We start from the raw sequence: 55536 nt of genomic DNA, 5'->3' as shown, positions 1-55536 counted from the left end.
GGTTGCCCGCCGAGCCGCCGGAGACGAAGGTGCCGCCGGCCGTGGCGGGCAGCCCCGCCCGGTCCGCTATCAGGCGCAGCACCTGGTTCTCCGCGGCGATCGCACCGGCCGCCTCCAGCCAGGAGATGCCCTGCAGCGAGGCGCAGGAGACCACCATGTCGAAGAGCAGCGCGGCCTTGGTCGGGGCGCACGGGATGAAGGAGAGGTACCGCGGGCTGTCGGCGGAGATCACCGCGCGGGACAGCTCGTGGTCGTAGAGCTTGAGCACGTCGGCGGGGGCGTTGCCGTGCTCGTTCAGCAGTCCGGCCAGGTGGGCGCGGAGCTGCTCGCCGTCACCGGGGTGGTCCAGCGGCACCGGGTCGTACTGCAGGCGCTCGCGCATGTAGCCGAAGACGAGGTCGACGAGGTCGTTGTCCGGCTGGTGCATGCGGTGCGGGACGGCGGCGGTCACGTGGGGGCTCCTTCGGCTCAGGACTCAAGATCAGCCTAGGCAGCGGGGGCGTGCGCCCGCGCGTCCGAATGCGCCGGTTCGGGCAGGTTTCGAGCGTCTTCGGGGCCGGCGGCGCAGGAATCCTGCGCGGCCCCCGGGGAGGCCGTCCGGGCGGCCGCCGATCAGCCGATCAGCCGATCAGCCGGGAGAGCACCACCGAGCTGCGGCTGCGCTGGACGCCCGGCTCGCGCCGGATCCGCTCGATCACGGCCTCCAGGTGCCGGGTGTCGACGGCCCGCAGGTGCACCAGGGCGTCCGGATCGCCGGTGACCGTCCAGGCGGCGACGACCTCGGAGAACTGGCGCAGGCTGGCCAGGATCTCCTCCGGCGCGGTGCGCTCGCGGCAGTAGATCTCCACGAAGGCCTCGGTGTGCCAGCCGAGCAGTTCGGGGTCGAGCACCACGGTGAAGCCGCGCACCACGCCGCGCGAGCGCAGCCGGTCGATCCGGCGGCGCACGGCGGTGGCGGAGAGGTTGGCGAGCAGGCCGATCTCGGCGTACGAGGCCCGGCCGTCCCGGCCCAGGTGGGCCAGCAGCAGGCGGTCCGTCTCGTCCAGGGAGACGCCGCCCACCTCGGACGGTCTGCTCGTGCTCATGACTGCGTGGTCTCCACGGGCTCGGGGACGGGCGAAACGTTCCGCTCACGGCCCCATTCTCCCGGACCCCGGTCGGTCCCGGCCCACTCGGTCCAGAGAGTCCGCTCCAGTCCGCCCGGTCCGCCCGGTCCGCTCAGTCCACCAGCAACACGATCTTGCCCCTGGTGCGCCCCTCGGCGCTGAGCCGCTGGGCGGAGGCGGCCTGGGCGAGCGGGAAGGTGGAGGCGACGGTGACGGTGAGCCTGCCGGCCGCCACCAGCTCGCCCAGCGCCGCGAGGTCGGCGGCGTCCGGGCGGACGAAGACGAAGTGGCCGCCGAAGTCGAGCACCGCCGCGTCCGCGATCGAGGCGATCCGGCCGCGCTGGCGCACCAGCTCCCGGGAGGCCGCCACCGCCGGGCCGCCGATCAGGTCCAGGGCCGCGTCCACGCCCTGTGGCACCAGCGCCCGGACCCGCTCCACCAGGCCCTCGCCGTGGGCCACCGGCTCGGCGCCGAGCGAGCGCAGGTAGGCGTGGTTGTGCTCGCCCGCGGTGCCGATCACCCGGGCACCGAGCGCCACCGCGATCTGGGTGGCGAGACCGCCGACCCCGCCGGCCGCGGCGTGGATCAGCACCGTCTCGCCGGACTGCACCGCCAGGGCCTTGACGAGGCACTGGTAGGCGGTCAGCCCGGCGAGCGGCAGCCCACCGGCCTGCGCCCAGCTGAGCGCGGCGGGCTTGCGGGCCAGCGTGCGCACCGGGGCGGCGACCAGTTCGGCGTAGGTGCCGTGCTCGACGGCGTCCTTGCGGACGTAGCCGATCACCTCGTCGCCGACCTGGTACTCGGTGACGGAGGGGCCGACCCGCTCGACCACCCCGGCCAGGTCCCAGCCCATGATCAGCGGGAAGTGCACGTCCATGACCGCGTCGAGGTGGCCCTCGCGGACCTTCCAGTCGACCGGGTTGACGCCCACGGCCCGCACCCGGACCAGGACGCCGTCCGGCGCCAGCTTCGGGTCGGGCAGTTCGAGGAACTCGACGACCTCCGGGCCGCCGTAGCGATGGATCGCGATGGCCTTCATAGCCCCAGGAAACACGCTCCACCGCCCGGCCGCAGTACCTGCCGCGGCACTGCGTCGGGTCGGGCCGCCGAGCCGACGAGGTGTCGAGCCGATCGCGTCACATCGACACGATGTCCATCGTCAGAGTGACGCGAACCGGTTATGATAGATAACGTCAGAAAGACGAGAAGGCTGGGAACGTCCGGCCGCACAGGAGGGCACCCGCCCGTGACCACCACCGTTGACACCACCTTCGCCGAGCCGACCGCCACGCCGCTCGCGCTGCTGCTGCTCGGCCGCCAGGCCGACCCGAACAGCGAGCGCGGTGTGGAGTGTCCCGGCGACCTGCCGCCCGCCTCCGACCCGGACCTGGTCGAGCGCGCCCGCGCCGCCAAGACGAAGCTCGGCGACCGCGTCTTCATCCTGGGCCACCACTACCAGCGTGACGAGGTCATCGAGTTCGCCGACGTCACCGGTGACTCCTTCAAGCTCGCCAAGGACGCCGCGGCCCGCCCGCAGGCCGAGTACATCGTCTTCTGCGGTGTGCACTTCATGGCCGAGTCGGCCGACATCCTGACCAGCGCGGCCCAGCAGGTCGTGCTGCCGGACCTGGCGGCCGGCTGCTCGATGGCCGACATGGCCACCGCCGAGCAGGTCGCCGAGTGCTGGGACGTGCTGCGCGAGGCCGGCATAGCCGACGTGACCGTCCCGGTCTCGTACATGAACTCCTCCGCCGACATCAAGGCCTTCACCGGCCGGCACGGCGGCACCATCTGCACCTCGTCCAACGCCAAGCGGGCCCTGGAGTGGGCCTACGAGCAGGGGCAGAAGGTGCTCTTCCTGCCCGACCAGCACCTGGGCCGCAACACCGCGGTTCGCGAGCTGGGCTTCTCGCTGGACGACTGCGTGCTCTACAACCCGCACAAGCCGAACGGCGGGCTGACCACCGAACAGCTGCGGAACGCCAAGATGATCCTCTGGCGCGGGCACTGCTCGGTGCACGGCCGGTTCACCGTGGAGTCGGTCGCCGAGGTGCGCGAGCGGATCCCCGGCGTGCGGGTGATGGTGCACCCCGAGTGCCGCCACGAGGTGGTCGCCGCCGCCGACGAGGTCGGCTCGACGGAGTACATCATCAAGGCCCTGGAGGCCGCCGAGCCCGGCTCCAAGTGGGCCATCGGCACCGAGTTGAACCTGGTGCGCCGCCTGGCCAAGGCGCACCCGGACAAGGAGGTCGTCTTCCTGGACCGCTCGGTCTGCTTCTGCTCCACGATGAACCGGATCGACCTGCCGCACCTGGTCTGGGCGCTGGAGTCGCTGGTGGAGGGCCGGGTGCCGAACGTGATCACGGTCGACCCGGAGACCGAGAAGTACGCCAAGGCCGCGCTGGACCGGATGCTGGCGCTGCCGTAGCCGGACGGCCGACCCTGGCAGCGGGGCCGGCCCCGACCGGGGTCGGCCGGCCCCGGCGGACGTGAGAGGGCGGGCACCCGATGGGTGCCCGCCCTCTCACGTCGTGCTCGGCGCTACTCGGCGAAACCGGGGATGATCCCCTCGCCCTCGCCCAGCAGCAGCTCGCGGACCTGCTCGATGGTCGCGCCGTCGTCCGGCAGGATCAGATCGGACGGCTCCAGCGAGTCGACCGGCAGCGGGGTGCCGAGTTCGCGGACCGCGGTGAGCAGATTGCCCAGCTTGGCCCGGAACACCGCGTCGTCCCCCGCGTCCAGAGCGATCAGCAGCTCGTCGTCGAGCTGGTTCAGCCTGCCCAGGTGCTCGTCCCCCACCTGGAACTGGCCCTCACCCATGATCCGCATGATCATGCTGGCATTTCTCCCTGCAGTCGTAGCGGGCGCTCTACTTGTGGTAATTGACGCTCGGCGGCGGGGTGTCCTGCTGCCCGGCGCCGTTGCCCTGCTCGATCGCGGCCGGGCCCGCGGACCCGCCGCCCAGCTCGGCCTTCATCCGGGCCAGCTCCAGCTCGACATCGCTGCCGCCGGCCACCCGCTCCAGCTCCGCCTCGATGTCGTCCTTGCGACCGAGACCGGAGGAGTCGTCGAGCGCGCCCGAGGCGAGCAGCTCGTCGATCGCACCGGCGCGGGCCTGCATCTGGGCGGTCTTGTCCTCGGCCCGCTGGATGGCCAGGCCCACGTCGCCCATCTCCTCCGAGATCCCCGAGAAGGACTCGGCGATCCGGGTCTGCGCCTGGGCGGCGGTGTAGGTCGCCTTGATGGTCTCCTTCTTGGTGCGGAAGGCGTCCACCTTGGCCTGCAGCCGCTGGGAGGCGAGGGTGAGCTTCTCCTCCTCGGCCTGGAGCTGCTGGTACTGCACCTGCAGATCGTTGATCTGGGACTGCATCGCGGACTTGCGGGTCAGCGCCTCCCGGGCCAGGTCCTCGCGGCCCAGCGAGAGCGCCTTGCGGCCCTGGTCCTCGTACTTCGAGGACTGCTGCTGGAGCTGGGTCAGCTGCAACTCCAGGCGCTTGCGCGAGGTGGCGACGTCCGCCACACCCCTGCGCACCTTCTGCAGCAGTTCAAGCTGCTTCTGGTACGAGTAGTCGAGCGTCTCGCGCGGGTCCTCCGCCCGGTCCAAGGCCTTGTTCGCCTTGGAGCGGAAGATCAGCCCCATACGCTTCATGATTCCGTCGCTCATGGGCCTCGGGTGCCCCCTTCTCCGGGCTGGTTGCTATCTCGTACCAAAATCTACTGCGAGTGTATGTGCAGCGGGGCCAGGACCGCAGTACACCTACCTGCAACAAGACTGCTACGGCCGCACCACCCGTGGCCTCCTCCCCCAGGTGGATCTCCTCGGGGCTCCCCTGACAGGGCAGTTGCCTGCCGGCTCAGGGGATGGACGTGATCGCGGGGCCAGCACGTAGGCTTGTCATGTGTTCCGACGCCGTTCAGACGAATCCCCCTCCTCCGCCACCGCGCTGGCCGAGCAGGACGACGCGACCCAGTCCCGCGATCCGCAGGCCAAGAAGGGCCGCCCGACGCCCAAGCGCAACGAGGCCGAGGCGAACCGCCGTACCCGGGTGACCGTGCCCAAGGACCGCAAGGAGGCCGCCAAGCAGTCCCGCGAGCGGCTGCGGTCCGAGCGGGAGAAGCAGCGCCTGGCGATGCTCAACGGTGACGAGCGGGCGCTGATGGGCCGCGACAAGGGCCCGGTGCGGCGCTTCACCCGCGACTACATGGACTCGCGCTGGTCACTGGCCGAGTTCTTCCTGCCGTTCGCCGTGGTGGTGCTGGTCCTGAGCGTGCTGCGGGTGCCCGCGCTCCAGTTGCTCTCGACGCTGCTCTTCGTGCTCTTCCTGGTCCTGGTCGTGCTGGACTTCCTGCGCCTGGGCCTGGGCCTGCGCAAGTCGCTCGCCAACCGGTTCCCGCAGGAGAACACCCGCGGCGCGGTCAGCTACGGCCTGATGCGCAACCTGCAGATGCGCCGCCTGAGGCTGCCCAAGCCGAAGGTGAAGCGGGGCGAGCACCCCTGACCGCCGATCCGCAGCAGGCGTACGACCGGGCCCCCGCCACGCCGGGGCCCGGTCTGTACGTGCTGCCCGGACAGCACGACGGCGGGCACGACCGCGGGCCCTCCTACGAGGGCGGCGGCCAGAGCCAGCAGACCGCGCCCTCCCCGGGCTACGGCGGGGGTTACAGCGCGGGTCACAGCGGGGGCCACGGCTACCACAGCGGCCACGCGTACGGCGGCGGCACCCAGGGCGGGGCCGGGTACGGCGGCCACGGGCTGCCCGCGCGCAGCGGCTCCTTCGCCGGCGGCGCCGGGGCCTGGCTGGAGCGCCAGGGCGGCCTGCACAACCTGGTCCGCCAGGAGATGGTGGCCCGCCAGCTGGCCGAGCAGCTCGCCGAGCACTTCGGCGAGCGCGCCCGCCAGTTCCCGCTGCGGGTGCTGGACGTGGGCTGCGGCCAGGGCACCCAGGCGGTGCGGCTGGCCAGGGCCGGGCACCTGGTCACCGGGCTCGACTCCGACCCGGTCACCCTCGGGGCCGCGCAGGCGGTGCTCGCCGCGGAGCCGCCGGAGGTGCGCGAGCGGGTGCGGCTGCTGAGCGGCGACGGGCACCACTGCGGGCGCTGGTTCGGGCCCGGTAGCTTCGATGTGGTGCTCTGCCACGGTGTGCTGATGTACCTGCCCGACCCGGACCCGCTGATCGCCTCGCTGGCCCGGATGATCGCCCCCGGCGGGCTGATCTCCCTGCTCGCCCGCAACCGGGAGGCGCTGGCCATGCGCTTCGGGTTGACCGGCGACTGGCGCGCCGCGCTGCAGGCCTTCGACTCCGACCACTACGCGAACCGGCTGGGTCTGACCGCCCGGGCCGACCGGCTGGCCGACCTGGCCGCCACGCTGCGCGAGGTCGCGGTGCCGCTGCGGCACTGGTACGGCGTGCGGGTCTTCACGGACGGCATGCCGGACCAGGCGGCACCGGTGGACGGCCGCCAGCTCGGGCAGCTGCTGGAGGCCGAGGACCGGGCCGGCCGGGTCGACCCGTACCGCCAGATCGCCGCGCTGATCCACCTGGTGGGCACCAAGTAGCCCACCGGGCGGACCCGCTGACGACCGCGGCCCGAACGCCCGTCGCTCGAACGAGCGCGGCCCGAACGACCGCGGCCAGGGCGGCTGCCGCGCCGGTGGCCGCTCAGGCCTCGCGCAGGCTCATCGGGTAGATCTCGGTGTCGTCCTCCAGCAGGACCACCCGCTCCACGCCGTCGTCCAGCAGGCGCTTCCACTCCTCGCCGACCCAGGACTCCGCGTCGCCCTGGCTGGTGAACTCCTCGGCCCCGCCCTCCGGGGTGAGGACCGCACCGTCCGCTCCTTCGTACCGCCACGTCCACACCATGCCCGGCTCCCTCTCCTCGCTCGCTGTGCGCGCAGGCTATCGCTACGGGTCCAGGCTGCCCGCCGCGCCACCGCTCAACCCCGGTAGGCCAGGATGGCCGGCATGACGCGTACCTTGATCCTCGGCGGCGCCCGGTCCGGCAAGTCGACCCGGGCCGAGTGGCTGCTGCGCGAGCACTCCGAGGTGCTCTACGCGGCGACCGGCGGGCACCGGGCCGACGACCCCGACTGGGCGCGCCGGATCGCCCTGCACCAGGAGCGGCGGCCGGCGAGCTGGCGCACCGCCGAGACCGTGGAGCTGGAGCCGATCCTGGCCGACGGCGACGACGCCGCACCGGTACTGATCGACTGCCTGGGCCTCTGGCTGACCACCGTGATGGACCGGGCGGGCGCCTGGGACGACGCGGCCTGGGAGCGCGGGGCGGCCGCCTCGGTGGAGCGGCGGTGCGCCGAGCTGGCGGAGGCGGTGCGGCTGACCCGGCGCCAGGTGGTGGCCGTCAGCAACGAGGTGGGGCTCGGCGTGGTGCCCGCGACCCCGGCCGGGCGGCGCTTCCGGGACACCCTGGGCCGGCTGAACATGGCGGTGGCCGAGGCCTCGGACCAGGTGCTGCTGGTGGTGGCGGGCCAGGTGCTGACCATCAAGGACGGGACCACGGCACGCTGACCGCCGAGGTCGGGGCCTTGGCCGGGCGCCTGGTCGGGGTGGGCCCGGAGCCGGGATAAGGACACCGTGCCCCGTCGGGACCGCCGTGCCCCGGACAGCCGCGAGGAGCGATTGGTAGGGTTCCGCACGATGGACACCACCGTGGATCTCGATTCCTTCGCCTCGCTCGTCGAGCGCCCCGACGACGCCGCCCGCCGAGCGGCCGAGGAGCGCTGGTTGGAGCTGGACAAGCCGCGAGGCGGGCTCGGTCAGCTGGAGGAGCTGGGCAGCTGGCTCGCCTCCGTCCAGGGCGGTTCCCAGGCGCGCGCGCTGAGCGCGCCCAAGGTGCTGCTCTTCGCCGGCGACCACGGCATCGCCTCGGTCGGCCTCTCCCGGCTGCCCGCCGCGGGCGGCACCGCCCGGCGGGTGCGCGCCGTGCTGGACGGCAGCGCGCCGGTGGCCCGGCTGGCCCACCGGTTCGGCGCCGAACTGCGCGTGGTGGACCTCGCGGTGGACGCGCCCGAGGAGGCGTTCGGCCCCGAGGTGAGCGAGCACCGGATCCGCCGCGGCTCCGGGCGGATCGACCTGGAGGACGCCGTGACGCTCCAGGAGGCCACCCGGGCCTTCGCGGTCGGCATGGCGATCGCCGACGAGGAGGTCGAACTCGGCACCGACCTGGTGCTGCTCGGCGACCTGGGCGTCGGTTCGACCACGGTGGCCGCCGTGCTGATCGGCGCCCTGTGCGGCACCGACGCGGCCGCGGTCTGCGGGCGCGGCTCGGGGATCGACGACAAGGTCTGGATGGTCAAGTGCGCCGCGATCCGGGACGCGCTGCGCCGGGCCCGGCCGGTGCTCGGCGACCAGTTGGCGCTGATCGCGGCCACCGGCGGCGCCGACTTCGCGGCGATCACCGGGTTCCTGCTGCAGGCGGCCGCCCGCAAGCTGCCGGTGGTTCTGGACGGTGTGGTCTCGGCGGCCTGCGCGCTGATGGCGCAGCGGATCTCGTTCCGCGCCCCGGAGTGGTGGCGGGCCGCGCTGCTGACCGGTGAGCCCGCGCTGGCCAAGGCCTACGACCGGCTCACCCTGACCCCGCTGCACGACCAGCGGATCACCATGGGCGAGGGGGTCGGCGCCCTGATGGCGCTGCCGCTGCTGCAGGCGGCCTCCGACGCGCTGGCCGAGCAGGCCTTCGTGCCGGCCGGCCCGGCCGCGCCGCGCCAGCCCGCGCGACTGCCCAGCGCCGCCGAGCTGCTGAGCCGGCCCTGAATCTGACGGATCGTCAACCACGCCTGCCCGGACTGCGGTTCGCCTTCGGCACGCTCTCCGTCCTGCGGGTGCGGGTGGCCCGCTGGGACCGGGAGGCGGGCGGGCGGGCGATGGTCTGCGCACCCCTGGTCGGGCTGGTGCTGGGCGCCTTCGCGGCCGGCCTGGGGGCGCTGGCCTGCTGGCGCGGCGGCGCGCTGCTCGGCGCGGTCACCGCGGTGGCGGCGCTCGCGGCACTGACCCGCGGCCTGCACCTGGACGGCCTGGCGGACGTGGCCGACGGGCTGGGCAGCGGCAAGCCCGCCGAGGACGCGCTGCGGATCATGAAGCAGTCCGACATCGGGCCGTTCGGGGTGCTGACCCTGCTGCTCGTCCTGCTCGCCCAGATCGCCTGCCTGACCGGCCAGTTCGCGCTCTCTCCCGGGCGCGGCGCGCTCGCCGTGCTGACCGCCGCGGTGGCCGGGCGCTGCGCGCTCGGCTGGGGCTGCCTGCGCCGGGTGCCCGCCGCCCGGCCCGGCGGCCTGGGCGCGATGGTCGCATCGACCGTTCCGGTGCCGGCCGCCGCGGCCGGCACCGCGCTGAGCGCCCTCGCCCTCGCGCTGCTCGGCCTGCACCCGCGCTACGCACTGGCCCTGGCGGTGGCTCAACTCGCCGCCGCGGCACTGCTGCTGCGCTGCGTGCGGCGCTTCGGCGGGATCACCGGGGACGTGCTGGGCGCGCTGGTCGAGACCGCCGCACTGGCCGCGCTGCTGGTGCTCGCCCTGGGGCCCTGAGAGCTCCGCGCCCCGGGCCGGACCGACCCGGGCCGACCCGTCCCGGCCCCGGACGGGCGCCCGGGCGCGGCGGCATCCCACTATGCGGACTACCATGCGGTGAGCGCCGTAGCCCTGCGCCGTCTTCGCGGAGCATGCTGGGGCTGATGCCATTCGGCAGATCCGGCCGTGGACCGCGAAAGAACAGGACGCGAATACGTGACTGCATTGTCTGTGAGCACCTCCTCCGCCGCCGCGCTGCGCGCGGACGCCTTGGTGATCGGTGTCGCGAAGGGACCCAAGGGCCTGGTGGTTGCCTCCGGCGCGGAGGCGCTGGTCGAGGCGTTCGAGGGCAAGCTGGCCGACGTCCTCACCACCCTGGGCGCCACCGGCGGTGAGGGCGAGGCCGTCAAGCTGCCCGCCCCCGCCGGGTTCAAGGTCGGCTTCGTGCTGGCCGTCGGCCTCGGCGAGGCCACCGAGGCCGGCTACCAGGCCGAGGCGCTGCGCCGCGCCGCGGGTGTGGCCGGCCGCACCCTGGCCGGCGCCAAGAAGGCGGGTCTGGCGCTGCCGGCCGAGTCGGCCGAGGAGATCGAGGCCGTCGCCCTGGGCGGCCTGCTCGGCTCGTACGGCTACAACGCCTACCGCACCACCGACGGCTTCAAGGAGCCGGTCGGCGAGCTGGTCGTGCTGGCCACCCGCAAGGGCAGCAAGGACGCCAAGGCCGCCGTCGAGCGCGCCACCGTGCTCGGCGAGGAGATGAACCGGGCCCGCGACCTGATCAACATGCCGCCGAACGACCTGCACCCCAAGGCCTTCGCCGCCATCGCCCAGGGCGCCGGCAAGGAGCTCGGTCTCAAGGTCGAGGTCTGGGACGAGAAGGCACTGGCCAAGGGCGGCTTCGGCGGCATCCTGGGCGTGGGCATCGGCTCGGCCAACCCGCCGCGGCTGGTCAAGATCGCCTACACCCACCCCAAGGCCAAGGCCACCCTGGCCTTCATCGGCAAGGGCATCACCTACGACTCGGGCGGCATCTCGCTCAAGCCGGCCGGCCACAACGAGACCATGAAGTGCGACATGTCCGGCGCCGCCGCCGTCTTCGCCGCCGTGGTCGCCGCCAAGCGGCTGGGCCTGGCCGTCAACGTCACCGGCTGGCTGGCGCTGGCCGAGAACATGCCCTCCGGCTCCGCCACCCGCCCCGGCGACGTGCTGCGGATGTACGGCGGCAAGACGGTCGAGGTGCTGAACACCGACGCCGAGGGCCGCCTGGTGCTGGCCGACGCGATCGTGCGGGCCGGCGAGGAGGGCCCGGACGCGATCGTCGACGTGGCCACCCTGACCGGCGCGATGGTGCTGGCGCTCGGCACCCGCACCTTCGGCGTGATGGCCAACTCGGACGAGTTCCGCGACCGGCTGCACGCCACCGCCGGGCGCGCGGGCGAGCAGTCCTGGCCGATGCCGCTGCCCGGCGAGCTGCGCAAGGGCATGGACTCCCCGGTGGCCGACCTGGCCAACATGGGCGAGCGGATGGGTGGCGGCCTGGTCGCCGGCATCTTCCTCAAGGAGTTCGTGGCCGACGGCATCGACTGGGGCCACCTGGACATCGCCGGTCCTGCCTTCCACGAGGCCGCGCCGTTCGGCTACACCCCCAAGGGCGGCACCGGCAGCGCGGTGCGCACGCTGGTGCAGCTCGCGGAGGAGACCGCGCAGGGCTGAGCCCGCGGGCCGGGACCGGTCCGGGGCTGAGTCCTTGGCCGTTCCTCCGATTCACGACAGGGTCCGGTGTCCGATGACACCGGGCCCTGTCGGCTTCGGCCGATCCCGCGGCCGGCTCCGCCACCCGGTTACCCGCGGGTAGTCCTCAAGTCCCACTCGCCTGCCTGTTCGCCTCCGGCGAAACTTTCTTCCACCACATGGAATCGAGGTCGCGGGCCGGCAGGGCCGCGGGCCGCCGCCGCCCGGCCAGGACTGCCGTGAGCTGCGCAGACACTGCTACTGACGGGTGTCACCGCCCCCTGGCGGACCTGCTGGGGGGTGGACCCGGACATCAGTCGCCGTGAACAAGTGCGAAGATGTATTTCCGGCACGACTGGGCGCCTCACAAGGGCTTCCCGCACACCGGACCAGCACCGGCCCGGACGGATCCACACCCCATGGCATGGAGGACGTGACGTGGCGAACGACGCCAGCACCGTTTTCGACGTAGTCATTCTCGGAGGCGGAAGCGGCGGCTACGCCGCGGCGCTCCGCGCCGCGCAGCTGGGCCTGAGCGTGGCCCTGATCGAGAAGGGCGAGCTGGGCGGCACCTGCCTGCACCGGGGCTGCATTCCCACCAAGGCGCTGCTGCACGCCGCCGAGATCGCCGACGAGACTCGCGAGGCCGCCGAGTTCGGCGTGCTGGCGACCTTCCAGGGCATCGACATCAAGGGCGTCCACAAGTACAAGGACGACGTCGTCTCGGGCCTGTACAAGGGCCTGCAGGGCCTGGTCGCCTCGCGCAAGGTCCACTACATCACCGGTGAGGGCCGGCTCTCCTCGCCGACCTCGGTGGACGTCAACGGCCAGCGGGTCGAGGGCCGCCACATCGTCCTCGCCACCGGCTCCGTGCCGAAGTCGCTGCCCGGCCTGACCATCGACGGCGACCGGGTCATCTCCTCCGACCACGCCCTCAAGCTCGACCGCGTCCCGCAGTCGGCCGTCATCCTCGGCGGCGGCGTGATCGGCGTCGAGTTCGCCTCCGTCTGGAAGTCCTTCGGCGTCGACGTCACCATCGTCGAGGCCCTGCCGCACCTGGTTCCGCTGGAGGACGAGAACTCCTCCAAGCTGCTGGAGCGGGCCTTCCGCAAGCGTGGCATCAAGTTCGAGCTCAAGGCCCGCTTCTCGGGCGTCGAGTACACCGAGGCCGGCGTGCGCGTCTCGACCGAGAACGGCAAGCAGATCGACGCCGACCTGCTGCTGGTCGCCATCGGCCGCGGTCCCGTCTCGGCCGGCCTGGGCTACGAGGAGGCCGGGGTCGCCATGGAGCGCGGCTACGTCCTGGTCGACGAGTACATGCGCACCAACGTGCCCACCATCTCCGCCGTCGGCGACCTCGCCCCGACCCTGCAGCTGGCCCACGTCGGCTTCGCCGAGGGCATCCTGGTCGCCGAGCGCCTGGCCGGCCTGAAGGCCGTCCCGATCGACTACGACGGCGTGCCGCGGGTCACCTACTCCAACCCCGAGGTCGCCTCGGTCGGCATCTCCGAGGCCAAGGCCATCGAGCTGTACGGCAAGGAGAAGGTCGTCTCGCTCAAGTACAGCCTGGCCGGCAACGGCAAGAGCAAGATCCTCAAGACCTCCGGCGAGATCAAGCTGGTGCAGGTCAAGGACGGCGCCGTGGTGGGTGTCCACATGGTCGGCGCCCGGATGGGTGAGCAGGTCGGCGAGGCTCAGCTCATCTACAACTGGGAGGCGCTGCCGGCCGAGGTCGCGCAGCTCATCCACGCCCACCCGACCCAGTCCGAGGCGCTCGGCGAGGCCCACCTGGCGCTGGCCGGCAAGCCGCTGCACGCGCACGACTGATCGCGCCCGCCCCGCTCGTCCTTACCTTTCCCCGAACTTCCTGAACGCAAGACTTGATAGGAGTCGCTGAAACCATGGCGGTCTCAGTAACGCTGCCCGCGCTGGGCGAGAGCGTGTCCGAAGGTACTGTCACCCGCTGGCTGAAGGCCGAGGGCGAGCGAGTGGAGGTCGACGAGCCGCTGCTCGAGGTCTCGACCGACAAGGTCGACACCGAGATCCCCGCGCCGGTCTCCGGCATCCTCGCGTCGATCAAGGTCGCCGAGGACGAGACGGTCGAGGTGGGCGCCGAACTGGCGATCATCGACGACGGCTCGGGCGCCCCCGTCCCCGCCGCCGCGCCGGCTGCCCCCGCCCCGGTCGCCGAGGCCCCGGTCGCCGCTCCGGCGCCCGTCGCCCCGGCCGCCCCGGCCGCTCCGGCCGCGCCGGCTCCGGTCGCCGCCGCACCGGCGGGTGACGCCACTCCGGTGCTGCTGCCCGCGCTGGGCGAGTCGGTCACCGAGGGCACCGTCACCCGCTGGCTGAAGGCCGTGGGTGAGGCCATCGAGGTCGACGAGCCGCTGCTCGAGGTCTCGACCGACAAGGTCGACACCGAGATCCCGTCGCCGGTCGCCGGCGTCGTGCTGCAGATCCTGGTCGGTGAGGACGAGAGCGCCGAGGTCGGCGCCCAGCTCGCGCTGATCGGCGCGGCGGGTGCCGCTCCGGCTGCCCCGGCTGCTCCGGCCGCGCCCGCTCCGGTGGCCGCCCCGGCCCCGGCTCCGGTCGCCGCCCCCGCTCCGGTCGCCGCTCCGGCACCGGTCGCCCCGGCTGCCCCGGCCCCGGTCGCCGCCGCGCCGGCTCCGGTGGCTCCGGCCGCGCCGGCCCCGGTCGCCGCCCCGGCACCCGTGGCCGCGCCCGCTCCGGTCGCTGCCCCGGCTGCCCCGGCCCCGGTCGCCGCCGACGCCGGTGACGCGTACGTCACCCCGCTGGTCCGCAAGCTCGCCGCCGAGCACGGTGTCGCGCTCTCCGCCGTCGCCGGCTCCGGTGTCGGCGGTCGGATCCGCAAGCAGGACGTCATCGCCGCCGCCGAGGCCGCCGCCGCCGCTGCCGCCGCACCGGCCGCTGCCGCGCCGGCCGCCGCGCCGAAGGCCGCTGCCGCGCCGTCCCCGCTGCGCGGCCAGACGGTCAAGATGACCCGGATGCGCAAGGTCATCGGCGACAACATGCTGAAGGCCCTGCACGAGCAGGCCCAGCTGACCAGCGTGGTCGAGGTGGACGTCACCAAGGTCATGAAGCTGCGCGGCAAGGCCAAGGACGCCTTCCTCGCCCGCGAGGGCGTGAAGCTGTCCCCGATGCCGTTCTTCGTCAAGGCCGCCGCCCAGGCTCTGAAGAGCCACCCCTCGATCAACGCCCGGATCAACGAGGCCGAGGGCACCGTCACCTACTTCGACACCGAGAACATCGGTATCGCGGTGGACTCCGAGAAGGGTCTGATGACCCCGGTCATCAAGGGGGCGGGCGACCTCAACCTCGCCGGCATCTCCAAGAAGACCGCGGAGCTGGCCAGTAAGGTGCGCGGCAGCAAGATCACCCCGGACGAGCTGTCCGGCGCCACCTTCACCATCAGCAACACCGGCTCGCGCGGCGCGCTCTTCGACACCGTCATCGTGCCGCCGAACCAGGTCGCCATCCTGGGCATCGGCGCGACGGTCAAGCGCCCCGTGGTCATCGAGACCGAGGAGGGCACCGTCATCGGCGTCCGCGACATGACCTACCTGTCGCTCTCCTACGACCACCGCCTGGTGGACGGCGCCGACGCCGCCCGCTACCTGGTCGCCGTCAAGGAGATCCTGGAGTCCGGCGAGTTCGAGGTCGAGCTCGGCCTGTGACGCGCTAGCGCTCCGCGGCACGCGGGACCCGACGGCCGGTGCACCCCTTCCGGGGGTGCACCGGCCGTTCGCCGTCGCGCGCCGGTGGCGCGGTCGCACGGCGGGGCAGGAGGCACCGGACGGGTACTCTGAGCTGAGCAGCGGCAGGCCCGTGGAGCGCGCTCAGGGGAGGTACGCCATGACCGCCGAGATGGTCGCACCCGCGTGGATGCACACGCAGATCAGCGCGGAGGAGTACGACTCCTGGTCCGAGGAGCAGTGCGCGGGCATCGAGATCGTGGACGGGATGGTCGTCGTGAGCCCCAGGGCCACCAAGCGGCACAATCGCCTGGCCCGGCTCCTGGCCAACGCCCTCGACTCCGCCGCCGGCCCGGAGTGGAACGCCGACACCGACTTCGACGTGCGGCTGCGGGACGTGCCGCTCACCACCCGCAGGCCCGATGTCGTCGTCTACCGGGCCGAGACGATCGATGTCGCACCGACCCGCCCCGAGCACGTCCTGCTGGTGGTCGAGGTGGTCTCGCCGGGCTCCGAGACCACCGACCGGGTCGCGAAGGTCCACCAGTACGCCACCGCCGGGATCCCCTTCTACTGGCGGGTGGAGCAGCCACCCACCGGGGTCCCGCTCGTCCACACCTACCTGCTCGACCCTGCGACCAGGGCCTACCGTGACGGCGCGCTGTTCACCGGGCTGGTGAAGGCCGTGGCGCCCTTCGCGGTGGAGGCCGACCTGGGCGGTGGCTGAGGGGCTGCCCTGCCATGATCGGGCCATGTCCTTCAACGTCGCCGTCCTCGCCTCCCACGCCGGATCCAACCTGCGTGCGCTGACCGCTGGTTCGTCGGAGCCCGGGTCGCCGTACCGGGTGGTGCTGGTGATCAGCAACAACAGCGGCTCCGGCGCGCTCGCGCACGCGGCTGAGCTGGGCATCGGGCAGGCCCACCTCTCCGGGCGGACCCATCCCGAGGCGGACGAGCTGGACCGGGCGATGCTCGAACTGCTGCGCGCGCACGGGGTCGACCTGGTGGTCACCGCCGGGTACCTGAAGAAGGTGGGGCCCGCGGTGCTGGACGCCTGTGCCGGACGCGTCATCAATGTGCACCCCGCGCTGCTTCCCCGGCACGGCGGGCCCGGGATGCACGGCCGGCACGTCCACGAGAGCGTCCTGGCCGCCGGGGACCTGGTCTCCGGCGCGTCCGTCCACCAGGTGACCGCGCGGTACGACGAGGGGCCGGTGATCGCGCGGCGCGAGGTGCCGGTGCTGCCCGGGGACACGGTGGAGAGCTTGGCCGAGCGGGTACTGGCGGCCGAGCACACCTTGCTGCCCGAGACTGTGCGAACGCTCGCGCGGGGGTGACGCCTCACCCGAACGGGGGGCGTGGCGGGAGTGGCGCGGGCGCGGGTGGTGTGCGTTCGGGCGGCGGAGCGGCCATGCTGGAGCGGTGATGTACGAGACGGACTTCTGGCAGATCATCGACGAGACCCGCGACGCCGCCGACGGGGACCCGGACGACCAGGCCGACCTGCTGGTGGATCGGCTCGCGCAGCTGACCCCGGACGAGGTGATCGACTTCGCCCGGCTCTTCGAGGCGCGGTTCCAGCGGGCCTACACCCGCGAGCTGTGGGGCGCGGCGCACCTGCTGCTCGGCGAGGTGTCGGAGGACTCCTTCGACTTCTTCCGCTGCTGGCTGATCGCCCAGGGCCGGGAGGTGTTCGAGGGCGCGGTGCACCATCCGGACGACCTGGCGGAGCTGGTGCCGGACTTCGACGAGGAGGAGGACGGCGACGCCGAGGAGTTCGGCTACGCCCCCGACGAGGCGCACGAGCAGCTCACCGGGCTGCCGCTGCCGGACCTGGGCAGCAGCCAGCCGCGGCAGCCCGAGGGGGCGCCGTTCGACTTCGCGGACCCGGCCGTGATGGCGAAACGATTCCCCAAGTTGTGGGAGATCTACGGGGATTGAGGCCGACCGCCGAGCACCTCCAGGATCTCGGGCCAGGCCTCGTCGCCCAGCTGGGGAAGGCGCTCCGGCGTAGTGGCCGGCAGTTGTTCGCGCCGCCGAGCGGATGCGGTATGACTGTGTGTGAAGAGTCGGAGGCTCCGCGGTGCAGATCCTCCGCTCCCGGAGGGGGATACGTGAGCGGGTCCGAGTCGGCGACCGGCTGACCGACCGACCGACACGAAGCTCGCAGGAAGGAAGCTGACGATGGCGCAGGCGCCGATGGGTGACTCGACCGGGTACGTGCTGGAGCTGCGCTGCGGCTCGTGCCCCACGAACCCGGTGATCGAGGTCTACCGCAACGTCGACCCGCGCGGCTCCCTGGGCTCGACCGACACCGACCGGTGCCTGCGCTGCCAGGAACGCGTCCTGGACCGCCCGCACGCCGGCGACCACCTCTGCCCCGTCTGCCGGACGGAGTGCGCCGAGTGCCGAGTCCCGATCAGCAGCGGCGAACGCCAGCAGGGCGGCATCTGCCGGCGCTGCCGCGGCGCCTGCCGGATCTGCAGCACCCCGATGCGCGGCGGCGCCTGCCCGGAGTGCACCGACTCTTCCAGGCGCGACCCGTTCAGCAAGGTCATGAGGTCCTTCCCGGACGCGCTGCTGAGCCTGTGCGGCGGGGACTTCCACAGCAGCGTGGCCGAGATCGTCCGGATCGAGGTCCAGCGGGTCGGCCAGCAGCGGATGGTCGACCGGATCAACCGACGCTGGTGGAGGCACTGGGCGAACCTGCCGCTGGCCAACAACCGCGAAGGGGTGCACACACCTGACCAGTGCGCCTACAGCCTGGTCGTCCCCCACGACTGCGACCGGCCGGACTGCGAGGACGGCTGGCTCGTCGACGCCGACCGCAACTGCCCGTTCTGCAACAGCACCGACCCCGCCGTCGACGGCCCCCACCGGCCGGTCCACCTCGTGCTGGCCGACGCGGGCGCCCACGGCGTCATCGCCGACCCGGTCCGGGCCCAAGCCCGGGCCAGGGAGATCCGGCAGGAACTGCGCTTCACCCACGGCACTTCACGCAGCGACCGCAGCCCCCGCCGCAGGAAGACGAACACCCAGCCCCCGGCCCCCCACGTCCCCGCCCCCTACACCCTGCGTGAGCGGCCCTCGACGTGGCCGCCGCACGAGCCCGGCGCCGACGACAGCCCGATCATCGCCGCCCGCGACCAGAGCGCCATCGACTCGACGTACGAGGCCGCGGTCGAGCGCGCCCGGCGCGAGAAGGCCGCCCGGCAGCGCAGTTGAGAGTCGGCGAGCTCCGCGACACGGGCGGTGCCGTCCAGCGGACCGCTGAGTAGAGTGCCGGTGACGGTGCGAGGCCGTGCGCGCCGGAGCGACCCCGCCGCACCCCGCCGCGGGCTTTCCTCGTCGATGCGCGCGAGAACCCCGTCCCGGGCCGGCATGTACTCCGCACCGGGTCGTCTTGACCGGGTCGGTGAGCGCCTGCTCGATGGTCTCCGGGTTGGTCGGCATCGCTCCGCTCAGGTCGCGTTGGGCGGCAGGCTCGTGACGGGGGCCGTGGCGGGGGTGGTGGGCGCGGGAGCAGAGCCGGAGGGGGCGTTCGGAGAGGTGGGGGCGGGAGCCGTGCCCGGGGCCGGCGTGGTGGTGGTGGTGCGGATGCCGGTGGCGATCTGGTCCAGCACGGCGGGCAGCGGCGCCCGCGGGTCGTCGTCGACCGAGCCGACCAGGGTGGTGTAGCCGCCACCGGGGGCCGGCAGGGCGATCAGCAGCAGGTAGCCGGGGCTCGCCTGCTGCGGGAGCACGTGCCAGCGGACCGCGAAGCCGCCCAGCCCCGCCACCGTGACCGGCCCGCTGGTCAGCTCCTGGTGCGAGACGAGCGGGCCGAAGATCTGGGGGGCGTAGTCGGACATGGTGCGGCGGGCCACCGTCTCGGCGTCGGGGCCGTCGGTGGGTCGGCTGTCGACCGTGAAGTTGCCCCGGACGCAGCCACCGGGGGTGGCGCACTGGTAGGCGCCGGTGACCAGCAGGGCGGCGGTCGAGGCGTCGTGCTCGGCGGAGTCCCAACCGCTGGGCAGCGGGATGCTCCAGTCGTGCACCGCGTCCCGCACGCTGCCGCCGTCGGGCGAGACCGGGGACTGGCTCTGCGGGGAGCCGCCCGGTGCCGGGGCGGCTCCGGCGGGGTCCGACGGGTCGCCGTCACCCGGGGTGGCGGGGGCACCCGTGGGAGGCGCGCCCGCGCCGGGCAGCGGGCCCGGCAGGACGGGGACGGCCGCGCTGGGGGCGCGGTCGTTCCGCCCCGAGCCCTTGACCAGCGAGATGGAGACCCCGGCCGTGACCATGATGAGCGCGAGGGCGCCGACCAGGATGCCGGTGATCAGTCCGGTGCGCTTGCCCGGGGCCGGGGCCAGGGCCGTGCCCGGGAGCGGCGGCAGGGGCGGCTGGCCGTGGTGCGCCGCCGGGTACGGGGGCGGGCCGGGCCGCGGGTAGCCGGGGGACGGCTGGTAGCCGTACGGCGGCGGCCCGGACGGCGGCGGTGGGAGCGGTGGCGCGGGGGCGAGCGCGGCGGCCGGGAAACCGTAGCCGCCGATCGACTCGGGCTCGGGGATCGCCGGGTGCCCGTAGGCGGGCGAGGCGTCGGAGAGCGAGGTGGCGGGCTCCGAGGGCCCGGCGGCGACCGGCCGCGCCGACGGCTGGGGCACCACCGGCTGGGGCACCACCGGCTGGGGCGCCATGGGCTGCCGCGCGACCGGCGGTACGGGCGGAGGCACGACCGGCGGCGCGAGCGGCAGCGCGGGCAGCGGCGCGGGCAGCGGTCGGGGGGCAACAACCGCCGGCGGCAGCGGCCGGGTCCTGGCGGTCCAGGTGGCGCCGTCCCAGAAACGCTCGTGCCCGACTCCGCCACCCGGGGCGGGCTCCGGGTCGGGGTACCAGCCGGGAGGAGTGGAGTTGCTCACCGCCGTACCGTATCGGGCCCGGTGAAGCCGCGTCAGCGGTGCCCTGACCTGCGGCCGTCCGGGCGGGTTGGGCCGCGCCGGACCGCGCGCCTGCCAGGATGGCCGCATGCGCATCGCTGTCACCGGTTCCTCGGGCCTGATCGGCTCCGCCCTCGTCCGTTCACTGCTGGCCGACGGCCACCAGGTGGTCCGGCTGGTCCGGCACCGCGACTCGCTCGGACCGCGCCCCGACGGCTCGGTGGCGATCGGTTGGAACCCGGCGCGCGGCGAGCTGGACCGCGCCGGCCTCGACGGGGTGCACGCGGTGGTGCACCTGGCGGGCGCCGGGGTCGCGGACCACCGCTGGACGGACGCCTACAAGCAGGAGATCCGCGACAGCCGGGTGCTGGGCACCCGCACCCTGGCCGCCGCGCTGCCGGGTCTGGACGCACCGCCGAGCGTCCTGATCAGCGGCTCGGCGGTGGGCTACTACGGGCAGACCGGCGACCGGGTGATCGACGAGGCGGCGCCGGCCGGCGACGACTTCCTGGCCCGGGTCTGCGTGGACTGGGAGGGCGCGGCCCGCCCGGCCGCCGAGGCGGGGATCCGGGTGGTGCATCCGCGGACCGGGCTGGTGCTGACCGCCGCGGGCGGGGCCGGCGGGCGACTGTTCCCGCTCTTCCGCCTCGGGCTCGGCGGACGGCTGGGCTCGGGCGGGCAGTACTGGAGCTTCATCTCGCTGACCGACCAGGTCGCGGCGCTGCGCTTCCTGGTGGAGCACCCCGAGCTGAGCGGCCCGGTCAACCTGACCGCGCCGGAGCCGGTCACCAACGCCGAGCTGACGGCGGCGCTCGGCCGGGTGCTGCGGCGGCCCACGCCGTTCCCGGTGCCGGAGTTCGCGCTGAAGCTGGCGCTGGGCGAGATGGCGGTGGAGGTGGTGGGCAGTCACCGGGTGGTGCCGGGCAAGCTGCTGGCGGCCGGCTTCGAGTTCGCCCACCCGGGGGTGGACGCGGCGGTCCGCGCGGCCGTCTGACGCCACGCGACGGTTCCCCGGATGGCGCCCCGGATGGCGCCCAGGGTGGCGCCCAGGGTGGCGCCCAGGGTGGCGCCCAGGGTGGCGCCCAGGGGCGCACGCGACGGCGCACGACGCGCACGCGTGCCCCTCGGGCGTGCCACCGGCGCGGTGTGGCGCCCACCGATCCGAGCGAATGCCCCTGCCTGATCAAGCTGCTGACGGGGCATCACCCGTTCGAATCGTCCCGGCACACTCCGCAGCCGGCCGCCGGCCGGAGCTCCGGGACCAGGGAGGGAGCTCGCCCGTGACCCCACACGACATCACCCGCCGCAGCCGCGCCGACGACCCTGACGTGGTCGTGGTCGGCGCGGGGCTGGCCGGACTGGCCGCCGCCCGGTCGCTGACCTCCGCCGGACTGCACGTCCAGGTGCTGGAGGCGACCGAACGGATCGGCGGTCGGATGGCCGGCCACCAGCTGGACGGCTACCGGCTGGACCACGGCGGTCAACTGCTCAACACCGGTTTCCCCGAGCTGGTCCGCCGGCTCGACCTGGACGGCCTGGCGCTGCGCCCGCTGGCCCCGGGGGTGCTGGTGCACAGCGGCGGCCGCCGCTACCGGGTCGGCGACCCGCAGTTGCCGACCGCCCGGCAGGCCGCCACCCGCTCCTCGCTAGGCAGCCCGCTGGAGAAGGCGCGGCTGGGCACCATGCTGAGCAGGCTGGCCGCCACCCCGGCGCCCAAGCTGCTGGCCCGCCAGGAGACCAGCACCGCCCGCGCGCTGGCCGAGCGCGGGCTGCCCCTGAAGATGGTCGACGGCTTCCTGCGGCCGCTGCTCACGGCTCTGCTGAGCGATCCGGCGCTGGGCACCAGCAGCCGGGTCGCCGATCTGGTGCTGCGCGGCTACGCCCGCGGTCGGCTCGCCCTGCCCGCCGCCGGCACCGCGGCGGTCCCCGGTCAGCTGGCCGGCGCGCTGCCGCCCGGCACCGTGCGCCTGGGCGTTCGGGTCACGGCGATCGGCGCGGACGGGGTGTGGACCGAGGAGCACGGCCGGCTCGGGGCCCGCGCGGTGGTGCTGGCCACCGACGCCCGCTCGGCCACCGACCTGCTGCCGGGTCTGCGACTGCCCGAGTTCCACCCGGTGACGACGTACTACCACACCACCGGCGGCACGCCGCTGAGCGAAGCCGTCCTCCTGCTGGACGGCGACCGCACGCAGGGCCCCGCGCCGGTCTCGCACTCGCTGGTGCTCAGCCAGGTGCACGAGTCCTACGCCCCGGCCGGCCGCTCGCTGGTGGCCACCACCGTGCTCGGCCGGCGCGGGTTCGGCTCCGGCGGCCCCGCCGCGCTGGAACCGGCGGTGCGGGAGCGGCTGGCGCGGCTGTACGGGGTGTCGGCGCGCGAGTGGGAGTTCCTGAGCGTGCGCCACCTGCCGGACGCGGTGCCGGCCATGCCGCCGCCGCACAACTTCCGTCGCCCGGTGCGGGTGCTGGCCGGGCTGTACGTCTGCGGGGACCACCGGGACACCAGCAGCGCGCAGGGGGCGCTGGTCTCGGGCCGGCGGGCGGCCGAGGCCGTGCTGCACGACCTGGGCGTGACCGGCGAGACCGAGTCGGGGCAGGAGCGGGAGGCGGCCTGACGGATCGTCAACGACCGGGCGGGGTGACGGCACTGTCCGCCGCCGCCCCGCCGAAGGGCCCGTCCGGGTGCTCAGGGCCCGTGTCTCAGAGCACCCCCGCCTGTCGGGCCGCCTCCTCGAAGGCGCGGGCCGCCGCGCTGCCCCGGTAGGGCGCGAGCCTGCGGTGGAAGTCGCGCAGGTACTCCACCGTGCGGGCCGAGCGCATCTCCCCGGCCGCCCGCAGCGCCTCGGTGGCCAACGCGCAGGACTCGTCCACGTCACCCAGGCCGAGCCGGGCGGCGGAGAGCACGATCCGGCAGAAGACCCGGCTGCGCGCGTACGCGGCCCCGCGCAGCCGCAGCGACTTCTCGGCGTGCTGGGCGGCCGGGCGCCACTGCTGCAGGTCGCGGTAGCAGTGGGCGAACTCGTCGGCCAGCTGCGCCTCGTCGAAGAACCGGGCCCAGGAGGGCAGTTCGTCGCCGCTGCGGGCCAGCGCCAGTGCCCGCTCGGAGCGGACCAGCGCGGTGGTGCAGGAGCGGACGTCGCCCAGCACCCCGTGCCCGCGCGCCTCGGCTGCGTGCATCAGCGACTGGACCGTGGCCGGGGCCGCCGTGCCCACGCCCTGCTGGGCCACCCTGGCCAGCTGGACCGCCTCCCGGCCGTGGCCGAGATGGACCGCCTGCTGGCTCATGGTGATCAGCACGTAGCCGCCGAGCACCCGGTCACCCGCGGCCTGGGAGAGCCGCAGCGCCTGGACGAAGTAGCGCTGCGCCAGGCCGTGCGCGGCGATGTCGAAGGAGGTCCACCCGGCCAGCCGGGTCAGGTCGGCGACCGCCGCGAAGAGCGCGCGGCCGATCTGCTCGCCGTAGCGGCCGCGCAGCATCGGCTCGGCCTCGCTCTCCAGGTAGCGCACCAGCGCCTGGCGGGCGTGACCGCCGCCGTAGGCGTTGTCCAGCGCCCGGAACAGGTCACCGACCGCGCGCACGGCGGCGATGTCGCCGCGGCCGACCCGCAGCCCCGCCCGCTGCGGCCGGCCGGCCGGCTCGGCACCGGGACCGCCCTGCCCGGGCAGCGCCGCCGTCCGGGTTCCGGAGACCAGCGGGCGGCGGGCCTGCGAGGGCACCCGGCCGGCCGGCGTGCCGCGGACCCCGGGCGCGGTGGTGACGGTGGCGGTGGCGGTCCGGGACGGCTGGTCGCCGTGCTCGGCGGTCGGGTCGAGCCGGGCCAGCGGTCCGTCCGGTCCCGAGACGTAGATCCCCGCCGAGCCGTCCCTGGCCACCTGCTCGTCGCCGCGCCCGATCAGCCAGTCCCGGCTGGGCACCACCAGGCCGGCCGGGGTGAAGGCGATCCGGCGCAGCTCCGACTGCGGCCCGGTGTCCTTGCGCCACATGCTGGCGACGATGTCCACGGCCTCCTGCGGGGTCTCGGCGAACTCCAGGCCCGCGTAGACCGGCGCGCAGGCGTCCAGGCCGATGTCCTGGGCGGAGAGCCGCCGGCCGAGCCGCCGGGTGAAGACCTCGGCGATCAGCGCCGGGGTGGCGCCGCGCGGCTGCTGACCACGCAGCCAGCGGGTCACCGAGGTCTTGTCGTAGCGCAGGTCGAGCCCGTGCTCCAGGCCCAGTTGGTCGACCCGGCGGGCCAGGCCGGCGTGGGAGAAGCCGGCCTCCTCGATCAGTGCGGCGAGCAGTGGGTTCTGCGCGCGGCCCACGTCGGCGCGGGCGGCGACCTCCTGGTCCGCGGCGTGCGGCAGGACGCCCATCACGTGGTCGTGCTCCTCCTCGGGGACGTGATCGGCATCGCGATCGGCATCGCGATCGCCGGCAAGGTCACCGGCGCCGTCGATGACGTGGTCGATCGCGTGGTCGATCGCGTGGTCGATGGTGTGATCGTCGGTGCGGTCCGGCCCGTGGCTGCCCGGGTCGTGGCTGCCCGGGCCGTGGTGGAGCCCGTCCGCGGCCCGCGCCAAGTGCTGGAGTTCGCCGGGCGCCGGGTGGAGTTCGCCGGGCACGGGCGGCCGGCGCTCCAGCAGCGCCGTGCCGTCGTGTCGCTGCCCGGGCAGGGCGGCCGCAGCGGGACGGTCCGGCTCGCCGCGGCGTTCGTGCGGGTCCAGCGGGTCGAGCGGACCATAGGCCGGACTGTCGGTTGCAGGCCGTTGGGGCATGTCAGTCAACACCTCTCGGACGCCGCGGTCCGGGCCCCCGGTGCCGTGCGCGACGCCCCTATCGGGAATCGGCGTGAATGTAGCGAGCATTCGGGCGCTATGGGCGGATCTGCGCGAGCAATCCTCCGAACGGGTGAAGGACAGGCGTCCGTTCTGAGGAAGGTGCGGCGTTGGGGGTTTGCGTGGCGCACCGCCTTCGCGCCGTTGGGCGCCCTGGCGCCGGACACCATGGCCGGAGCACCGGATATGGCGGTCCGTCACACCCGCAGCCCTTCCGGGGGGCGGCGCCGATCTGACAGCATGTCCGGCACCATGGATGACCTGGAGCGGCTGCCGAGCGAGCACGTGAGCGACCACGTGAGCAGCCGCCTGGCCGGCGGCCCGAGCGACCCCGCGACCGACCACCCGGGCACTGCGGCCCCGGGCGCACCGGCCCCGAGCGCCCCGGTCACCCCGCCCGGCGAACGGGCTGCTGCTACCGCACTGCGCCGGCTGCTCGACCTGCTGGCCACCGACGCCGCCGTCGAGGAGTTCCCCGAGCCGCTCGCCGAGGCCCGCCGCCGCGGCGCCTCCCCCGCCGAGCTGGCCGAGCTCGACGAGGCCGTCCGGCAGGCCCTGCTGGTGCACCGCAGGCTGCGTCAGCACCGCCGCCGCGAGGCCGAGTTGACGGCCCTCTTCGACACCGCCACCGACCTGGCCGCCTCCCGCGACCTGGACCCGGTGCTGCGCGCGATCGTCCGCCGGGCCCGGCTGCTGCTGGGCACCGACACCGCCTATCTGACGCTGCCCGACACCGCCGCGGGTGACACCTACATGCGGGTCACCGACGGCTCGGTCTCGCCGCTCTTCCAGCACCTGCGGCTGAGCCTGGGCGACGGGCTCGGCGGCCTGGTCGCGCAGAGCGCCCGCCCCTACGCGACCGCCGACTACCGCGCCGACCAGCGCTTCCGGCACACCGGGCGGATCGACGCCGGGGTGCTGGAGGAGGGCCTGGTAGCGATCCTCGGCGTGCCGCTGCTGCTCGGCGACACCGTGGTGGGGGTGCTCTTCGCCGCCGACCGGGCACCGCGCGCCTTCACCCCCGATCAGGTGGCCCTGCTCTGCTCGCTGGCCGCGCACGCCGCAGTCGCGCTGGACACCGCCAAGGCCCTGGCCGACAGCCGGGCCGCGCTGGCCGAGCTGAACGCGGCCAACACCGTGATCCAGGCGCACGCGGCCGCCGTCCAGCGCGCCGAGCGGGCCCACGACCGGCTCACCGAACTGGTGCTGCGCGGGGCCGACGTGGCGCAGGTGGCCGACGAGGTGGCGCTGCTGCTCGGCGGCGAGGTCACCGTGCACGACGCCGAGGGCCACCCGCTGGCCGGCCGGGCCGGCGGGGCGCGCCGGGCCGCCGAGGCGGTGGAGCGGGCCAGGACCGAGGGTCGGGCGGTGCGGCACGGCGACAGCTGGGTCTGCGCGGTGCTGGCCGGGCCCGCGCTGCTGGGCAGCCTGGTGCTGCGCGGGCGGCCCGAGCTGGACGACCCGGACCGGCGGCTCTTCGAGCGGGCCGGGGTGGTCACCGCGCTGCTCCTGCTGCTGCGCCGCTCGGCCGCCGAGGCGGAGCACCGGGTGCGCGGCGAGTTGCTCACCGACCTGCTGACCGCCCCCGGCCGCGATCCCGCCGCCCTGTTGGCCCGCGGTCGGCGGCTCGGCATCGACCTGACCAGGCGCCACCTGGTGCTGGTCGCCGAGACCGCGCCGGACGGGCGGGCCCGACTGGCCGGCGCGGCCGCCCAGTACCTGTTCGGACAGCGCGGCGGCGCGGGCGGCGGACGCGGGGTGAGCGCGGAGCACGGCGAGGCGGTCGTGCTGCTGCTGCCCGACGACGGCGCGACCGGGCCCGAGGCGGCCGCCCGCGCCGCCGCCGAGCGGCTGGCCAGGCTGGCCGGCCAGCCGGTGACGGTCGGTGCGGGGCCGTCCGCCGCCGGGCCGCCCGCGCTGGCCGCCGCGCACGCCGAGGCGCTGCGCTGCGTGCGGGCACTGCGGGCACTGGGCCGCGGCGGGCAGGGCGCCGCCGCCGAGTCACTGGGCTTCCTCGGCGTGCTGCTCGCCGACGGCCCCGAGGTGGCCGGCTTCGTCGCCCGGACGCTGGGCCCGCTGCTGGCCTACGACGAGCGGCGCGGCACCGAGCTGGTCGGCACGCTGCGTGCCTACTTCGCCTGCGGCGGCAGCCTGACCCGGGCCAAGGAGGAGCTGCACGTGCACGTGAACACCGTGGTGCAGCGGCTGGAGCGGGTGGCCGCGCTGCTCGGCCCGGACTGGAACGAGCCGGCCCGGGCACTCGAACTGCAGCTCGCGCTGCGGCTGCGGCTACTGGCCGACGGCCCCTTCAAGGAGACGGACGGCCGCTTCGAGCAGGTGGACGGCCCCTTCGAGCAGGTGAGCGACCGGGCGTACAGTGGCGAGGTTGGTCGCGAACACCTGGGCAAGGAGCAGCGGTGAGCGAGAACGTGCGATTCGTCCGGATGCGCATAGGCGAAGGCGCGGTGCCGTACCAGGAGGCCTGGGAGGAGCAGCAGCGGCTGCACGCGCTGCGGCTGGCCGACGAGATCCCTGACACCGTGCTGCTGCTGGAGCACCCGCCGGTCTTCACCGCCGGCAAGCGGACCAAGCCCGAGGACCTGCCGCTGGACGACACCCCCGTCGTGCAGGTCAACCGGGGCGGCGAGGGCACCTGGCACGGTCCGGGCCAGCTGGTCGGCTACCCGATCGTCAAGCTGCCCGAGCCGATGGACGTGGTCGCCTACGTCCGCCGCCTGGAGGAGGCGCTGATCCGCGCCTGCGGCGACTTCGGGGTGGCGAGCAGTCGGGTGGAGGGGCGCAGCGGGGTCTGGGTGCTGGGCCGGGAGCTGCCGGACGCCGTCCTCGACCCGGCCAAGGTCGTCGACATCGGCAAGCTGACCCTGCGGCTGGGCCTGCCGCTGGGCATCGACCCGCGGCTGGCCGGTCCCGAGTACGCGCCCTCCAACGCCGGCCAGCGCGGCGACGACCGCAAGCTCGCCGCGATCGGGGTGCGGGTGGCGCGCGGGGTGACCATGCACGGGTTCGCGCTCAACTGCAACCCCGACATGACCTGGTTCGACCGGATCATCCCGTGCGGGATCCGGGACGCCGGGGTCGGCTCGCTGGCCACCGAGCTGGGCCGGGACGTGCCGGTCGCCGAGGTGGCGCCGGTGGTGGAGCGGCGGCTGGCGGAGGTCTTCGCCGAGCTGCCCGAACCCGCGCTGGCCCGCTGACCCGGCCGGGCCGCCGCTGAGAGCGCCGGGAATCTCGCGGCGGCGACGGCTGTTGCCCTGCGAATGCGGGGCGTGAGCCCGGCGCAGACCCTACAAGCACAGGCGTACCCTGGGGGTACCCCGTCTACTTCTTCGAGGAGCCGCACGTGTCCGCTGTCGCGCCCGACGGCAGGAAGCTTCTCCGCCTGGAGGTCCGCAACAGCGAGACCCCCATCGAGCGGAAGCCCGAGTGGATCAAGACCCGCGCGAAGATGGGCCCGGAGTACAACGCCCTCCAGTCGCTGGTGAAGAAGGAGGGGCTGCACACGGTCTGCCAGGAGGCCGGCTGCCCCAACATCTTCGAGTGCTGGGAGGACCGCGAGGCGACCTTCCTGATCGGCGGGGACCAGTGCACCCGGCGCTGCGACTTCTGCCAGATCGACACCGGCAAGCCCGCCGACCTCGACCGTGACGAGCCGCGCCGGGTCGCCGAGTCCATCGTCACCATGGACCTGAACTACGCCACCATCACCGGCGTCGCCCGTGACGACCTGCCCGACGGCGGTGCCTGGCTCTACGCCGAGACCGTCCGCCAGGTGCACGCGCTGACGGCCGAGCGGGCCGGCGGGCGCACCGGCGTCGAGCTGCTGATCCCGGACTTCAACGCGGTGCCCGAACAGCTGGCCGAGGTCTTCTCCTCCCGCCCCCAGGTGCTGGCGCACAACGTCGAGACGGTGCCGCGGATCTTCAAGCGGATCCGCCCGGCCTTCCGCTACGAGCGGTCGCTGGACGTCATCACCCAGGCCCGCGCGGCCGGACTGGTGACCAAGTCCAACCTGATCCTGGGCATGGGCGAGACCCGCGAGGAGATCAGCCAGGCGCTGGCCGACCTGGTCGGCGCGGGCTGCGAGCTGATCACCATCACGCAGTACCTGCGCCCCTCGCTGCGCCACCACCCGGTGGAGCGCTGGGTCAAGCCGCAGGAGTTCGTGGAGTTGCAGGAGGAGGCCGAGGAGCTGGGCTTCGCGGGCGTCATGTCCGGGCCGCTGGTGCGCTCCTCCTACCGCGCGGGCCGGCTCTACCGGCAGGCGCTGGAGCGGCGCGAGCAGGCCGCGGTCTGACCGGTCGCGATCGCGGTCCGGTGGTCCGGTGGTCCGGTGGTCCGGCTGCGGTTCGCTGTTCGCGGGGCCCGGAGGAGACTCCGGGCCCCGCGCGTTTCGGCGGGTACCTCCCGGTTTCACCGGGGCTTGACCGGCGGGTCACGGGGGCTTAACAACGGTGGCCGAGACTGGACGCGGGCTCGGCGAGGGGAGTGGCCGCAATGCGTACCACGATCGGCACGGCGATCAGGCTGGCGGAGAGCGTGCTGCTGGCCGGTGGCCGGCGGCAGGCGCGGCTGAACGCCTGGTCGGCGGTCTGCGAGAACCGCCGCCACGCGGCGGACCGGGAGGCCGCCCGGGCGAGCCTGTCGGCGGCCGGGGGCCGCTGAGTCGCGAACGCCGGGTGACGGAGGCCGAGCCGGGCGGGGAGCGGCCGGACGCAGCCGGACGAGGCCGGGCCTCCCGCGTGGGGTAACGATTTCCCGCTCGGTTACGCCGAATCGGGACCGGGCTTCGTGATCCGATGTCCCCGCCACGTAGCATGGCCTTCATGGCGAGGGAAACAACCGAGACACCTGGACGACTGGCGCAGATCCGCCAGGCGTACACCATGACCAAGAAGGTCGACAGCAAGATCGGCCTGATCATCGGGGGCGTCGGCCTCCTCACCTTCGGCGTGTTCCTCGCCATCGGTTTCCTGATCGGTCACCCCATCATCGTGGGGCTCCTGGGCTTCATCCTGGGCTTCCTGGCCGCGGCGATCGTCTTCGGCCGCCGGGCCGAGCGGGCCGCTTTCGGCCAGATGGAAGGCCAGCCGGGCGCCGCCGCGGCGGTGCTGAACAACATCAAGCGCGGCTGGAACGCCAACCCGACCCCGGTCGCGGTCACCCGCAACCAGGACGCGGTCTACCGCGCCGTCGGCCGTCCCGGCATCGCGCTGATCGGCGAGGGCAACCCGAACCGGGTCCGCCCGCTGCTCGCCGCCGAGAAGCGGAAGATGGCCCGGGTGGTCGCCGACGTGCCGGTGCACGACATCATGGTCGGCGACGGGCCGGGTGAGGTGCCACTGAAGAAGCTGCAGGTCCACCTGATGCGCCTGCCGCGCTCGATCACCCCCGGCCAGGTCACCGAGACCAACGACCGCCTGCGCGCGTTGGGCGACCTGCTCTCCAAGGCGCCGATCCCCAAGGGCCCGATGCCCAAGGGCGCCCGGCTGCCCAAGGGCGGCCAGGCTCGCTGAGCCGCTCCGTCCTCCTCCAGCGCGCTGCCCGTACGCCGCTGCTGCCACGCAGAAGGCCCCGCCACCGGCGGGGCCTTCTCTCATTCCGTGCTCCGACTGACCGCGGCACCGACCCCGGGGGCTGCCCGGACGCGCCTCGATCAGACCCGCACCGATCAGACCCGCACCGATCAGACCCGCACCTCGATCGTGGCGACCGCCTTGTCGTGCAGGCCGCGGGTGTCGCGGTCCCAGACCGCGGCGGGCACCACCAGGCAGAGCAGCACGGTGCGCAGCAGCACCTGCGGAATGGTCGCCCGCCCGCCGTCCAGCCGCACCACCCGCAGGCCGAAGAGCCGCTTGCCGATGGTGGTCCCGGTGGTGGCGAGCAGCAGCGCGCTCATCGCGAAGAAGACCGGCAGGCTGATCAGGTTGGCCTTGGCCGCGTCCCCGTGGGCCAGCGTGCCGTAGGCGATCAGGCTGGCGATCCAGCCGTCCACGCAGAGCGCGCCGATCCGCCGGCCGGGGCCCGCCATCGAGCCCGAGCCCTCACGCGGGCGGCCGAGCCGCTCACCGCGGTAGCCGAAGTCGGCGCCCATCCGCTCGGCGGTGGCCTTCGGGCCGTCCAGCCACGATCCCAGTGCTTCTCTGCTGTCCACGAACCCACAGTAGCCCGGCACATCGGCCCGACCGGCGCCGACTCCCCCTGCGGGTGAATCCGCGTGTCCCACCCGCCGGAAGTGGTTCAGACCAATTTTTGGGAACACCACTGACCACGACACGTTTTGCCCCCACCCGGGTGACTTTGCCGCCCGTTCGGGCCCGCTGGTTAACATGGGCGAAACGATCGGGTCACCACAAGGAAACGGCCTGTTCCTAGGGTGGCCCCCACCGTGGCCGGTTGGGACGACTGGCCCGTGCAGGTCTGATCCCGGCCCTCGTCGCGGTCGGGCAGAGGAGGACATCGATGTTCAAGAATGCGGATGAGGTCAAGGCCTACATCGCGGAGAACGACATCAAGTTCGTGGATGTGCGGTTCTGCGACCTGCCGGGTGTCATGCAGCACTTCGCGGTTCCGGCGGCCACCTTCGACCCCGCCGAGACCCTGATGTTCGACGGCTCTTCGATCCGCGGGTTCCAGGCGATCCACGAGTCGGACATGGCCCTGGTCCCCGACCTCGCCACCGCCCGGCTGGACCCGTTCCGCAAGGAGAAGCACCTCAACATCAACTTCTTCATCCAGGACCCGATCACCGGCGAGGCCTACAGCCGCGACCCACGCAACGTCGCGAAGAAGGCCGAGGCCTACCTCGCCTCGTCCGGCATCGCCGACACCGCCTTCTTCGGGCCCGAGGCCGAGTTCTACGTCTTCGACGAGGCCCGCTTCGAGACCAGCGCGAACGCCTCGTACTACCACATCGACTCCGAGGCCGGCGCCTGGAACAGCGGCCGGATCGAGGAGGGCGGCAACCGCGGCTACAAGGTCAAGTACAAGGGCGGCTACTTCCCGATCCCGCCGGTCGACCACTTCGCCGACCTGCGCGCCGAGATGTCGCTGGAGCTGGGCAACTCCGGTCTGCAGGTGGAGCGTCAGCACCACGAGGTCGGCACGGCCGGCCAGGCCGAGATCAACTACCGCTTCAACACCCTGCTGCACGCGGCCGACGACCTGATGCTCTTCAAGTACATCATCAAGAACGTCGCCTGGCGGAACGGCAAGACGGCCACCTTCATGCCGAAGCCGATCTTCGGCGACAACGGCTCGGGCATGCACGTGCACCAGTCGCTCTGGGCCGAGGGCTCCCCGCTCTTCTACGACGAGCAGGGCTACGCGGGCCTCTCCGACACCGCCCGCTACTACATCGGCGGGCTGCTCAAGCACGCGCCCTCGCTGCTGGCCTTCACCAACCCCACGGTGAACTCCTACCACCGCCTGGTCCCCGGCTTCGAGGCCCCGGTCAACCTGGTCTACTCGCAGCGCAACCGCTCGGCGGCGATCCGCATCCCGATCACCGGCTCCAACGCCAAGGCCAAGCGCATCGAGTTCCGCGCCCCCGACCCGTCCTCCAACCCCTACCTCGCCTTCTCGGCGATGCTGATGGCCGGCCTGGACGGCGTCAAGAACAAGATCGAGCCCCTCCAGCCGGTCGACAAGGACCTCTACGAGCTCGCCCCCGACGAGCACGCCGGCGTCCCCCAGGTCCCCGCCTCCCTCCCCGCCGTCCTCACGGCCCTGGAGCAGGACCACGAGTACCTCCTCGCAGGCGGCGTCTTCACCCCGGACCTGATCGAGACCTGGATCGACTACAAGCGCACCAACGAGATCGCCCCGATCGCCCTGCGGCCGCACCCGCACGAGTTCGAGCTGTACTACGACCTGTAGGCCCCCCTCTGACCTGCGGAAACGCAGTTCGATCTCTCATCGTTTCCGCGGGTCAGGAACCATCCTGACCCGCGCAAACGCTGTCTTCGAACCCGCCGTCGACCGTCTGGCGGCTCGCGATGTGAAATGAGAGTGAAACGGAGAACGGGTCCGCAGAGCGCCCGAGCCCATCAGCTTCTCCTGTGCATGGCCGACAGGTGGCCCTCACCGGACGGGAAGCGGTACCGAGGATCTTGTTGCCCTGCGGCGAGTTCGAGCTGTACCCCACAGCCGCAGCGCTATCAGTAGCGATCTTCTACCGCGGAGCGTGAACGGTTCCTCCATCTCGGCCACAGCCCTGGCAGCTTGCGTGCCCTGGCGGCGGCCGGGCCGAGTCCTTCGAGATCGCCGTGCACTACCAGGGTGACCTCGACGAGCAGGCGTGCGCGCAGGTCCTGCACAACGCGCTCGCCGCCGCCGGGTCCGGCGTCGCGGCCGCCGCCCTGCTGCGGGTGGCCGACGACCCCGCGCTCGGCCTGGACCTCGACCAGTGGGAGCACCTGCACCGCATCGCCACCGAGCTGAGCCTGCGCGTGGTCGAGGACCTGGGCGGCGCGAACGGTGACGGCACCACCACGGCCGACGACCGGCCGGCCGGCCCGGCCGCCGGGTGAGCAGCACCGCCCGGCTCGGGCTCGCCCCAGGTGCCGGGCTCGCCCTCTGGGCCACCGACGCCGGCCTCCCAGAGGGCTGCGCGGTCAGCGCCGACGGCCGCCGATGCGGCGGTCGTCGGCCAGTGCGGTCAGCGGGCCGTACTCGCAGGCAAGCTGGCTCCACGTCAGAACCTCGCCACAGCGGGCGGGGAACTCCTGCGGGTTGAACTCGGGCATGGTCCAGGTGCCAGTGCCCCGGTCCCGCAGCCACAGGTCCCCGTCACCGTCGACCACAGTCGGCGGGACCGGTACGGGCTCGGCCTGATCGGTGGGCTCCCAGGTGACCCGGCCCGGGTGGGAAACGCGGCGCAGCTCGGTGGTGGCCAGCCGCGCGGCCAAGTCACGGGAGGACTCTTCGGCGTCCTTGACCGACGCGAGTCGGAATGCGTCGTCAAGTACGGGCAGGGCTGGATTCTTGCTGCGCTTTGAACTCATACGCTGACTACCTCCGGTGGGGGGCGTCACATCCGTTATGGCACCCCGTAGAGGAACACGGTATCCGAGGCGGGCGCCGGACCGGCTACGACCACTGTCCAGGTGGAGGCGCTGGAAGACACCGGGCGATGGGGCCAGGTGGTGAGCTGGTCCTGGACGTGGCGCAACCCGTGGTGGTAGCGCTCAGATATGGCGGTCCGGGTCTGAGAAGGTGAGGCCGCCGGGTGCGGGCGCAGTCTCGCCGGGCGGCTGGCGGAAGTCGGCGCCCTGCTCGACCGGCAGCAGCCGCTACCGCAGTCCGGCGTAGGCGGCTCCGCTCTCGGCGGGTGACGGCTCGACCGAGGATGCGGCCGATGGCTGCACCGCGTGGGTGACGGCTCCCGCAGTGCGCACCGCGCCACCGTGCCCCCGCCCGCAGACGGGCCGGTGCTGACGCGAGTGGTCGCGTGCCCCGGGTCTCCGGGGAGTTCCGGCGGCCGTCCTACTGAGTGGTGAACCCCTTGCCGACCGCGTAGACGATGTCGTCGTTTGAGGTACTTGTCGCCGATGGTCACATCGTAGGTGGCCAGGTTCGAGGTGATGGATGCCCGGGCCTGAGCCTTGACCGGAGCCGGGGCGTCCTTCAGAGCGCCGAGCGATGCGGCCAGGCCCTCGGTCTGCGAGGCGATGGTCTTCAGCAGCGTCGGCTTCCCACCACGCGAGCTACTCCACCTGCAGATCCGCAACCGCGCCGAGCAACAGGACCCCGACTGGCACAAGCGCTACGCGGTGCGGTCCGGCATCGAGGGCACCGTCTGCGAGTTCGCCCACGGCCACGGCATGCGCCGATGCTGCTAGCGCGGACAGGCCAAGGCACACCTGCAACACGTCCTCACCGCGATCGCCGTCAGCATCGAACGGCTCAGCCGACAGCTGCTGCGCGTCCTGCGCGAGCACGACGAGGAACCGGCGTTGGGCGACTTCACCCAGCTCACAGCACATGATCGTGCTGCCTCTGGGTCTCTCCCCCACGTTCCATGCGAGTCGGCGGCGCAGCATTGCGTCGGGCCGCGGTGGGCCGCTTTGATCTCTCCGCCACCGCGCGGCGGTACATACTTGCTCCATGATCGACGTCCCTGGGGAACTGATAGCCGCACTCGACGCCTTCGTACGAACACTCAGCGAATGCGGCTACCCGGGCTGGGCCCGCAGGATGGAGCGCGGACGATCGAAGATCGCAGCGGGGGACGCTCAAGGACTGGACATCGTCCTGAACGCGTACGGCGGCACTGGGAGCCTCAACGACCTCCCGTTCACCGACGACCACCCCGTCAAGGTGTTGAGCGCCGAGGTACGTGAGCGGTGCGCGGCCGTCCGCACCCAGCTCCACCGGACCGAGCGGGCCGAGACCTGACGCCCCGCGGCCGCGCCGGCCCGAAGTCTTCGTTGGGCCTGCCCGGCCGCGGCCAGCTCCCGGGGCAGCGCCGCGGGGGCTGAACAGGCCCTGCGCGGTCCCGTCCCGAACCGCGCAGGGCCTGCGCGCGGTTTCGCCCGTCGATCACGACAGCGCCGTCATCTTCCTCCGGCAGGGGCACCATGAGCGTTCGCGTTTTGTGAGACGCAGGTCCCAACTGGCGGGCGGGAGCGGTTCGTAGGGTGGTGGAGCACCGCCTGACCCGAGGCCTGGTCGGTATCGCGGAAAAGGGCTTCGGCTTCATCGAGCAGGAGGGTGGCGGTCCTGACGTGTTCGCCCACTACTCGAACATCAACGCCAACGGCTTCCTTGAGTTTCTCGAGGGCCAGAAGGTCGAGTTCGACGTCACGCAGTGCCAGAAGGGCCCGCAGGCCGAGAACATTCGCCCGCTGTAGTACATCTGCCACGGCACCCGCCCAGCAGCGAGGGGCCCGCACCCGCATGCACGTGCGATGCGGGCCCGGCATGGCGTCATGACGCACCATGGCCGTGGAGGCTCCTTGCCTCCAGCCTGATGCACAGCGCGCAGCACCCGCCCGCAGCACAGCGACCTGGATCGTGCCGCGGTTCGCACACCTCCGCCGCTCACATGGGGCGTCGTGCAACACCGATCACCTGCACCGCACACGACAGGCGTCTTGCTGGCACCTCCGATTGATACTCCTGGCCCGTCAGCTGCACCCTCCCGCCGTCTGTGGCGCGGAGCGTTCCGATGTCGCGCCGCCCGAGAAGGGTTCTTCGAATTCCCGTTCCCACCCGCTCCTCGCACCGCCCCGTCGCCTCAGGGTTGGCCCTCGCGACCGTCCCGCACCGATTCCGCGCCGATCGCGCCCGCTTCTCCTCGTCTCCGACGACCACTCAACCAACTTCTGCACGAAGCCTGTTGGCGCAGCGAGCGACTGAGGTTCTCGCCCGCCACGCCTACGCGTTCCGGGTTCGGCTCGCCCGGGTGGTGATCGGCATGTCGACCGACCACCAGATCCACACCCTGAGCCGGGAGAACACCACGCCGCTGGTGTCGGCGCCGGCGATGGCCCTGCCGGCGCTCTGACCTCCGGATTCGGCGCTTCCCCTCCCCGCCCCAGGGATGCCTACCGATCACCCACGACCGACAGATGCCGACCCGCCGGTGCCTCACCTGCTGAGCCCCCGGCTCGGCACGCCTGGCAACCGCGGCCGCTCATGCCCGCGTCCCCGTCCGACCGACCCGAGCAGAGGACTTCCTGATGCCGTTCGAGATCACGCACGCGACCGTCCCGGCGCCGGACGGTGTCAGCGAGGCCGCCGTCGTCACGGGGCCGACGTTCGTTCTCGTCCTGGACGGCGCCACCGCCACGGGAGCCGCGACGGGCTGCGCCCACGATGTCGCCTGGTAAGTGCGGCAATTGGCCGACCTGCTGCGCGCGGCTGCTCTCCGCTGGCTCGTACAGCCTGCGGGAGATCCTGCGCACCGCCCTGACCTCGCTGGTCGAGGAGCACGGCCAAAGCTGTGACTTGACGAACGCGGACAGCCCGTCCTCGACCGTCGCGGTGGTCCGCGAGCGGGACGGCATCCTGGACGTCCTGGTGCTCGGCCACTCGCCCGTTGCGCTGCAGCGGAGCAACGGAGCGGTCGAGGTGATCGTCGACGACCGGGCGGCCTACCCCGACTCGTATGCGGAGGAAGCCGTGTGGACGGTCACGTAATTCCCCAGGGGCTGTGGTCAGGTAATTCCCCAGGTCCTCGGTTGGGTTCTGGTGTGATGGGTGTGGACTGATTGCTCACCCGTTCGTACGAAGATATGCTGCAGCTGGAAGCCTCGGAGTCACCTGATTGGCAGTCATGTGGGGTGGGCGGTAGTGGTGGGGGACAGCACAGCGGCGATTGGGTCGGTTCGTGACCTGAGGTCGCTGCCCAAAGCCGAGTTGCACCTGCATCTGCTGGCGGCCATGCGGCCGGCCACGCTGGCGGAACTCGCGGCTGAGGCCGGTCGTACAGCGCCTGATCCGCGCGGGTTCACCTCGTTCGCGGAGTTCCAGCAGGTCTTCCACGAGGCGTACGAGGCCACGTCGGCCCGTCCTGAGAACCTGCAGCGTGTGGTCGCTGAGTTGGTGGAGGACACCGCCGCCGATGGCGGTGTCTGGGTGCAGCCGCACTTCGACCCGCACAGCTATGCGCAGTTCGGGTCTGCGGATCACGTCCTGGAGATGGTCGTTGATGCCGGCCGACAGGCCGGAGAGCGTTGCGGCGTCGGGTTCGGTCTGACGATCGCGGTCTCGCGCCACCGCAGCCCCGAGGACGCTGTCCGCCTCGCCCGTTTTGCTGTCCGCCACGCGGGCCGCGGGGTCCATGCCCTGGGGCTGACCGGCGATGAGGCGGCCTGCCCCGCCGAGCCGTTCGCCGAAGCCTTCGCGATCGCCCGGGCAGCCGGCCTGACCTCGGCCCCGCACGCCGGCGAGCTCTGCGGACCAGACAGCGTCCGTGCCGCGCTCGACCATCTTGGCGCGACCCGGATCGCGCACGGCATCCGCGCGGCTGAGGACCCCACCCTCCTGGACAGGCTGTCCGGGCAGGGCATCTCGCTGGACGTCTGCCTGACCTCCAACCGCATGCTGGGTATCGTTCCCGACCTGGCCGAGCACCCGCTCCCGCAGTTACTGGCCGCCGGGGTGCGGTGCTCGCTCGGCACGGACGACCCGCTGATGTTCGGCTCCTCGCTGACCGACGAGTACGTGATCGCCCGCGACACCCTCGGGCTCGACGACCGGCAGCTCGCGGACATCGCCCGCACCTCCCTCCAGACCAGTGACGCCCCGTCTGAGCTGATTGCGGCGGCCACGGCGGCGGTCGACAACTGGCTCCGCCTAGGCCCGGGCCAGGAGGCCTGGGCGGCGCCTATCGTGCTCTCCAGCTGATCGGCGGCTTGTCCGCGGGGTTCTTGGGGCGCTTGTTCGGCCGGTAGCTGGGGCCGTTCATGATCACCTGATGGCTGGTGTTGATCAGCCGGTCCAGCAGCGACTCGGCGACGACGGGGTTGGGGAAGAGCGGATACCAGTCGCTGGGCGCCCGGTTGCTGGTGATGATCAGCGAGCGCCCCTGCCGCTCGGAGACCAGTTCGTAGAGGTCGTCGGCCTGGGCCGCGCTCAGTTGCAGCATGGCGAAGTCGTCGAGGATGAGGACGTCGGGCCGGATCAGCTCGCGCATGCGCTTGTCCCAGGTGCGGTCCGCGTGGCCGCCGGCAGCTCGGCCAGGACCCGGCTGGTCTTCGTGAAACGGACGTTCGCGCCCTGGCGGACGGCGAGGTGACCCAGGGCCTGGCCGACGTGTGTCTTGCCCACCCCGACCGGCCCGAACAAGATCACCGACTCGCCGGCGTGGAGCCAGCGCAGGGCGGCCAGGTCGCGGATCTGGGCCGCGGGCAGCTTCGGGGAAGCGGCGAAGTCGAACTCCTCCAGGGTGACCTGCTGCTCGAACTTCGCCTTCTGCAGGCGCCGTTGGAAGGCGACGGTCTCGCGGCGGGTGATCTCGTCCTGGCAGAGGACCTGCAGGAAGTCCAGGTGGCCGAGTTCACCGCCGTGGGCCTGGATCAGCCGCGCGTCCAGGGTCTCCAGCATCCCGGACAGCCGAAGCGCCTTCAGCGACTCGCGCAGGGCGGTGTCCATCACGCTCATCGAGCGGCCTCCTTGGCGTCGTCAGCGTCAGCGCGGCCCGGGGTGCCTTCAAGCTCGCCGGAGGTCTGGGAGGGGATGCTCGCGGCGAACAGGCCCTCGGGGCCGTGGAGGAAGGCCGCAGCCCCGGCGTCGCCGGTCTCCGGCTCGGGGTCGGTCTCGGTGCCCGCGATCAGGAGCCCTTGATGGTGCGGTAGGAGGGGTCGCCGACCGCGATGGCCTTGCTACAGGCCGCCTCCAGCCGCTGGTCGCCGTACTTCTTCCGCAGCCCGAGGATCCCCTGGGCCGCGCGGAGCCGGTAGAGCGCGTTGACCTCCAGCAGCTGGTCGATCACCTCGCGGCAGGCGTCGCCGACCTCGGAGGACTGGCTGCGGCACCAGATCGGCGTCTTCATCTGGAAGGCGATCTTCTCCGGCGGGTAGTCGTTCTTGTCCGTGCGCTTGCCCTGGTCGAGTGCGGCGTGGGTCTTGACCAGCTCGCCCTCGTGGAAGACCTGGATCATGGTGGCGGTGGAGCGGACGTCGACCTCGCGGCCGATCAGCTTCCACGGCACCGAGTAGGGGGTGCGGCCGACCTTGATGTGGATGTCCGGGCCGACCGCGGCGGTGGACCAGCGGGCCAGCACGAACGGCTTGTCCGGCACCGGCAGCAGGGCCTTGGCCTCCACCGCCTCGAACACCGACAGCGGACTCGCACCGCCCAGCGGGCGGCACTGCCTGCGGCCGGCGGTGCCGGTCGACCAGGTCAGGGCCTCGGCCTGCATCTGCTCGACCGAGGTGAACTGGCGCCCGCTCCAGAACGAGTCGCGGACATATGGCATCGGCCGTTCGACCCGCGGCTTGTCCTTCGGCTTCGCTGCCCGGGCCGGGTCGACCAAGGTGCCGTAGTAGGTAGCGAGCTCGGCGTACGACTTGTTGATCTTCGGGTCGTAGAGGTCCGGCCGGTCCACCGCCGTGCGCAGGTTGTCCGGCACCAGGCGCCGCGGGACACCGCCGAAGAACCGGAACGCTTCGACGTGGGCCTGGGTCCACGCGTGCTGGTCCATGTGAACCACCGGTCGGACGAACATGTGCCGCGAGCAGGGCAGCACCATCACGAACGCCCAGATCCGGTGCCGCTTGCCGGTCGACGGGTTGATCCACTGACCCAGGAACCCGTAGTCGATCTGGGCCTCCGAGCCCGGCTCGACGTCGTCCCGCAGCACCGTCACCTTCGACCGGGCCGACTCGTCCGGGAGGTTCTCGGTCACCCACCGGCGGAACGTCGACAACGACACCGCCAACTTCCCCTCGTCTCTGAGGCGTTGGTGGATCGTGGTCACCGTGGTCGTCTCCAGCAACCCCTTGACCAGGTCACGGTGCGGCTCGATCTCCGCCCACGTGACCTGGTTCAGCCGGCGCCGGGCCAGATCGGGGAACCAGCTCTTGATCAGCTTTCCCCAGTCCGCCTCGCTCATCGGCGGCCCACCCGGGGCCACCCCGGACGCCTCCGCCGGCGCCAGATACTTCCTGATGGTCTTGCGGTCCACCCCCAACGAGGCCGCGAGCTGGTTCTTCGACCGGCCCGCGTACCAGTGGACGTAGATCTCGACGATGTCGACCACGGTGAACGTTCTCCTTGCCATCCAGAGTGTCCGTCGACCTCTCGGCCCGTCGGTCGAGGGACGGTGACGACTCCGAGACGGTCAGGACCCTCAACCCGGCTCGGGGATGCCCAAGGGGAACCTGAACGACTCGGATGGAAGGATCACTCGCAGGTCAAACCACCCGATCTGGGGCATTCGAGGCTTCTGTCGTGGTCAGCTTCCCCCTGGGGACTCGTGACCACGCCCCTGTCCCATTCCGTGACCACGAACCCTCAGAAGTGGGGGAAATCGCTGACCGTTCACAAGCCGTAAGCGGCTACCGCAACAACGCCGCCGGGGGCTTCTGGGTGGCCGGTGCGACACCCGAGGCCGCAGACCACGCACTGACAGCCAGCATCCCTCTGTCCCAGATCCAGCAGGTCGCCGTGCTGTCCGAGGGTGCTGCCCACCTGCCCGAGCGCTACGGCTGGAGCTGGCCGCGTTTCATGGCCGAGCTGTCCGAATCCGGGCCCGGCCGGATCATCGCCGCGACACGTGAGGCCGAGGCCGGCACGGCGCCGCCCCGCCGCCGGTACCCGGGCCAGGCCGATCCGATCACGCACCATGTCAGCCTTCATGGACCCGAAGTTACCGGCCTCCAGAGCCTCCCGGTAACCAGGGTGGAGGCCGGCCCGCACGCGGCGGCAGCGTCGCACCGCCGATGACCACGCGTCAGACTCACCGGGTTCCTCGGCCGGGCCGATGGCGGGCTCAGGCACGGGCCGCAGGACCCCGCCACGTTGGGTGTCGAATCGCGTAGAACCAGGTGGGACCCACAGGTGCGTCAGCCAGCAGTTCGCAGGCCGTTCAAACGGGGGCACAGGTGAGCAGGTCAGCCGACGCTTCTTGCCCGGTCGGCACCAGCAGCCGTTGACAGCGGCGCCAACCGATCCGGGGCGTTGCTACTCCGCCAACTGCTCCGGCCACCGATGGCCGAGTGGCACCGCTACGGGACCTGGCCTGGGCGCTGTACTTGATGCCAGGCGCGTCTACGAGGAGTTCCAGGGCCGGCCAGGCGAGGGTCGTCCGCAGGAGGTCCTCGCCTTCGCCATGGCTGACATGCAGTCCGGTGCATCGAGCACCCAGAAGACGTCGCTCAACCGGCACCCTCTACCTTCGATCAGAAGGCAATTTTCTGAACAGATCGTAAAATGCAAGGACTGAAACCGCACTCATGGGTAGAATCTGGAGCAGAGTAGGTGACCCGAGGGGCTGGTGTCGCGGTGATGCCGGCGGGTCGCTCTTCGACTGGGGACGACATGACCTTCCACTTTGAGACTGCGCGGGCGACTATCGACAACCGTCTGCGGGAAGCCGAGAGGTATCGCCTCGCGCGCGCACTGCGGCTCAAGAGCCGCGCCGAACGCACCAGGCGGCGCGCACACCAGGCTCTGACCAGCGTCACCGTATGAGCAGAAAGCAGACGGGCCGTCACCGAGACACCGGTGACGGCCCGTCTGCTTGCTGAGTCGGACGCCTCCGACGAACCGTCCGGGGCGGCGGGAGTGGAACTCACCGGCCGCACGTGAACCGCGACGGGCGCCGACCAGAACGGCTGGTCAGGGGTCCGCAGCCGAAGGCGCCGTGGAGACCTAGGGCCCCAGAATGCCACGCCGCCCGTACCGGGCCGGCGGCCGTGTACATCTGCGTGCAGGTGTGGCGGGTTGCCGCAGCGAGCTGCTGCGGCTTGGCCACTGTCATGCGTCGGCAGGTAGCGCTGACCGCCTGGGTTCCCTTCGCGACCGCAGGGTCCGTGTCAGGTTGCGGAGTAGCTGAGGTCTCCGATCGTCCAGCTGCTGATGTCCTCGATGGCGATGCGGTACATGCCGCCGGTGTGGGGCAGCCCGAAGTCCCCCTGAAGGATCTTCGCCCGGTGCAGGTGAAGATGAGTGGGCCTCGCAGGCGTACCGTCGGCGGGTCGGGTGAAGAGGGCGGCGAAGGGCTTCAAGTGGTCAGAGGCTTCGAGGACTTCCGCCACTCGCTCCAGCCACAGGGCCACCGGTGCGAGCCTGCCGGTGATCACCGCGCCGGGGACCACCACGGTCAGGGACATCTGGTTACTGTGCTCGGACTCCACCATCGCGGCGATGTCGACGAGCAGCCCGTCAGGGTTCGACATGACGGACAGGTTAGGACACAGCCGTCGCGGACGCGACACCCGCCCAGCACTCGGCGTCCCGCCCGGACGCCCCGCTCCAAGGCGGAACGGTGCGTGAGGAACGGACCGACGGCCGGCGTGCACAATGATCCCGGTCAGCGGTAGTACAGCATGAAGAGGGCAAGGATGGACGAGCAGCTCATCGAGGTCGGCGCTCAGGGCAACACCGGTTCGGACAGCACCACCGTGTACCTGGAGGCTCCTACGGGACCGGAAGCCCCTCCCCTCACGGACGACAGCTCGGCCTGCGACCCCCTGCCGACCTCGCCGCAGTCAGCCCGGGGGGCCGACCGCGCCGACCAGGCGTGGTGGAACGCCGCGAAGAACAGCCCCATGGCGGGCGTGGCCAACGCCATCCGCGGTGCGCTCAAGAAGAGCGCCCGCGAGCAGCGGACCACCTCATGGGACGCCCTGCATCAGAGGACCGGGCACAAGCTGCTGCCCACCCTCAGCCACCTGCAGAAGACCCAGGTCCTGGCGCTGGTGGACCAGTCGACAGCGATCGACGAGCCGCTCCTGTCCGTGCTTGTCACCGACGAAACGGGCGAGTCGCTGCAATTGCACCGCGAGGTGGCACAAAGGCTTGGCCGGGACGTGCCAGCGGATGATCAGGCTCTTCTCGCTCACCTGGAGGGCAAGATCACCGATCTTCATCGTCAGTGGCAGCAGCGCTGAGCACCCGCCAGGAAACGAGACCGCGGGTCTGAGAGGGCGGTGTCGTCAGAGCTTGAACAGCGCGGCGTACGGCTGGGTGATCCGCCGCTGCTGTGAGCCGAAGTCGACGAGGACCGCGATGTCACTGTCGGCCTCGACCCCGATCGCCCGGCCGAGGCCGTACCGGTCGTGCGAGACCCGGTCTCCCACCTCGAACCGCTTGCGCGGCGCTTCGACCCGGACTTTGAAGGGACTGGTGGGCAGGTGGCGCCGAACTACTGATTTCGTCATCCCCTCCAGTATGCAGCGAAAAGCACAAATTGACCCCGCGCGGAAGCCACAATTCCGCCGACCCCGAAACGGCGGGTGACTTTACCTTTTCCGGCTCGGGGCCGACGGTCCAGACGTGCGCAGGGCGACTCTGAGGCTGTGCCGGTCGCACCGCACCCCTCCCCCTCGGCCCCGACATCCAGGGCAGGCAGCATCTCAACTACCTTGCTAGGGAGCATACTTAGCGCCTTGCAGATGGCTGTGCCCCCGCCCGCGGGGCGGGGACACAGCGCCTCCGGGGCAAAATTTCCCACCACTGTGAGCTGCGGCCTGCTAGAGTCTCCTTAGTTGCAGTAGTGGTTCCCATGAACTTTGTGTGCGCCTGCTGATGTATCGCAGGCGCATTTTTGTTTCCCGGCTCTTCCCCGGGCGGGTGCTCATCGCGGCGACTCGGAGTCCGCGCTGTGCGGGTTCCGGACTGCCCCTTGAAGGAGATTTCTTTATGGCTAATGGCACTGTGAAGTGGTTCAACGCGGAAAAGGGCTTCGGCTTCATCGAGCAGGAGGGTGGCGGTCCTGACGTGTTCGCCCACTACTCGAACATCAACGCCAACGGCTTCCGTGAGCTGCTCGAGGGCCAGAAGGTCGAGTTCGACGTCACGCAGGGTCAGAAGGGCCCGCAGGCCGAGAACATTCGCCCGCTGTAGTTCTACTGCCATGGCACCCGCCTAGCAGCGAGGGGCCCGCACCGCGTACATGCCCGGTGCGGGTCCCTCGGCATTGCATCGCGCACATCCCCGGCCGTTCAGGCCCCTGGCTCCGCCACCGGCGGCCATCCCCACGCGAGACGCCCAGCGCCGCGTCCGGATCGGCGCCCTGCCGTGACATCTCACGGTTCGAGGTCCTCGCTCCCGCCCCTTCGCGGTGAGCGCCGACCGCAGGTGACGTGCCGCACGGTTCTACCGTCCACGCTCCGCCCGTGACACTTCTGGCCCGTTCCCTTGCGGGCTCCGCCGGCGCCCCGCGCCGCGGAGCCTTCCTCGTGACGCGCCGCCCCGAGGAAGGTTTCCCGCATGAATCGTTCCAGTCGCTCCTCGTACCAGAACGCCAACTCCCGCTCCGGCAGCTCCTCCTACGGATCCCGCTCCGGCAGCTCCTCCTACGGATCCCGCTCCGGCAGCTCCTCCTACGGATCCCGCTCCGGCGGAAGTTCCTTCTACGGCGACCGGCCGTCCGGCGGCCGGAGCAGTCGTCAAAACTCAGGCCCGCAGGGCGAGTTCACGATGCCGGTGAGCACCACCCCGGCGCTGCCGCCCGTCGAGTCCTTCGAGGAGCTGGACATGCCGGCGGCGCTGGTGTCGGTGCTGACCCGGCAGGGCGTCACCTCGCCGTTCCCGATCCAGGCCGCGACGCTGCCCAACTCGCTGGCCGGCCGCGATGTCCTCGGACGGGGCCGCACCGGCTCCGGCAAGACCATCGCGTTCGGCCTGGCCGTGCTGGCCCGCACCGCCGGCCAGAAGGCCGAGCCGCGCCGCCCGCTGGCCCTGGTGCTGGTCCCCACCCGCGAACTCGCCCAGCAGGTCACCGAGGCCCTTACCCCGTTCGCCCACGCGGTGCGCCTGCGGATGGCGACCCTGGTGGGCGGGATGTCGATCGGCCGCCAGGCCCAGGCACTCAACCGCGGTGCGGAGATCATCGTCGCCACCCCCGGCCGGCTCAAGGACCTGATCCAGCGCGGCGACTGCCAGCTCGACGGCGTCGCCGTCACGGTGCTGGACGAGGCCGACCAGATGGCCGACATGGGCTTCCTGCCGCAGGTCACCGAGCTCCTCCAGCAGGTCGCCGAAGGCTGCCAGACCATGCTGTTCTCCGCCACCCTGGACCGCAACGTCGACCGCCTGGTGCGCACCTTCCTCAAGGACCCCGTCACGCACTCGGTGGACCCGTCCGCAGGCGCGGTCAGCACGATGGAGCACCACCTGCTGCACGTGCAGAACAGTGACAAGAACGCCACCATCGCCCACATCGCCTCCCGCGACGGCGGGGTGATCATGTTCATCGACACCAAGCACGGCGCGGACCGCCTGGTGCTGGAGCTGCTCGCGAACGGGGTGAAGGCCGCCGCCCTGCACGGCGGCAAGTCCCAGCCGGAGCGCACCCGCACCCTGGAGCAGTTCCGCAGCGGAGCGGTGACCGCCCTGATCGCCACCAACGTCGCGGCCCGGGGCATCCACGTCGACGGCCTCGACCTGGTCGTCAACCTGGCGCCGCCGAGCGACCACAAGGACTACCTCCACCGGGCCGGCCGTACCGCCCGGGCCGGCGAGTCCGGCACCGTCGTCACCCTGGTCCTGCCCAACCAACGCCGGGAGATGGCCCGGATGATGACCACGGCCGCCATCACCCCCGAATCCACCCGGGTCCACTCCACCGACGCGGAGCTGGCACGCATCACCGGCGCCCGGGTGCCCACCGGCATCCCAACCGTGATCGTCGTCCCCGTCGTCGAGCGGACGAGCCGCAGCGCGTCCACGAGCCGCAACCGCAACCGTCGTCGCCCCTCGACCGGCCGCCGCACCCAGACCGTGAGCAGCCGTCAGGCAGCGCCCGTCGCTCTCGCCGCGTAGTTGAGCCAGGTGTGCCCCGCTCCGCCGCGCCAAGCGGGGCACACCCGCACCAGCAGGACAAGCGCCACACCCCCCTGGCGAGCGCATCCGCACCTACCGGACAACTCCGAGCCGCTAGCCGCAGCTCGGAACGCCGCTGTCAACGGTGGGACCGACACGAAGGAACCCGCTCATGACCATCGCCCTGGAACACCCGATCGCCACCGCCACGGTCGGCGACCTCATGAACCACCCCGAGCTGCAAATCAGCGACGACATCATGGCCGACACCGCGATGGACATCCTGCTCAGCTCCGGCGCCAGCCACCTGCTGGTCCGTGACGAGGACGGCCGCTGCGCCGGCCTGCTCACCCGCCTGCACCTCGCCCCGTTCCAGGCCCGCTCCTGGTACACGGAGCGCACCCCCGTCCGCGACATCCTCCACGACCGCGCGCCGTTCGCCACCCCCGACATGCCCGCGCCCCTCGCCGTCGCCACCATGCGCTCCCGCGGCCTCGACGCATGGCCGGTCATCGACCACGACGGCCACGCCATCGGCCTGCTCACCGCATAGGACCGCACCCCCGTGACGAGTCCGCCCCTGTCGGGCCGTGGGCAAGCTGACACAGCCGACCACAAGAGAGCCGGGTGTCCGGCAGGGGTGGGCACGGTGGTGAAGGAGAGCAAGCGTGGCGCAGGGGCATGGCGGTATCAGGGGTGCGCGGATCGGCTCGGGTCCGATGGGTGAGTCCGAGCGCGGTGACCTCGCGCCCCGCACAGCGGTGTCGTTCTGGTGCGGCAACGGCCACCACACCCAGCACCGTTTCGCGGTCGGGGTCGAGGTCCCGGGCCTATGGGACTGCCGGCGGTGCGGACTGCCCGCCGGCGCCGACCCTGACAACATCCCGGAAGCGCCCGGTAGCACACCCTTCAAGACCCACTTCGCCTACGTGCTCGAACGCCGTACCCGCGAAGACGGCGAAACCCTCCTCAACGAGGCGCTGGCCAAACTCCGCGGCACGTTCTGACCGCCGACCGCCACACCGGCCAGTGAACAGCCACCAACATACGGCCGCGCCGGCAGACACAGGCTGACGGCGAGGGCTGAACGTGCTCGGGGTGCGGCGACGCCGGCTTTTCCCTGCTTGGTCAGGGCGCGGCGCGTCTGTGGCTCGGCAGTGTGCCGGCGCCTGGTGTGGACGCCGCTGCGGGCGGGGCGGCGACCGCAGCGCCGGACAGCTGGAACGGGCTGCCCGGTCGGCGGGAGGGCGGGCGTGGGCCGGCCGACGGCAAGAAGCCGAGGCCGGGCCCACGCCGCGGGGCACGCGTCATGAACCCGGGCAGAACGGTAGCCGATGAACGGGTCCGAGTGAATTCAAGGGAGCCACCAGGCCGCGCTGGGGGACAGCCCCGAAGTGGTCCTCGCGAGCGCAGGGGTGAGCGGCTGTGGCGGTGACCCCGGCGGGCCCGCGAGCGGTGTGCGCCTGGCACTCACCGCGCAATGCTCTCGTCGGCCGGGCGAGCCGGGGTTCAGGTGTCGGCGGCGGGGGGCTGCCCGGTCGGGCGGCCTTCGCGGAGCTGTTCGTTGATGCGCAGGGCCTCTTCGAGCTGGTCTTCGAGGATGATGATGCGGCAGGCGGCATCGACGGCGGTGCCCTGGTCGACGAGGTCGCGGGCGCGCATTGCGATCCGCAGCTGGTAGCGGGAATAGCGGCGGTGGCCGCCCTCTGAGCGCAGTGGTGTGATGAGGCCCTGTTCGCCGAGGGAGCGTAGGAAGCCGGCGGTGGTGCCGGTCATCTCGGCGGCGCGGCCCATGGTGTAGGCGGGGTAGTCGTCGTCATCGAACGAGCTGACGGCGTCGGGGGTGGTGGGTCGGTTGATGGTCGTGGTCACTGCACCTCTTCGAAGCCGGTTTCTGGGAACGCATGGAGGGGCCCCGGTGCCGACTGCGGCTCCGGGGCCCCGAAGGGTAACAGCACCATCTACCGGCCCTGGGCCGGTCCTTGTGTCCGCACTGAACCATCGGATGGAGCGTGCGGGGATCGCGTATGCGTGACCGGAAACCACCATTTTTCATACCGTGGGGTCTGCGGTGTCCGCCCGGACGAGGACTGCTCATCTCACGGGCCGGGCGATCCTGATGGCGCTTGCGCCCTCCGTTTCTTCCTCTGCATCACTGACAACTGCTGGAACTGCGAACTGCCGGGTACTGCGCGATTCACATCGGTACTGCGTACTGCGTACTGCGTACTGCCACCTGCTGGTACTGCTGGTACTGCTGGTACTGCTGGTACTGCTGGTACTGCTGTGGTGTCCGTACCGGCCCACCTTCGCCGGCAGCCAGCCCCGTCGCCGATCCTGCTCAACCTGCGTGGCTTGGAACCCCACTGCCGGACCGCTCGGCACGCGCGCCCGCAGCACGGCGCCTTTACCGAGATCCCGCGCACCTCAACCACCGGTGACTGCGATCCAACTTCACCTGCTGTACTGCGCCTGCGCTTACTTCGGTACTGCTCGGTGGTGGCCCCTGATCACTGCGGGCCACCCGGCCCGGCCGCCAGCCCCGTCGCCGTACTGCACCAAACCTGGCTTCGGAACTCCGCAACCGCACCGAGACTTACGAACTTCTGTACTGCTCCCGCCAGTTCGTGTCTGGCGGGCCTGGCCAACTGCTTGCTACGAGAGAAACACTAACCACACCCCGCGCCAATGTCTACTCCAGGCAGCACAGATTTTGCCGCGTTCGAAGCGCAGGTAGCCTTCCGGCCCACACGCAGGAGTGAACACAACCAGCCGGACCAGGGGCAACGCGCAGACGGGTGAAGACGGAGATCCGCCTTATGGGGAAGCAGCCCGCACACCCGTCCGCAGTGCCCGATGCGGAGCTGTCCTGCGATGTGGCTTCAGCCGGGGCCGCCTGCCGTCGTGATGCCGGTCGACCCTCCCTGTCATGCCGTGGATCATGCGACGCGCAGGCGAGCACGCCTGAACCGCTCTGAGCTCCGGCGCAGGAGGTGGCGTCGCGCGGGCCGGGCCGGCAGGGGTGCTCTGGTCGGCTGCACGGTGGAGGCAGGCGGCTTGTTCCGGGACCGTGGGGGCGGGACTTTCGTGGCAGATGTTCAGGACGTGGTCGAGGCCTACCACTTCCAGGCGGCTCAGCAGAGCGTCGGAGGGTCGCGCCAGTCGCAGCGCATCACCCTCCCTTGCTGCCACGCGGTGGGCCCGCAGCAGGGCGCTGAGCCCCGAGGAGTCGCAGAGGCCCAGTTCGGTGCAGCCGAGCGGGTCTCCGTGCCGCGCCGGTGGGACCGGCGCTGTTCACACGCTGCTTTGCCGCCCACGGGAACGGCCGAGCTGTTCGCTGATGCCCCGGGCCCTGTCGAGCTGGTCTTCGAGGATGACGATGCGGCAGGCGGCGTCTATGGCGGCGCCCTGGTCGACGAGGTCGCGGGCGCGCATCGCGATCCGCAGCTGGCGGCGGGAGAAGCGGCGATGGCCGCCGCCGGAGCGCACAGGGGTGATCAGGCCGTGCTCGCCGAAGGCGCGCAGGAAGCCGGCGGTGGTGCCGGTCATCTCGGCGGCGCAGCCCGTGGTGTAGACGGGGTAGTCGTCATCGTCGAAGCGGCTGACCGGACCCTGAGGTCCGGTAGTGCGGTGGACGGTGGCGGTCACTGCACCTCTTCATATGAGAGTCGGGTTCATATGGTGGGCGGGGACGCGAGAGGGGCCCCGGTGCCGCATCGGCTCCGGGGCCCCGAAGGGGTACTTCACCATCTACCGGCCCTGAGCCGGTCCTTGTGTCCGCAACTCCTCGGGGGAGGAGGATCGCGGGGATCGCAAATGCGTGACCGGAAACCACCAACCTTCGTACTTTGAGGGGTCTGCGGTGTCCGCCCGGACAACTACTGCTCAACTTCACAGCCGGGCGATCCTGATGGCGCCAGCGCCCTCCGTCTCTTCCTCTACAGCACTGAACATCCTGCGAACTGCTGGTACTGCACCTGCGGGTACTACGTGATTCACACCTGTACTGCTTGGTACTGCGAACTGCATGGGTACCGCTGTGGTGTCCGTGAAGGCCCACCACCTGTCCGGCAGCCAGCCCCGTCGCCCGCTCTGCTCAACCTGCTTGGCTTAGAACCCCACTGCCCGGACCGTCCAGCACGCGCGCCCGCAGCCGGCGCCTTTGCTGAGACCTCGCACACCTCAACCACCGGTGACTGCGATCCAACTTCACCTGCTGTACTGCGCCTGCGCTTACTTCGGTACTCCTCGGTGGTGGCCCCTGATCACTGCGGGCCACCCGGCCCGGCCGCCAGCCCTGTCGCCGTACTGCACCAAACCTGGCTTCAGGACTCCGCAACCGCACCTAGGCTTGCGAACTTCTGTACTGCTCCCGCCAGTTCGTGTCTGGCGGGCCCTTCCGAATGCTTGCTACGAGAGAAACACTAACCACACCCCGCAGCAATGTCTACTCTGACCGGCATAGATTTTTCGGTGTTCGAAGGGAAGGTAGCCTGCGGCCCGCACATAGAAGCAACCCACGCCCCGGCCGACCAGGGACAACGAGCAGACGGGTGACCATGGAAGACGCGCAGAACGTGGCGACGGCTCGCACACCCGTCCCCCTCACGCAGGCATCCCTGCTGACCGCCCTCACGGAGGCCGTCCACGACCGGGACGAGCGCGCCCTGCGCCGGCTCCTGGCCCGCTTCGCCGAACAGGCCACCCTCGCCGACCTCCCCGCGCTGCGCCGGGCACTCCGGCCCCGCGTCCACGTCGGGGAGCGGTCGGTGACCCCGTAGCCGCCGTCAGCACGCCCCTCGGTCAGGGCTCCCGGCGCCTTCATGAGGGAGGGGCTCTCTCGTGGTCAGGTCGGCGAGCTCCTGACGGAGGGTGTCCAGGCGGGCCAGGGCGGCGTCCAGCGCGGCGATTGCCGCATCCGATTCACGCCGCATCCGCAGCCCGACCTGCACAAGCTGGTCCTGAAGGCACTCCCATCGCTGCCGGGCACCGTCGTCCGGCGCGACGGTACCCGGCGTCGTGCTGTCAGGTGCGGCGGTGGTTGCTGTCATCGCGGAGCTGGTCCGTGTGCTGGTTGAGCGTGTCGAGTTGGGTGCCGAGATCGGGGTGGCCGGCCTCGATGTAGGAGCGCATGGCGGCCAGGGGGCCGATGAGTTCGGCGGGATCGGTTGAGGCGAGTGCGGTGCGCAGGGCGGCCAGGCCGGGGCGGGCGGCGGGGGCCAGGTCGGTGAGGGCGGCGATCTGGGCGGCGAGGATGCGCAGGTCGGCGGCGTTGTCGCGGGCCCAGGCGGTGACGGTGCGCTCGGCCGCGCGGCGGTCGCGCACCGCCTTGACCCGCTCCACCCCCGTGCCCGCAGCCTTGGTGGTGCCGGTGGCGCCTGGCTTGAGGCGCAGGTAGCGGGTCTCGGCGGCCTGCCGGCTGGCCACGCCCATCGGCTCGGCGAGGTCTGCCCATGTCGCCCCGGCCTCCCGGGCGCTCTCCACCAGGCCCGCCTCCCAGCCCGCGAGCTGGGTCCGCAGCTCCCGCAGCAGTTGGAGGGCGTCGAGGGCCCGTCCGGGCCCGGAGCCCTCCCCTGAGGGCGTACGACCCTCCGGCTCCGGGCTCCGGGCCGCGCGGACGGCGTCGTCGATGGCGGTCAGGGCGGCGGCCGCCGCGGGAAAGGAGGCGGGAGCGGCGGGTGCGCTGTCTCTCGACGGGGGCGTCCCGGGACTGTGGTTCATCGCGTCACTCTCCTGGCGACCTGAGTGTTTGTCATCGGATGGATGACATGCTACAAAAGTCTCCGGTGAAGCGCACTGGCCCCCAAAGCCCGACCACCTGGAGGTGTTCCCCATGCTGATGCGCACCGACCCCTTCCGTGAGCTGGACCGGCTGACCCAGCAGTTCATCAACTCGACCGGCACCTGGTCGCGTCCGACCCCGATGCCGCTGGACGCCTACCGCTCCGGCGACGAGTACGTGATCTGCTTCGACCTGCCCGGGGTGGACCCGGAGGCGATCGACATCGACGTCGAGCGGAACATGCTGACCGTCAAGGCCGAGCGCCGTCCCCGCCGCGAGGCCGAGGGCGTGAAGTGGGAGCTGACGGAGCGTCCCCTCGGCGTGTTCTCCCGCCAGATCATGCTCTCCGACACCCTCGATCCCGAGCGGATCAGCGCGGACTACGACGCCGGGGTGCTGACCCTGAAGATCCCGGTCGCGGAGAGGGCCAAGCCCCGCAAGATCGCCATCAGCCGCAGCGGCGACCACAAGCAGATCAAGGCCTGACCCCGCTCCCCCGGAGCTGCCGTCCAGCACCGCCCAAATCCCCCCGGGGCGGTGCGGGACGGCCGCCCCAGCCGGCCGACGACCGACCAGGCCTGCACGAAGGGCCGCCCCGGCCTCGTACCCCAGGCGGTGACCCGTCGGCCGGCACTTCCTCCAGTCAGCCCGGCAGGCCTCGACCCACCGGTTCGCTGCCGCCCGGACCGCCGGTGCAGTGAAGGCATGGGAGGCCCACGATGACTCTTCGATGGGAGACGTTCCTGCGGCAGGTCCAGGAACGCGGCGAATACGGCACACCCCAAGAGACGGAACGAGCAGCGCGCGTCGTTCTCGCCCTGCTCGGCGCGCACCTCGCCGGCTCTGTTAGCAGTCCTCACCATCTTCGGCGCCCAGCTCATCGGCGAGGAACGGTGCGACCTCGCCGCTGCCCTGCCCGACCGAGCCCGATCGGCTGGCGCCACCGCCTGGCCGCGTAGCCTCAGCCCCAGGGAGCCCGGCAGTGCCCTCGCGCCGTCCAGGTCGGTGGCGCTGTGCAGTAACCGACCTGGACGGCGCGGGCGGCGCACTCATCACCGCTCAGCGCTTCTCGCTGCGTCTCATCGTCAAGGGCGCCGCGTGTGCACTGGTTGTGAAAAGGTCTTCCCTGAGGCCCCTATTTCCGCAGGTCAGAGGCATGTTCGAGCAGAACTACGACCTGTAGGCCGCGCCGGTGAGCCGGACCCGTCCGAAGGCCGTCGTCCCCACCCAAGAACTCCCCCGGGGGGACGACGGCCTTCGTCGTGTGCCTCGGCGGCCGCCCGCCTCCGAGGCCGGCCCCGCTCGGCTACCCCGCCGGGGTGAGGGCCAGGACCGCCAGGTCGTCCGTCGCCGCGCCGCAGTGGGCCTGGACGTCGTCGCCGACGAAGGCGACCGCTTGTTCGGGAGTGACGGTGGGGCGGCCCTGGAAGCGGGTGGCGAGGCGGTCGGTCAGGGGGTAGAAGCGGCCGGCGCGGTCGCGGGCCTCGGTGACGCCGTCGGTGTGCAGCAGCAGGGTCTGCCCCGGGGCGAGCGGGACGCTGGAGGGCGGGAGCGGGGAGCCCTGGGCGCGCAGGTGGCCCAGGCCCAGCGGGAGGTCCTGGCGGCACGGCACGGTGAGCACGCTGCCGCCGGTGAGCAGCACCGGGTCCAGGTGGCCGCGGTTGATCAGCTGGACGCTGTCCTCGCCCGCCCGGTGCTCCAGCAGGACGGCGGTGACGAAGAGTTCTTCGTCGCCGTGCTCCAGCGCGCCCCGGCGAACCTGGCGGTCCAGCAGGGCGGCCAGCTCGGCCAGGTCGGCGGTCTCGTGCGCGGTGGCCCGGAATGCGCCGAGCAGGTCGGCCACCGTGCGGACAGCCTCCAGGCCCTTGCCGCGGACGTCACCGAGCAGCACCCGGGTGCCGAAGCGGGTGTCGCAGAGCTCGTAGAGGTCGCCGCCGATCGCCACCTCGGCCTGCGCGGCCCGGTAGCGGCCGGCCGTGCGCAGCGCGCCGACCTGCTCCGGCACCGGGTGCAGCACGGTGCGCTGCAGTGCCTCGCTGACCGTGCGGGCCCGCACCAGGTGCCGGGCCTGGCGGGTGCGCTGGTGGGAGAGCATCACACCGGCCAGCGCCGCGATCAGGGTGGAGAGGTAGACCCAGAGGTGGTGGTGCTCGTAGAGGTGGCCGACCCGGGCCGCCAGCATCAGCTGCAGCGCCACCGCGCCGACCCCGGAGGCCGCCACGGCCAGCGAGCCGAAGCCGAAGGCGACCAGCACCGGCAGCACGGTGAGCAGGAACCCGCTGGCCGTGGCCTGCGGGAGGACGGTCTCGATCAGCAGGTCGGCGAGGATCAGCAGCACCGGCAGCCAGCGCACCCAGCGCGGCGCGAGGTCGGGCCGGCTGTCCGCGGTGCTCGGCGCGGCCAGGCTCTGGCGCAGCAACGCAGCGGGCGTGCGCCGCGCCTCGACGGAGCCGACGGGTGCGGTCGGCCTCGGGGGGACGGCGGATCTCGCGGGCACAGCTGACCTCCTCGGGCGCTGGGGAGCGGTGGGTGAGCTTCCATGGTGGCGCACCGGGTCCGCGAGCAGCGGAGGCCGTTCGGCCCGCCGGATCGGGACCAAGGTCCTGGTTTGCGCAGGTCCGGCCCGGTGCGGCCCGGGCGCGGCGGCCTCGCGGCGCGACGCCAGTGGCGCACGTCTCCCAGTGGCGCGCGTCTCCCGGTGCCGTACCTCTCCCGGTGCCGTACGTCTCAGGGACGCGCGGCTCAGGGACGCGCGGCTCAGGGACGCGCGGCTCACGGACGCGCGGCTCACGGACGCGCGGCTCACGGACGCGCGGCTCACGGACGCGCGGCTCACGGACGCGCGGCTCAGGGGGCGCCTGGCAGCCACCGGTGTCCGCCGGGCTGCGTAGGCTGGGCGGCATGGAGATCTGGATCAACCCGCGCTGCGGCAAGTGCCGCTCAGCGCTCACCGAGCTGAACGCGGCGGGGCTGAACTACACCGTGCGCCGCTACCTGGAGGACCCGCCCTCGGTGGCCGAGCTGGAGGTGGTGCTGGAGCGGCTCGGTCTGGACCCGTGGGACATCACGCGGCTGGACGAGGCGGTCGCCAGGGAGCAGGGCATGCGAGGCTGGGGCCGCACGGCGGCTGACCGGCCGCGCTGGCTGGCCGCGCTGGCGGAGCACCCGATCCTGCTGCAGCGCCCGATCATCACCGCGGACGACGGACACGCGGTGATCGCCCGGACGCCGGAGGCGCTGCGCTCGGTGCTGCCGTAATGGCCGACCAGACCTTCATCGCCTTCCTGCGCGCGGTCAACGTCGGCGGACGCACCGTCAAGATGGAACGCCTGCGCGAGCTCTTCGCCGGGCTGGGCCTGGGTGAGGTGCGGTCCTACATCCAGAGCGGCAACGTCTTCTTCACCGCGGACGCCTCCATCGACCGGGCCGCGCTGACCGAGCGGATCGAGGCCTGCCTGCGGGAGGCGCTCGGGTACGAGGTGCCGGTCATGCTGCGCACGGTCGAGGA

At 72.2% G+C, this 55536-nt stretch carries 57 protein-coding genes and 3 pseudogenes (2 of these 60 cut by a window edge); 41 read left to right on the top strand and 19 right to left on the bottom strand.

Features of this window, described 5'->3' with window-relative positions:
* The 3 genes from OG455_RS29160 to OG455_RS29150 all read right to left on the bottom strand — a co-directional run.
* Positions 1 to 451, bottom strand: partial view of a pyridoxal-dependent decarboxylase gene (locus OG455_RS29160; protein WP_266298745.1) — the start only. It extends 920 nt beyond the left edge of the window; only the first 451 of its 1371 coding nucleotides appear in the window; its start codon is at positions 449 to 451; its stop codon lies beyond the left edge, outside the window.
* 169 nt (positions 452 to 620) lie between these two features.
* Positions 621 to 1085, bottom strand: a complete 465-nt coding sequence (locus OG455_RS29155; protein ID WP_266298743.1) for an Lrp/AsnC family transcriptional regulator — start codon at positions 1083 to 1085, stop codon at positions 621 to 623.
* 133 nt (positions 1086 to 1218) lie between these two features.
* A complete protein-coding gene (locus OG455_RS29150; RefSeq protein ID WP_266298741.1) occupies positions 1219 to 2145 on the bottom strand; it encodes an NADP-dependent oxidoreductase in 927 nt (308 codons plus the stop codon).
* Between the two features lie 207 nt (positions 2146 to 2352).
* Between OG455_RS29150 and nadA the strand changes: the two genes are divergently transcribed.
* On the top strand, positions 2353 to 3534 hold the full coding sequence (gene nadA / locus OG455_RS29145) for a quinolinate synthase NadA (protein ID WP_266298739.1): 1182 nt from the start codon (positions 2353 to 2355) through the stop codon (positions 3532 to 3534).
* Positions 3535 to 3647: 113 nt separating this feature from the next.
* Here nadA and OG455_RS29140 read toward each other — a convergent pair whose 3' ends face one another.
* Complete coding sequence (locus OG455_RS29140) at positions 3648 to 3941, bottom strand: hypothetical protein (protein ID WP_266298737.1); 294 nt, start codon at positions 3939 to 3941, stop codon at positions 3648 to 3650.
* Positions 3942 to 3975: 34 nt separating this feature from the next.
* Positions 3976 to 4770, bottom strand: coding sequence for a PspA/IM30 family protein (locus tag OG455_RS29135; RefSeq protein ID WP_266298735.1), 795 nt, complete (start codon positions 4768 to 4770; stop codon positions 3976 to 3978).
* 235 nt (positions 4771 to 5005) lie between these two features.
* Between OG455_RS29135 and OG455_RS29130 the strand changes: the two genes are divergently transcribed.
* Positions 5006 to 5605, top strand: a complete 600-nt coding sequence (locus OG455_RS29130) for a DUF3043 domain-containing protein (RefSeq protein ID WP_266298733.1) — start codon at positions 5006 to 5008, stop codon at positions 5603 to 5605.
* 341 nt (positions 5606 to 5946) lie between these two features.
* On the top strand, positions 5947 to 6663 hold the full coding sequence (locus tag OG455_RS29125) for a bifunctional 2-polyprenyl-6-hydroxyphenol methylase/3-demethylubiquinol 3-O-methyltransferase UbiG (RefSeq protein WP_266300993.1): 717 nt from the start codon (positions 5947 to 5949) through the stop codon (positions 6661 to 6663).
* Between the two features lie 103 nt (positions 6664 to 6766).
* Here OG455_RS29125 and OG455_RS29120 read toward each other — a convergent pair whose 3' ends face one another.
* Positions 6767 to 6967 carry a hypothetical protein gene (locus OG455_RS29120; protein WP_266298731.1) on the bottom strand — a complete coding sequence of 67 codons (201 nt, stop codon included), beginning with the start codon at positions 6965 to 6967 and terminating at the stop codon, positions 6767 to 6769.
* Between the two features lie 108 nt (positions 6968 to 7075).
* Between OG455_RS29120 and cobU the strand changes: the two are divergent.
* The 10 genes and pseudogenes from cobU to OG455_RS29070 all read left to right on the top strand — a co-directional run.
* Positions 7076 to 7630 (top strand): annotated as a pseudogene (cobU, locus tag OG455_RS29115) (bifunctional adenosylcobinamide kinase/adenosylcobinamide-phosphate guanylyltransferase); the annotation flags it as partial.
* A 129-nt stretch (positions 7631 to 7759) separates the two neighbouring features.
* Positions 7760 to 8875 (top strand): nicotinate-nucleotide--dimethylbenzimidazole phosphoribosyltransferase, encoded by a 1116-nt coding sequence (locus OG455_RS29110; protein ID WP_266298729.1) that lies wholly within the window; start codon positions 7760 to 7762, stop codon positions 8873 to 8875.
* 23 nt (positions 8876 to 8898) lie between these two features.
* Positions 8899 to 9645, top strand: a complete 747-nt coding sequence (locus OG455_RS29105; protein WP_266300992.1) for an adenosylcobinamide-GDP ribazoletransferase — start codon at positions 8899 to 8901, stop codon at positions 9643 to 9645.
* Between the two features lie 198 nt (positions 9646 to 9843).
* Positions 9844 to 11337, top strand: a complete 1494-nt coding sequence (locus OG455_RS29100) for a leucyl aminopeptidase (protein ID WP_266298727.1) — start codon at positions 9844 to 9846, stop codon at positions 11335 to 11337.
* 456 nt (positions 11338 to 11793) lie between these two features.
* A complete protein-coding gene (gene lpdA, locus OG455_RS29095) occupies positions 11794 to 13182 on the top strand; it encodes a dihydrolipoyl dehydrogenase (protein WP_266298725.1) in 1389 nt (462 codons plus the stop codon).
* A gap of 74 nt (positions 13183 to 13256) precedes the next feature.
* The gene (sucB, locus tag OG455_RS29090; protein WP_266298723.1) at positions 13257 to 15047 is read left to right on the top strand and encodes a 2-oxoglutarate dehydrogenase, E2 component, dihydrolipoamide succinyltransferase; all 1791 of its coding nucleotides are present in this window, start codon (positions 13257 to 13259) and stop codon (positions 15045 to 15047) included.
* A 178-nt stretch (positions 15048 to 15225) separates the two neighbouring features.
* Complete coding sequence (locus tag OG455_RS29085; RefSeq protein WP_266298721.1) at positions 15226 to 15792, top strand: Uma2 family endonuclease; 567 nt, start codon at positions 15226 to 15228, stop codon at positions 15790 to 15792.
* Positions 15793 to 15817: 25 nt separating this feature from the next.
* Positions 15818 to 16402 (top strand): phosphoribosylglycinamide formyltransferase, encoded by a 585-nt coding sequence (gene purN / locus OG455_RS29080; RefSeq protein WP_266298719.1) that lies wholly within the window; start codon positions 15818 to 15820, stop codon positions 16400 to 16402.
* Between the two features lie 88 nt (positions 16403 to 16490).
* Positions 16491 to 17006 (top strand): DUF4240 domain-containing protein, encoded by a 516-nt coding sequence (locus tag OG455_RS29075; protein ID WP_266300991.1) that lies wholly within the window; start codon positions 16491 to 16493, stop codon positions 17004 to 17006.
* A gap of 243 nt (positions 17007 to 17249) precedes the next feature.
* Complete coding sequence (locus OG455_RS29070) at positions 17250 to 18290, top strand: hypothetical protein (RefSeq protein ID WP_266298717.1); 1041 nt, start codon at positions 17250 to 17252, stop codon at positions 18288 to 18290.
* Positions 18291 to 18526: 236 nt separating this feature from the next.
* Here OG455_RS29070 and OG455_RS29065 read toward each other — a convergent pair whose 3' ends face one another.
* On the bottom strand, positions 18527 to 19960 hold the full coding sequence (locus OG455_RS29065) for a DUF2510 domain-containing protein (protein ID WP_266298715.1): 1434 nt from the start codon (positions 19958 to 19960) through the stop codon (positions 18527 to 18529).
* A gap of 106 nt (positions 19961 to 20066) precedes the next feature.
* Between OG455_RS29065 and OG455_RS29060 the strand changes: the two genes are divergently transcribed.
* Together OG455_RS29060 and OG455_RS29055 are read left to right on the top strand one after the other, a co-directional pair.
* Positions 20067 to 20972, top strand: coding sequence for a TIGR01777 family oxidoreductase (locus OG455_RS29060; RefSeq protein ID WP_266298713.1), 906 nt, complete (start codon positions 20067 to 20069; stop codon positions 20970 to 20972).
* Positions 20973 to 21258: 286 nt separating this feature from the next.
* Entirely contained in the window at positions 21259 to 22590 is a 1332-nt protein-coding gene (locus OG455_RS29055; protein ID WP_266298711.1) for an NAD(P)/FAD-dependent oxidoreductase, read from the top strand.
* An 85-nt stretch (positions 22591 to 22675) separates the two neighbouring features.
* Here the strand turns inward: OG455_RS29055 and OG455_RS29050 are convergent, their stop codons facing one another.
* A complete protein-coding gene (locus OG455_RS29050) occupies positions 22676 to 24730 on the bottom strand; it encodes a regulator (RefSeq protein ID WP_266298709.1) in 2055 nt (684 codons plus the stop codon).
* 300 nt (positions 24731 to 25030) lie between these two features.
* Here OG455_RS29050 and OG455_RS29045 point away from each other — a divergent pair, with 300 nt between their 5' ends.
* The 5 genes from OG455_RS29045 (at position 25031) to OG455_RS29025 (ending at position 30324) form a co-directional block, all read left to right on the top strand.
* Entirely contained in the window at positions 25031 to 27211 is a 2181-nt protein-coding gene (locus OG455_RS29045; protein WP_266298707.1) for a helix-turn-helix domain-containing protein, read from the top strand.
* A gap of 23 nt (positions 27212 to 27234) precedes the next feature.
* Positions 27235 to 28005: a lipoyl(octanoyl) transferase LipB gene (gene lipB / locus OG455_RS29040; RefSeq protein ID WP_266300990.1), complete on the top strand. Its 771-nt coding sequence runs from the start codon at positions 27235 to 27237 to the stop codon at positions 28003 to 28005.
* A gap of 146 nt (positions 28006 to 28151) precedes the next feature.
* Positions 28152 to 29105 carry a lipoyl synthase gene (lipA, locus tag OG455_RS29035; protein WP_266298705.1) on the top strand — a complete coding sequence of 318 codons (954 nt, stop codon included), beginning with the start codon at positions 28152 to 28154 and terminating at the stop codon, positions 29103 to 29105.
* A gap of 200 nt (positions 29106 to 29305) precedes the next feature.
* Positions 29306 to 29473 carry a hypothetical protein gene (locus tag OG455_RS29030; RefSeq protein ID WP_266298703.1) on the top strand — a complete coding sequence of 56 codons (168 nt, stop codon included), beginning with the start codon at positions 29306 to 29308 and terminating at the stop codon, positions 29471 to 29473.
* Between the two features lie 161 nt (positions 29474 to 29634).
* A complete protein-coding gene (locus OG455_RS29025; RefSeq protein WP_266298701.1) occupies positions 29635 to 30324 on the top strand; it encodes a DUF4191 domain-containing protein in 690 nt (229 codons plus the stop codon).
* Positions 30325 to 30494: 170 nt separating this feature from the next.
* On the opposite strand, the gene OG455_RS29020 is transcribed toward OG455_RS29025, so the two are convergent.
* On the bottom strand, positions 30495 to 30962 hold the full coding sequence (locus tag OG455_RS29020; RefSeq protein ID WP_266298699.1) for an RDD family protein: 468 nt from the start codon (positions 30960 to 30962) through the stop codon (positions 30495 to 30497).
* A gap of 308 nt (positions 30963 to 31270) precedes the next feature.
* Between OG455_RS29020 and glnA the strand changes: the two genes are divergently transcribed.
* Both glnA and OG455_RS29010 read left to right on the top strand, forming a co-directional pair.
* Positions 31271 to 32686 (top strand): type I glutamate--ammonia ligase, encoded by a 1416-nt coding sequence (glnA, locus tag OG455_RS29015; RefSeq protein WP_266298697.1) that lies wholly within the window; start codon positions 31271 to 31273, stop codon positions 32684 to 32686.
* Positions 32687 to 33075: 389 nt separating this feature from the next.
* Positions 33076 to 33339, top strand: a complete 264-nt coding sequence (locus OG455_RS29010; RefSeq protein WP_266298695.1) for a hypothetical protein — start codon at positions 33076 to 33078, stop codon at positions 33337 to 33339.
* 84 nt (positions 33340 to 33423) lie between these two features.
* On the opposite strand, the gene OG455_RS29005 is transcribed toward OG455_RS29010, so the two are convergent.
* Entirely contained in the window at positions 33424 to 33813 is a 390-nt protein-coding gene (locus tag OG455_RS29005; RefSeq protein ID WP_266298693.1) for a hypothetical protein, read from the bottom strand.
* A gap of 666 nt (positions 33814 to 34479) precedes the next feature.
* Here OG455_RS29005 and OG455_RS29000 point away from each other — a divergent pair.
* From OG455_RS29000 to add, 7 genes are all read left to right on the top strand, one after another.
* Positions 34480 to 34650 carry a hypothetical protein gene (locus OG455_RS29000; RefSeq protein WP_266298691.1) on the top strand — a complete coding sequence of 57 codons (171 nt, stop codon included), beginning with the start codon at positions 34480 to 34482 and terminating at the stop codon, positions 34648 to 34650.
* 265 nt (positions 34651 to 34915) lie between these two features.
* Complete coding sequence (locus OG455_RS28995) at positions 34916 to 35206, top strand: hypothetical protein (RefSeq protein ID WP_266298689.1); 291 nt, start codon at positions 34916 to 34918, stop codon at positions 35204 to 35206.
* Between the two features lie 242 nt (positions 35207 to 35448).
* Complete coding sequence (locus OG455_RS28990) at positions 35449 to 35661, top strand: cold-shock protein (protein WP_323185590.1); 213 nt, start codon at positions 35449 to 35451, stop codon at positions 35659 to 35661.
* A gap of 488 nt (positions 35662 to 36149) precedes the next feature.
* The gene (locus tag OG455_RS28985; protein ID WP_266298687.1) at positions 36150 to 36317 is read left to right on the top strand and encodes a hypothetical protein; all 168 of its coding nucleotides are present in this window, start codon (positions 36150 to 36152) and stop codon (positions 36315 to 36317) included.
* Between the two features lie 175 nt (positions 36318 to 36492).
* Positions 36493 to 36642, top strand: a complete 150-nt coding sequence (locus OG455_RS28980; RefSeq protein ID WP_266298685.1) for a hypothetical protein — start codon at positions 36493 to 36495, stop codon at positions 36640 to 36642.
* On the top strand, positions 36629 to 36952 hold the full coding sequence (locus OG455_RS28975; RefSeq protein WP_266298683.1) for a hypothetical protein: 324 nt from the start codon (positions 36629 to 36631) through the stop codon (positions 36950 to 36952). Before OG455_RS28980 ends, OG455_RS28975 begins: the two co-directional genes overlap by 14 nt.
* Positions 36953 to 37105: 153 nt before the next feature.
* Positions 37106 to 38161 carry an adenosine deaminase gene (add, locus tag OG455_RS28970; RefSeq protein WP_266298681.1) on the top strand — a complete coding sequence of 352 codons (1056 nt, stop codon included), beginning with the start codon at positions 37106 to 37108 and terminating at the stop codon, positions 38159 to 38161.
* Here add and istB read toward each other — a convergent pair.
* Together istB and istA are read right to left on the bottom strand one after the other, a co-directional pair.
* A pseudogene (istB, locus tag OG455_RS28965) lies at positions 38142 to 38860 on the bottom strand (IS21-like element helper ATPase IstB). The gene add and the pseudogene istB sit on opposite strands and share 20 nt — an antisense overlap.
* A gap of 226 nt (positions 38861 to 39086) precedes the next feature.
* Positions 39087 to 40538, bottom strand: a complete 1452-nt coding sequence (gene istA / locus OG455_RS28960; RefSeq protein ID WP_266298679.1) for an IS21 family transposase — start codon at positions 40536 to 40538, stop codon at positions 39087 to 39089.
* A 239-nt stretch (positions 40539 to 40777) separates the two neighbouring features.
* Between istA and OG455_RS28955 the strand changes: the two genes are divergently transcribed.
* Positions 40778 to 41203 (top strand): hypothetical protein, encoded by a 426-nt coding sequence (locus OG455_RS28955; RefSeq protein WP_266298677.1) that lies wholly within the window; start codon positions 40778 to 40780, stop codon positions 41201 to 41203.
* Positions 41204 to 42294: 1091 nt separating this feature from the next.
* Here OG455_RS28955 and OG455_RS28950 read toward each other — a convergent pair.
* Entirely contained in the window at positions 42295 to 42657 is a 363-nt protein-coding gene (locus tag OG455_RS28950) for a hypothetical protein (RefSeq protein WP_266298675.1), read from the bottom strand.
* Between the two features lie 165 nt (positions 42658 to 42822).
* On the opposite strand from OG455_RS28950, the gene OG455_RS28945 reads away from it, so the two are divergent.
* Entirely contained in the window at positions 42823 to 43371 is a 549-nt protein-coding gene (locus tag OG455_RS28945) for a hypothetical protein (protein WP_266298673.1), read from the top strand.
* Positions 43372 to 43416: 45 nt separating this feature from the next.
* Here OG455_RS28945 and OG455_RS28940 read toward each other — a convergent pair whose 3' ends face one another.
* Positions 43417 to 43641, bottom strand: coding sequence for a hypothetical protein (locus OG455_RS28940; protein WP_266298671.1), 225 nt, complete (start codon positions 43639 to 43641; stop codon positions 43417 to 43419).
* A gap of 481 nt (positions 43642 to 44122) precedes the next feature.
* On the opposite strand from OG455_RS28940, the gene OG455_RS28935 reads away from it, so the two are divergent.
* The 4 genes from OG455_RS28935 to OG455_RS28920 all read left to right on the top strand — a co-directional run bounded on the left by OG455_RS28935 (position 44123) and on the right by OG455_RS28920 (position 47253).
* Positions 44123 to 44326, top strand: coding sequence for a cold-shock protein (locus tag OG455_RS28935; protein WP_030918248.1), 204 nt, complete (start codon positions 44123 to 44125; stop codon positions 44324 to 44326).
* A gap of 366 nt (positions 44327 to 44692) precedes the next feature.
* Positions 44693 to 46246: a DEAD/DEAH box helicase gene (locus tag OG455_RS28930; protein WP_266298669.1), complete on the top strand. Its 1554-nt coding sequence runs from the start codon at positions 44693 to 44695 to the stop codon at positions 46244 to 46246.
* Positions 46247 to 46418: 172 nt separating this feature from the next.
* On the top strand, positions 46419 to 46799 hold the full coding sequence (locus OG455_RS28925; RefSeq protein ID WP_266298667.1) for an HPP family protein: 381 nt from the start codon (positions 46419 to 46421) through the stop codon (positions 46797 to 46799).
* 115 nt (positions 46800 to 46914) lie between these two features.
* Entirely contained in the window at positions 46915 to 47253 is a 339-nt protein-coding gene (locus OG455_RS28920; RefSeq protein ID WP_266298665.1) for an RNA polymerase-binding protein RbpA, read from the top strand.
* A gap of 502 nt (positions 47254 to 47755) precedes the next feature.
* Here OG455_RS28920 and OG455_RS28915 read toward each other — a convergent pair.
* The 3 genes from OG455_RS28915 to OG455_RS28905 form a co-directional block, all read right to left on the bottom strand.
* On the bottom strand, positions 47756 to 48040 hold the full coding sequence (locus OG455_RS28915) for a MerR family transcriptional regulator (RefSeq protein WP_266300988.1): 285 nt from the start codon (positions 48038 to 48040) through the stop codon (positions 47756 to 47758).
* A gap of 1023 nt (positions 48041 to 49063) precedes the next feature.
* Positions 49064 to 49489 carry an STAS domain-containing protein gene (locus tag OG455_RS28910; protein WP_266300987.1) on the bottom strand — a complete coding sequence of 142 codons (426 nt, stop codon included), beginning with the start codon at positions 49487 to 49489 and terminating at the stop codon, positions 49064 to 49066.
* A 51-nt stretch (positions 49490 to 49540) separates the two neighbouring features.
* On the bottom strand, positions 49541 to 49894 hold the full coding sequence (locus tag OG455_RS28905; RefSeq protein ID WP_266298663.1) for a helix-turn-helix domain-containing protein: 354 nt from the start codon (positions 49892 to 49894) through the stop codon (positions 49541 to 49543).
* A 905-nt stretch (positions 49895 to 50799) separates the two neighbouring features.
* Between OG455_RS28905 and OG455_RS28900 the strand changes: the two genes are divergently transcribed.
* Positions 50800 to 51027 (top strand): hypothetical protein, encoded by a 228-nt coding sequence (locus OG455_RS28900; RefSeq protein WP_266298661.1) that lies wholly within the window; start codon positions 50800 to 50802, stop codon positions 51025 to 51027.
* Between the two features lie 244 nt (positions 51028 to 51271).
* Here OG455_RS28900 and OG455_RS28895 read toward each other — a convergent pair whose 3' ends face one another.
* Positions 51272 to 51967: a type III effector protein gene (locus tag OG455_RS28895; RefSeq protein ID WP_266298659.1), complete on the bottom strand. Its 696-nt coding sequence runs from the start codon at positions 51965 to 51967 to the stop codon at positions 51272 to 51274.
* Positions 51968 to 52079: 112 nt separating this feature from the next.
* Here OG455_RS28895 and OG455_RS28890 point away from each other — a divergent pair, with 112 nt between their 5' ends.
* Positions 52080 to 52514, top strand: coding sequence for an Hsp20/alpha crystallin family protein (locus OG455_RS28890; RefSeq protein WP_266298657.1), 435 nt, complete (start codon positions 52080 to 52082; stop codon positions 52512 to 52514).
* Between the two features lie 233 nt (positions 52515 to 52747).
* Positions 52748 to 52882, top strand: a pseudogene (locus tag OG455_RS28885) (DUF2267 domain-containing protein); the annotation flags it as partial.
* A gap of 452 nt (positions 52883 to 53334) precedes the next feature.
* On the opposite strand, the gene OG455_RS28880 reads toward OG455_RS28885, so the two are convergent.
* Positions 53335 to 54525: a PP2C family protein-serine/threonine phosphatase gene (locus OG455_RS28880; protein ID WP_266298655.1), complete on the bottom strand. Its 1191-nt coding sequence runs from the start codon at positions 54523 to 54525 to the stop codon at positions 53335 to 53337.
* Here OG455_RS28880 and OG455_RS42135 point away from each other — a divergent pair.
* The 3 genes in view from OG455_RS42135 to OG455_RS28865 are tightly spaced (at most 10 nt apart) and all read left to right on the top strand, a layout consistent with a single transcriptional unit that may run on beyond the window.
* Complete coding sequence (locus OG455_RS42135; protein ID WP_323185589.1) at positions 54416 to 54919, top strand: pentapeptide repeat-containing protein; 504 nt, start codon at positions 54416 to 54418, stop codon at positions 54917 to 54919. The two genes, OG455_RS28880 and OG455_RS42135, sit on opposite strands and share 110 nt — an antisense overlap.
* A 10-nt stretch (positions 54920 to 54929) precedes the next feature.
* Complete coding sequence (locus OG455_RS28870; RefSeq protein ID WP_266298651.1) at positions 54930 to 55286, top strand: ArsC/Spx/MgsR family protein; 357 nt, start codon at positions 54930 to 54932, stop codon at positions 55284 to 55286.
* Positions 55286 to 55536, top strand: the 5' portion of a protein-coding gene (locus tag OG455_RS28865) for a DUF1697 domain-containing protein (RefSeq protein WP_266298649.1). The gene runs 304 nt beyond the window's last position; only the first 251 of its 555 coding nucleotides appear in the window; its start codon is at positions 55286 to 55288; the stop codon falls past the right edge of the window. Before OG455_RS28870 ends, OG455_RS28865 begins: the two co-directional genes overlap by 1 nt.

The organism is Kitasatospora sp. NBC_01287 (assembly GCF_026340565.1).
Classification (GTDB): Bacteria; Actinomycetota; Actinomycetes; order Streptomycetales; family Streptomycetaceae; genus Kitasatospora.
This window is presented reverse-complemented; position numbering and strand designations above follow the sequence as displayed.

Bases quoted from the DNA above. Each gene is read 5' to 3' on its own strand.
- OG455_RS29030 (WP_266298703.1), top strand. From the start codon at position 29,306: ATGCGTACCACGATCGGCACGGCGATCAGGCTGGCGGAGAGCGTGCTG.
- purN (WP_266298719.1), top strand. From the start codon at position 15,818: ATGTCCTTCAACGTCGCCGTCCTCGCCTCCCACGCCGGATCCAACCTG.
- OG455_RS28930 (WP_266298669.1), top strand. From the start codon at position 44,693: ATGAATCGTTCCAGTCGCTCCTCGTACCAGAACGCCAACTCCCGCTCC.
- OG455_RS29110 (WP_266298729.1), top strand. From the start codon at position 7,760: ATGGACACCACCGTGGATCTCGATTCCTTCGCCTCGCTCGTCGAGCGC.
- OG455_RS28925 (WP_266298667.1), top strand. From the start codon at position 46,419: ATGACCATCGCCCTGGAACACCCGATCGCCACCGCCACGGTCGGCGAC.
- OG455_RS29025 (WP_266298701.1), top strand. From the start codon at position 29,635: ATGGCGAGGGAAACAACCGAGACACCTGGACGACTGGCGCAGATCCGC.
- OG455_RS29155 (WP_266298743.1), bottom strand. From the start codon at position 1,085: ATGAGCACGAGCAGACCGTCCGAGGTGGGCGGCGTCTCCCTGGACGAG.
- OG455_RS28870 (WP_266298651.1), top strand. From the start codon at position 54,930: ATGGAGATCTGGATCAACCCGCGCTGCGGCAAGTGCCGCTCAGCGCTC.
- OG455_RS28975 (WP_266298683.1), top strand. From the start codon at position 36,629: ATGTCGCCTGGTAAGTGCGGCAATTGGCCGACCTGCTGCGCGCGGCTG.
- OG455_RS29050 (WP_266298709.1), bottom strand. From the start codon at position 24,730: ATGCCCCAACGGCCTGCAACCGACAGTCCGGCCTATGGTCCGCTCGAC.
- OG455_RS29120 (WP_266298731.1), bottom strand. From the start codon at position 6,967: ATGGTGTGGACGTGGCGGTACGAAGGAGCGGACGGTGCGGTCCTCACC.
- OG455_RS29085 (WP_266298721.1), top strand. From the start codon at position 15,226: ATGACCGCCGAGATGGTCGCACCCGCGTGGATGCACACGCAGATCAGC.
- OG455_RS28995 (WP_266298689.1), top strand. From the start codon at position 34,916: ATGATCGACGTCCCTGGGGAACTGATAGCCGCACTCGACGCCTTCGTA.
- OG455_RS28890 (WP_266298657.1), top strand. From the start codon at position 52,080: ATGCTGATGCGCACCGACCCCTTCCGTGAGCTGGACCGGCTGACCCAG.
- OG455_RS29045 (WP_266298707.1), top strand. From the start codon at position 25,031: ATGTCCGGCACCATGGATGACCTGGAGCGGCTGCCGAGCGAGCACGTG.
- OG455_RS28935 (WP_030918248.1), top strand. From the start codon at position 44,123: ATGGCTAATGGCACTGTGAAGTGGTTCAACGCGGAAAAGGGCTTCGGC.
- lipB (WP_266300990.1), top strand. From the start codon at position 27,235: ATGCGCATAGGCGAAGGCGCGGTGCCGTACCAGGAGGCCTGGGAGGAG.
- OG455_RS28915 (WP_266300988.1), bottom strand. From the start codon at position 48,040: ATGGGCCGCGCCGCCGAGATGACCGGCACCACCGCCGGCTTCCTACGC.
- OG455_RS28940 (WP_266298671.1), bottom strand. From the start codon at position 43,641: ATGACGAAATCAGTAGTTCGGCGCCACCTGCCCACCAGTCCCTTCAAA.
- OG455_RS28950 (WP_266298675.1), bottom strand. From the start codon at position 42,657: ATGTCGAACCCTGACGGGCTGCTCGTCGACATCGCCGCGATGGTGGAG.
- OG455_RS29060 (WP_266298713.1), top strand. From the start codon at position 20,067: ATGCGCATCGCTGTCACCGGTTCCTCGGGCCTGATCGGCTCCGCCCTC.
- OG455_RS28895 (WP_266298659.1), bottom strand. From the start codon at position 51,967: ATGAACCACAGTCCCGGGACGCCCCCGTCGAGAGACAGCGCACCCGCC.
- OG455_RS29070 (WP_266298717.1), top strand. From the start codon at position 17,250: ATGGCGCAGGCGCCGATGGGTGACTCGACCGGGTACGTGCTGGAGCTG.
- OG455_RS29135 (WP_266298735.1), bottom strand. From the start codon at position 4,770: ATGAGCGACGGAATCATGAAGCGTATGGGGCTGATCTTCCGCTCCAAG.
- OG455_RS29075 (WP_266300991.1), top strand. From the start codon at position 16,491: ATGTACGAGACGGACTTCTGGCAGATCATCGACGAGACCCGCGACGCC.
- sucB (WP_266298723.1), top strand. From the start codon at position 13,257: ATGGCGGTCTCAGTAACGCTGCCCGCGCTGGGCGAGAGCGTGTCCGAA.
- OG455_RS29150 (WP_266298741.1), bottom strand. From the start codon at position 2,145: ATGAAGGCCATCGCGATCCATCGCTACGGCGGCCCGGAGGTCGTCGAG.
- OG455_RS28980 (WP_266298685.1), top strand. From the start codon at position 36,493: ATGCCGTTCGAGATCACGCACGCGACCGTCCCGGCGCCGGACGGTGTC.
- OG455_RS29140 (WP_266298737.1), bottom strand. From the start codon at position 3,941: ATGATCATGCGGATCATGGGTGAGGGCCAGTTCCAGGTGGGGGACGAG.
- OG455_RS29005 (WP_266298693.1), bottom strand. From the start codon at position 33,813: ATGAGTTCAAAGCGCAGCAAGAATCCAGCCCTGCCCGTACTTGACGAC.
- istA (WP_266298679.1), bottom strand. From the start codon at position 40,538: ATGGCAAGGAGAACGTTCACCGTGGTCGACATCGTCGAGATCTACGTC.
- OG455_RS28945 (WP_266298673.1), top strand. From the start codon at position 42,823: ATGGACGAGCAGCTCATCGAGGTCGGCGCTCAGGGCAACACCGGTTCG.
- OG455_RS29000 (WP_266298691.1), top strand. From the start codon at position 34,480: ATGGTCTTCAGCAGCGTCGGCTTCCCACCACGCGAGCTACTCCACCTG.
- glnA (WP_266298697.1), top strand. From the start codon at position 31,271: ATGTTCAAGAATGCGGATGAGGTCAAGGCCTACATCGCGGAGAACGAC.
- OG455_RS29125 (WP_266300993.1), top strand. From the start codon at position 5,947: ATGGTGGCCCGCCAGCTGGCCGAGCAGCTCGCCGAGCACTTCGGCGAG.